The sequence below is a fragment of the Clostridium hydrogeniformans DSM 21757 genome (assembly GCF_000686705.1).
Lineage (GTDB): Bacteria > Bacillota > Clostridia > Clostridiales > Clostridiaceae > Clostridium_Z > Clostridium_Z hydrogeniformans.
Genome location: NZ_KK366005.1, coordinates 1 through 57,671, shown reverse-complemented (window position 1 = coordinate 57,671; position 57,671 = coordinate 1). Strand labels below are relative to the sequence as shown.

At 29.0% G+C, this 57,671-nt stretch carries 50 protein-coding genes, 1 rRNA gene and 2 riboswitches (1 of these 53 running past the window's edge); of the genes, 44 read left to right on the top strand and 7 right to left on the bottom strand.

What is annotated here, in order from left to right; all coding sequences use genetic code 11:
- Nucleotides 1-884, top strand: partial view of a hypothetical protein gene (locus tag BR69_RS0117370; protein ID WP_027634342.1) — the 3' portion only. It extends 199 nt beyond the left edge of the window; 884 of the gene's 1,083 nt are visible here — the last part of the coding sequence; the start codon falls outside the window, past its left edge; the stop codon is at nt 882-884.
- 324 nt (nt 885-1,208) lie between these two features.
- Here BR69_RS0117370 and BR69_RS21885 read toward each other — a convergent pair whose 3' ends face one another.
- On the bottom strand, nt 1,209-1,373 hold the full coding sequence (locus BR69_RS21885) for a hypothetical protein (protein ID WP_160169963.1): 165 nt from the start codon (nt 1,371-1,373) through the stop codon (nt 1,209-1,211).
- Between the two features lie 428 nt (nt 1,374-1,801).
- Nucleotides 1,802-1,912, top strand: a riboswitch (TPP riboswitch).
- Nucleotides 1,913-2,081: 169 nt separating this feature from the next.
- Here BR69_RS21885 and thiW point away from each other — a divergent pair.
- The 3 genes from thiW to glcT all read left to right on the top strand — a co-directional run bounded on the left by thiW (nt 2,082) and on the right by glcT (nt 4,477).
- The gene (gene thiW / locus BR69_RS20790) at nt 2,082-2,624 is read left to right on the top strand and encodes an energy coupling factor transporter S component ThiW (protein WP_034850098.1); all 543 of its coding nucleotides are present in this window, start codon (nt 2,082-2,084) and stop codon (nt 2,622-2,624) included.
- 15 nt (nt 2,625-2,639) lie between these two features.
- Complete coding sequence (thiM, locus tag BR69_RS0117355) at nt 2,640-3,542, top strand: hydroxyethylthiazole kinase (protein WP_051623671.1); 903 nt, start codon at nt 2,640-2,642, stop codon at nt 3,540-3,542.
- A gap of 104 nt (nt 3,543-3,646) precedes the next feature.
- Nucleotides 3,647-4,477 carry a glucose PTS transporter transcription antiterminator GlcT gene (glcT, locus tag BR69_RS0117350; protein WP_027634340.1) on the top strand — a complete coding sequence of 277 codons (831 nt, stop codon included), beginning with the start codon at nt 3,647-3,649 and terminating at the stop codon, nt 4,475-4,477.
- Nucleotides 4,478-4,715: 238 nt separating this feature from the next.
- Here the strand turns inward: glcT and BR69_RS0117345 are convergent, their stop codons facing one another.
- Complete coding sequence (locus BR69_RS0117345; RefSeq protein ID WP_027634339.1) at nt 4,716-5,192, bottom strand: PTS sugar transporter subunit IIA; 477 nt, start codon at nt 5,190-5,192, stop codon at nt 4,716-4,718.
- Between the two features lie 752 nt (nt 5,193-5,944).
- Between BR69_RS0117345 and BR69_RS22090 the strand changes: the two genes are divergently transcribed.
- The 14 genes from BR69_RS22090 (at nt 5,945) to BR69_RS0117270 (ending at nt 21,101) form a co-directional block, all read left to right on the top strand.
- Nucleotides 5,945-7,591, top strand: coding sequence for an RNase A-like domain-containing protein (locus BR69_RS22090; RefSeq protein ID WP_207640785.1), 1,647 nt, complete (start codon nt 5,945-5,947; stop codon nt 7,589-7,591).
- A gap of 9 nt (nt 7,592-7,600) precedes the next feature.
- Complete coding sequence (locus BR69_RS0117335; protein WP_027634337.1) at nt 7,601-7,870, top strand: hypothetical protein; 270 nt, start codon at nt 7,601-7,603, stop codon at nt 7,868-7,870.
- Nucleotides 7,871-8,588: 718 nt separating this feature from the next.
- The gene (locus tag BR69_RS0117325; protein WP_027634336.1) at nt 8,589-9,236 is read left to right on the top strand and encodes a DUF2625 family protein; all 648 of its coding nucleotides are present in this window, start codon (nt 8,589-8,591) and stop codon (nt 9,234-9,236) included.
- A 394-nt stretch (nt 9,237-9,630) separates the two neighbouring features.
- A complete protein-coding gene (locus tag BR69_RS0117320) occupies nt 9,631-9,906 on the top strand; it encodes an RNase A-like domain-containing protein (protein ID WP_027634335.1) in 276 nt (91 codons plus the stop codon).
- A 544-nt stretch (nt 9,907-10,450) separates the two neighbouring features.
- On the top strand, nt 10,451-11,857 hold the full coding sequence (gene nagE, locus BR69_RS0117315) for an N-acetylglucosamine-specific PTS transporter subunit IIBC (RefSeq protein ID WP_027634334.1): 1,407 nt from the start codon (nt 10,451-10,453) through the stop codon (nt 11,855-11,857).
- Between the two features lie 1,020 nt (nt 11,858-12,877).
- Complete coding sequence (locus BR69_RS0117310) at nt 12,878-13,546, top strand: DUF969 domain-containing protein (RefSeq protein WP_027634333.1); 669 nt, start codon at nt 12,878-12,880, stop codon at nt 13,544-13,546.
- 12 nt (nt 13,547-13,558) lie between these two features.
- Nucleotides 13,559-14,488: a DUF979 domain-containing protein gene (locus BR69_RS0117305; protein ID WP_027634332.1), complete on the top strand. Its 930-nt coding sequence runs from the start codon at nt 13,559-13,561 to the stop codon at nt 14,486-14,488.
- A gap of 282 nt (nt 14,489-14,770) precedes the next feature.
- On the top strand, nt 14,771-15,415 hold the full coding sequence (gene pcp / locus BR69_RS0117300; RefSeq protein WP_027634331.1) for a pyroglutamyl-peptidase I: 645 nt from the start codon (nt 14,771-14,773) through the stop codon (nt 15,413-15,415).
- Entirely contained in the window at nt 15,415-15,846 is a 432-nt protein-coding gene (locus tag BR69_RS0117295) for a gamma-glutamylcyclotransferase family protein (protein WP_034850096.1), read from the top strand. The genes pcp and BR69_RS0117295 overlap by 1 nt, the downstream gene beginning before the upstream one ends.
- A gap of 234 nt (nt 15,847-16,080) precedes the next feature.
- Nucleotides 16,081-16,755, top strand: a complete 675-nt coding sequence (locus tag BR69_RS0117290; protein WP_027634329.1) for a Crp/Fnr family transcriptional regulator — start codon at nt 16,081-16,083, stop codon at nt 16,753-16,755.
- Nucleotides 16,756-17,076: 321 nt separating this feature from the next.
- Nucleotides 17,077-17,643 (top strand): cob(I)yrinic acid a,c-diamide adenosyltransferase, encoded by a 567-nt coding sequence (locus BR69_RS20780; RefSeq protein ID WP_051623669.1) that lies wholly within the window; start codon nt 17,077-17,079, stop codon nt 17,641-17,643.
- 263 nt (nt 17,644-17,906) lie between these two features.
- A complete protein-coding gene (locus BR69_RS21275; protein WP_051623668.1) occupies nt 17,907-18,809 on the top strand; it encodes a CPBP family intramembrane glutamic endopeptidase in 903 nt (300 codons plus the stop codon).
- Nucleotides 18,810-19,195: 386 nt separating this feature from the next.
- On the top strand, nt 19,196-19,921 hold the full coding sequence (locus BR69_RS0117275; RefSeq protein ID WP_027634328.1) for an ABC transporter ATP-binding protein: 726 nt from the start codon (nt 19,196-19,198) through the stop codon (nt 19,919-19,921).
- A gap of 1 nt (nt 19,922) precedes the next feature.
- On the top strand, nt 19,923-21,101 hold the full coding sequence (locus tag BR69_RS0117270; protein ID WP_027634327.1) for an ABC transporter permease: 1,179 nt from the start codon (nt 19,923-19,925) through the stop codon (nt 21,099-21,101).
- Between the two features lie 158 nt (nt 21,102-21,259).
- Here the strand turns inward: BR69_RS0117270 and BR69_RS0117265 are convergent, their stop codons facing one another.
- Nucleotides 21,260-21,751 (bottom strand): hypothetical protein, encoded by a 492-nt coding sequence (locus tag BR69_RS0117265; RefSeq protein WP_027634326.1) that lies wholly within the window; start codon nt 21,749-21,751, stop codon nt 21,260-21,262.
- A gap of 297 nt (nt 21,752-22,048) precedes the next feature.
- On the opposite strand from BR69_RS0117265, the gene BR69_RS0117260 reads away from it, so the two are divergent.
- The 16 genes from BR69_RS0117260 to BR69_RS0117175 all read left to right on the top strand — a co-directional run bounded on the left by BR69_RS0117260 (nt 22,049) and on the right by BR69_RS0117175 (nt 39,975).
- Nucleotides 22,049-22,747: a glycosyltransferase family 2 protein gene (locus BR69_RS0117260; RefSeq protein WP_027634325.1), complete on the top strand. Its 699-nt coding sequence runs from the start codon at nt 22,049-22,051 to the stop codon at nt 22,745-22,747.
- Between the two features lie 16 nt (nt 22,748-22,763).
- Entirely contained in the window at nt 22,764-23,093 is a 330-nt protein-coding gene (locus BR69_RS0117255) for a DUF2304 domain-containing protein (RefSeq protein ID WP_034850095.1), read from the top strand.
- 1 nt (nt 23,094) lies between these two features.
- Nucleotides 23,095-23,442, top strand: a complete 348-nt coding sequence (locus BR69_RS0117250; RefSeq protein ID WP_027634323.1) for an EamA family transporter — start codon at nt 23,095-23,097, stop codon at nt 23,440-23,442.
- A gap of 147 nt (nt 23,443-23,589) precedes the next feature.
- Nucleotides 23,590-24,867, top strand: coding sequence for a glycosyltransferase family 39 protein (locus tag BR69_RS0117245; protein ID WP_027634322.1), 1,278 nt, complete (start codon nt 23,590-23,592; stop codon nt 24,865-24,867).
- 465 nt (nt 24,868-25,332) lie between these two features.
- A complete protein-coding gene (locus BR69_RS0117240; RefSeq protein WP_027634321.1) occupies nt 25,333-25,887 on the top strand; it encodes a biotin transporter BioY in 555 nt (184 codons plus the stop codon).
- A gap of 12 nt (nt 25,888-25,899) precedes the next feature.
- Nucleotides 25,900-26,850: a biotin synthase BioB gene (bioB, locus tag BR69_RS0117235; RefSeq protein ID WP_027634320.1), complete on the top strand. Its 951-nt coding sequence runs from the start codon at nt 25,900-25,902 to the stop codon at nt 26,848-26,850.
- Between the two features lies 1 nt (nt 26,851).
- Nucleotides 26,852-27,502: a dethiobiotin synthase gene (bioD, locus tag BR69_RS0117230; RefSeq protein ID WP_027634319.1), complete on the top strand. Its 651-nt coding sequence runs from the start codon at nt 26,852-26,854 to the stop codon at nt 27,500-27,502.
- Nucleotides 27,499-28,842, top strand: coding sequence for an adenosylmethionine--8-amino-7-oxononanoate transaminase (bioA, locus tag BR69_RS0117225; RefSeq protein WP_027634318.1), 1,344 nt, complete (start codon nt 27,499-27,501; stop codon nt 28,840-28,842). Before bioD ends, bioA begins: the two co-directional genes overlap by 4 nt.
- 86 nt (nt 28,843-28,928) lie before the next feature.
- Nucleotides 28,929-29,135 (top strand): cold-shock protein, encoded by a 207-nt coding sequence (locus BR69_RS0117220; RefSeq protein WP_027634317.1) that lies wholly within the window; start codon nt 28,929-28,931, stop codon nt 29,133-29,135.
- 278 nt (nt 29,136-29,413) lie between these two features.
- Complete coding sequence (locus BR69_RS0117215) at nt 29,414-29,968, top strand: hypothetical protein (protein WP_027634316.1); 555 nt, start codon at nt 29,414-29,416, stop codon at nt 29,966-29,968.
- 76 nt (nt 29,969-30,044) lie between these two features.
- Entirely contained in the window at nt 30,045-33,887 is a 3,843-nt protein-coding gene (locus BR69_RS22335; RefSeq protein WP_160169962.1) for a S8 family serine peptidase, read from the top strand.
- 1,276 nt (nt 33,888-35,163) lie between these two features.
- Nucleotides 35,164-35,958 (top strand): thymidylate synthase, encoded by a 795-nt coding sequence (locus BR69_RS0117200; protein ID WP_027634315.1) that lies wholly within the window; start codon nt 35,164-35,166, stop codon nt 35,956-35,958.
- A 150-nt stretch (nt 35,959-36,108) separates the two neighbouring features.
- On the top strand, nt 36,109-36,591 hold the full coding sequence (locus BR69_RS0117190) for a dihydrofolate reductase (protein ID WP_027634314.1): 483 nt from the start codon (nt 36,109-36,111) through the stop codon (nt 36,589-36,591).
- Between the two features lie 84 nt (nt 36,592-36,675).
- Nucleotides 36,676-37,023, top strand: a complete 348-nt coding sequence (locus BR69_RS0117185) for a hypothetical protein (protein WP_027634313.1) — start codon at nt 36,676-36,678, stop codon at nt 37,021-37,023.
- Between the two features lie 339 nt (nt 37,024-37,362).
- Nucleotides 37,363-38,643 carry an alkaline phosphatase family protein gene (locus BR69_RS0117180; protein WP_027634312.1) on the top strand — a complete coding sequence of 427 codons (1,281 nt, stop codon included), beginning with the start codon at nt 37,363-37,365 and terminating at the stop codon, nt 38,641-38,643.
- Between the two features lie 66 nt (nt 38,644-38,709).
- Nucleotides 38,710-39,975 carry a TcaA 3rd/4th domain-containing protein gene (locus BR69_RS0117175; RefSeq protein ID WP_027634311.1) on the top strand — a complete coding sequence of 422 codons (1,266 nt, stop codon included), beginning with the start codon at nt 38,710-38,712 and terminating at the stop codon, nt 39,973-39,975.
- A gap of 122 nt (nt 39,976-40,097) precedes the next feature.
- Here the strand turns inward: BR69_RS0117175 and BR69_RS0117170 are convergent, their stop codons facing one another.
- Nucleotides 40,098-41,222, bottom strand: a complete 1,125-nt coding sequence (locus tag BR69_RS0117170; protein ID WP_027634310.1) for a hypothetical protein — start codon at nt 41,220-41,222, stop codon at nt 40,098-40,100.
- Between the two features lie 506 nt (nt 41,223-41,728).
- On the opposite strand from BR69_RS0117170, the gene BR69_RS0117165 reads away from it, so the two are divergent.
- The 3 genes from BR69_RS0117165 (at nt 41,729) to BR69_RS0117155 (ending at nt 46,083) form a co-directional block, all read left to right on the top strand.
- Entirely contained in the window at nt 41,729-43,246 is a 1,518-nt protein-coding gene (locus BR69_RS0117165; protein WP_027634309.1) for a DUF11 domain-containing protein, read from the top strand.
- Nucleotides 43,247-43,928: 682 nt separating this feature from the next.
- Entirely contained in the window at nt 43,929-44,222 is a 294-nt protein-coding gene (locus tag BR69_RS0117160) for a restriction endonuclease (RefSeq protein ID WP_034850094.1), read from the top strand.
- A gap of 211 nt (nt 44,223-44,433) precedes the next feature.
- Nucleotides 44,434-44,609, top strand: a riboswitch (Lysine riboswitch).
- A gap of 136 nt (nt 44,610-44,745) precedes the next feature.
- Nucleotides 44,746-46,083, top strand: a complete 1,338-nt coding sequence (locus tag BR69_RS0117155; protein WP_027634307.1) for an APC family permease — start codon at nt 44,746-44,748, stop codon at nt 46,081-46,083.
- Nucleotides 46,084-46,346: 263 nt separating this feature from the next.
- Here the strand turns inward: BR69_RS0117155 and BR69_RS0117150 are convergent, their stop codons facing one another.
- The gene (locus tag BR69_RS0117150) at nt 46,347-46,850 is read right to left on the bottom strand and encodes a GNAT family N-acetyltransferase (protein WP_027634306.1); all 504 of its coding nucleotides are present in this window, start codon (nt 46,848-46,850) and stop codon (nt 46,347-46,349) included.
- 167 nt (nt 46,851-47,017) lie between these two features.
- Between BR69_RS0117150 and BR69_RS0117145 the strand changes: the two genes are divergently transcribed.
- Nucleotides 47,018-47,632 (top strand): hypothetical protein, encoded by a 615-nt coding sequence (locus BR69_RS0117145; protein WP_027634305.1) that lies wholly within the window; start codon nt 47,018-47,020, stop codon nt 47,630-47,632.
- Between the two features lie 273 nt (nt 47,633-47,905).
- On the opposite strand, the gene BR69_RS21880 is transcribed toward BR69_RS0117145, so the two are convergent.
- Nucleotides 47,906-48,067, bottom strand: a complete 162-nt coding sequence (locus tag BR69_RS21880) for a hypothetical protein (RefSeq protein WP_160169961.1) — start codon at nt 48,065-48,067, stop codon at nt 47,906-47,908.
- Nucleotides 48,068-48,282: 215 nt separating this feature from the next.
- Here BR69_RS21880 and BR69_RS0117135 point away from each other — a divergent pair, with 215 nt between their 5' ends.
- Both BR69_RS0117135 and BR69_RS21270 read left to right on the top strand, forming a co-directional pair.
- The gene (locus BR69_RS0117135; protein ID WP_034850093.1) at nt 48,283-48,747 is read left to right on the top strand and encodes a VanZ family protein; all 465 of its coding nucleotides are present in this window, start codon (nt 48,283-48,285) and stop codon (nt 48,745-48,747) included.
- 122 nt (nt 48,748-48,869) lie between these two features.
- The gene (locus BR69_RS21270) at nt 48,870-51,218 is read left to right on the top strand and encodes a bifunctional diguanylate cyclase/phosphodiesterase (RefSeq protein ID WP_051623666.1); all 2,349 of its coding nucleotides are present in this window, start codon (nt 48,870-48,872) and stop codon (nt 51,216-51,218) included.
- Between the two features lie 149 nt (nt 51,219-51,367).
- Here the strand turns inward: BR69_RS21270 and cls are convergent, their stop codons facing one another.
- On the bottom strand, nt 51,368-52,816 hold the full coding sequence (cls, locus tag BR69_RS0117125) for a cardiolipin synthase (protein ID WP_423219692.1): 1,449 nt from the start codon (nt 52,814-52,816) through the stop codon (nt 51,368-51,370).
- Nucleotides 52,817-53,202: 386 nt separating this feature from the next.
- Here cls and BR69_RS0117120 point away from each other — a divergent pair, with 386 nt between their 5' ends.
- The 4 genes from BR69_RS0117120 to BR69_RS0117105 form a co-directional block, all read left to right on the top strand.
- The gene (locus tag BR69_RS0117120) at nt 53,203-54,750 is read left to right on the top strand and encodes an AbgT family transporter (protein ID WP_027634302.1); all 1,548 of its coding nucleotides are present in this window, start codon (nt 53,203-53,205) and stop codon (nt 54,748-54,750) included.
- A gap of 215 nt (nt 54,751-54,965) precedes the next feature.
- Nucleotides 54,966-56,075 (top strand): M20/M25/M40 family metallo-hydrolase, encoded by a 1,110-nt coding sequence (locus BR69_RS0117115; RefSeq protein WP_027634301.1) that lies wholly within the window; start codon nt 54,966-54,968, stop codon nt 56,073-56,075.
- Between the two features lie 624 nt (nt 56,076-56,699).
- A complete protein-coding gene (locus BR69_RS0117110; protein ID WP_027634300.1) occupies nt 56,700-57,029 on the top strand; it encodes a hypothetical protein in 330 nt (109 codons plus the stop codon).
- 430 nt (nt 57,030-57,459) lie between these two features.
- Nucleotides 57,460-57,671, top strand: a 16S ribosomal RNA gene (locus BR69_RS0117105); the annotation flags it as partial.

Here is a 57,671-nt window from a genome sequence, read left to right as displayed (position 1 = left end):
ATCTTGAAGGTTTTAATGGAGAGGAGTATGAACTTTCAAAAAAACAGGAAGATTTATTTGCTCCTGGTAAAGAAGTTTTTACTGTCTATAAAAACAATAAAAGTTATGCTATTAATTTAGTTACATTAGGAACAGATGAGGATAGATATTATATCTATAGCATAAACTCAAGGTATTATAGGCTTGAAGAATCAAAAGAGATACTAGAGTATTTTAGTAAGTTTTATAATGAAGTCCTTAATATAGCATTTGAGACTAACATAAGATTTATAGAAGAAGTAGAAGAGATTTATTTGAAATCTCCATTTCTAAATATGAGGGATATGAAATTAGAGGAAGAAAATTTTAAAAAGGTAAAAGAGGTTTTGATAAAAGAGTATGGAAATGGAGTAGATACTGATAGAGGTTTTAGATTTGGCAATGAGAAATATACTATAACCCTAAAGAAAAAGGACGGGTATAAAAAGGTGAATTTATACAATGATTCTGAAGCGTGTTTCTATACCAATTCTAATTTTAGTACAGCCTTAATTTTAAGTAGGGAAGTTCATAATATTGTAGAAGACATACTACCTATTAATATAGATAAGGATAACTTAAACTATATATTACTTTCAGATAGCCTAAAGCTTTATGTTAATGGTAAGGATAGTGGGCGTGATGAGTTAGATGAGTTCTTAAGGGATAATATATTAAAAACTATATGTAATGGTAACTTTTTCGGGAATGAAGATAAAGAAGAAATAAGTGATAATATGGAAATAATTCTTAAAATAAAGGGAGAAGAAGTTAGGCTTAAGGTTTTACCTAATTCAGTGGTTTTTAATAGTAAAACCTATAAAGTAAATGGGATATACGGATTTTTAAAAACGTATATAAAATAAAAATTTTAAGATATTAGGAAAAGAAAGTCTAGAAATCCTAGACTTTCTTTTTATTAATTGAAGTATTTAAGAGAATAAGGTTTAATATATATTGAATTTAGGAGGTAATTATAAGTTATATGTTTAATTAGATGAACTTAACCTTAGATGAGATTATAATACGTACTCTACTCATTTAAAGGTTTTATGTCAAAGACTTTACCCATCTTTTTCTCCCTCTTTTTAAGGAATGGAGTGTTATAGCGGGAAATCTAAGACAAAGTAAGTGAAAGTTTAATTTTTAGCTAAGACTTAAACTAATGAGAAAAACTAAATTTAAATAATTTAAAAAGTATTAAAGTGAGAGGTTATTTCCTTTTGAATTCTTTTTAAATCTTTCTGCCTTAATTTAGTCTCTCTTCTTATTTCATTCCAGTCGTCACCAGCTATTAGCATTTCTCTAGCTTTAGATTTACTATCTTTATCTCTCATTTCATTTAAATCAGCCATATGCTTCATCTCCTTTCACAATATTATATTGTGTAGAAAAGCATTTTATATAACAAGAAAAAATAGCTAGTAATTGAGATATGAAGGGTTTTAGGATTAAGTTAATAATAACACCAAAATTTTCAAAATTACTTTTTTAATATTTCATTATAATAAAGGTAAATTTAATTTATCTGATGTCTATAAGCTTTAACACCCCCTGAAGTAAGATTCCTTCTATAGGGTTTTAAATTTAATTTATGTATTAATCTAAATTTAGGTAAATGGAGTATAATTTTAATAAATAAATTAAGAACTTATATTAAAATCCTAGATTTTAAGAAAAAAAGTAAATCTTAAAACTTTAAAGTATATTTATAAATAATTTAGATATATTGATACATAACATGACATAAGTTTTCTTATAGGTTATAATGTATATATAATTAAATCAGTGCTAGAGGGGCTAGTATAGGCTAGCTGAGAATGGAGACCATATTTCCTGACTCTTAACACCTGATCTGGATAATGCCAGCGTAGGAAAGCAACTTATAATTATAGTTTAATTCTAAAATTTTGTAAGCTAAATAGACATAGGACATTAGCTTAGGATATGTAGGTTTTAAATCTTATACTTTAATTTGTAATATCCTAGGATAGGTTTTATTTATAAAGGAGTTAAATGGTTAGTTATACAGTCCCTCTAAGATAAATTAGGGGGTTTTTTAAATGAAAATTACAAATCAAAATGAACTTAGCAATGTATTTGGAGAAAAGAAGGTATATAAGCTTACCCTAAGTGCTTTATTTATAGCAATGGGAACTCTAACAGGGTCTTTGTTTTATATACCATTTTTGGGTGGTAAAATGTTTCCTGTTCAACACTTTCTTAATGTGATAGGGGGCGTATTACTAGGTCCTTATTATGGAGTTTTAAATGCATTAAGCATTTCATTGCTTAGAAATATTATGGGGACAGGATCTATATTAGCCTTTCCAGGAAGTGTATTTGGAGCTTTATTAGCAGGACTTTTCTATAAAAGATTTAAAAACATATATTTATCTGCATTAGGAGAGGTTATTGGAACCGGAGGAGTTGGAGCAATTTTAGCCTATCCTTTAGCAACTATTGTTATGGGAAAAGAAGTAGCAGGTTTAGCTTTTGTATTTCCATTTTCTTTAAGTTGTATTGGAGGAGCTGTTTTAGCTTTAATATTATTAAATATTCCTATAATAAGAGGAGTAATTAATAATAAAGCTAAAGAGTTTTAGGTAGGTGTACCATAGATGAAGGAAATAAAGGAAGAACCTAATATAGAGGATTCTACTTTAAAAAATAATAAACACTATGAGGTTAGAGAAATAAAGCTTAAGTTTAAGGGAATAGATAGAATAAATGATATGGAACCGCTAGTTCATATAATTTCTAATTTGGTTACCATGAATGATGTGGCTCAAAGTCTTTCTTTTTTAGGAGCAAAGCCAATAATGCCTCACTATTATAAGGATGTACAGTATATTACAAAAAATAGTGATGGATTGGTTATAAATTTAGGTACTATGGATAGCTTTAGGGAAGAAGGAATATTAGAGGCTGCAAATATAGCAAATAAAAATTCTATTCCTTGGGTTCTTGATCCAGTAGGAATTCATGGATCATATTATAGGCAATCTACAGCAATAAATTTAATAGAAAAGTATAAGCCTTATGTTATTAAAGGGAATTTAAGTGAGATTAAGAGTATTTTAAATAAAAATAGTGTATATAAAGGTATAGATTCCTTAGAGGATTCTTTGCTTTCACAAGAAGACATCCAAAAATATATAGAAGACTATGCAAGACTTAATAATGTAGTAATTGCAGTTACTGGAGAAGTAGACTTTATAACTGATGGAAGGAAAAGTTACTATGTTCACAACGGAAATAAGGCAATGAGTAGGGTTACAGGTACAGGATGTATATTATCAGCATTAATTGGGGCTTTTATATCAGTAGAAAGAGATGACCTAGCCTTAGCCGTGGTAGAAGCCATTTCATTTTGGGGGATAATAGGAGAGATTTGCAGGGAAAATCTTAAAAATAATGAAGGTTTAAATACTTATAGATTCAAATTATTAGATAAAATTTCTATAATTTCTAAAGAAGATTTAATAAGAAGAGCTAGGGTTACATATAGATGTATAAGGTAGATAAATTTTTTTATACATTGAAATATTATTAGCTTTTATTATAATATATTAATATTAAGACTTTATGAGAAAAATAAAAAAAGCTTTAGGGAGGTGAGGTTTTAATGTGGTATGTAAAAAAGGTGTTTAATAATAATGTTGTTCTCATAGAAGAAGATAACAAGGAGAAAGTTATATTTGGGAAAGGTATAGGCTTCGGAAAGAAAATTGGAGAAATGATAGGTAGAGAAAATGTGGATAAGATTTTTTCCATTGAAGATAATCAAAATGGTAAAAACTTTAGAAATCTTATAAGCTATGCAGATAGTAATGTAGTGGGAATGTGTGAAGAAGCTATATACATGATAGAACGGGAGCTTAATGAGAGTTTAGATGAAAAGATTCATATATCTTTGACAGACCATATTGCTTTAACCTTAAAGCGACTTAAAGAGGATAAGGAAATCCACAATCCATTTTTAGTAGAGACAGAAACTTTATATAAAAGGGAATTCGACATAGCAAAAAAAGTTGCAAGATTTATCGAAAAAACTATGAAGGTAGAAATCCCAGATGGAGAGATAGGTTTTATAACCCTTCATATACATTCAGCAAGGAATGAGGGAAAGTTATCTAATACTATAAAATATACTTTCCTGGGAAATAGTATAGTAGAGTATATAGAAGACACTCTAGATATATATATAGATAGACAAAGCCTTGATTATGCAAGATTTTTAACCCATGTAAGATTTGCTATAGAAAGAGTAATGGCAAATAATATGGTTAAAAATGAACTTTTAGATGTTATAAAGAATACTTATAAAGAATCTTTTAAAATAGCAAAGGGTGTAGCTAAGATAATAGAAGAAGATGTAGATATGAGAATTTTAGAAGATGAAATTGCATATTTAGCACTTCATGTAGAAAGACTTAAAAATTCATCAAATAAATAAAATTTTAAAAAGATGGATTTTAGAAGTAATATATATCTTATAACTTTTTTAAAGAAGCGAAATAATTTTTAAAATTTAAAGTAGAATATTGGATTAAGAAAAGGTATGAGATTATATAAGTCTCATACCTTTTTTATGATTAAAAGTCATTCCATAAGTTTTAATATTTGAATACAAAGTTTGTATAACTTTCTAGTATAGTTGAAAGTCATGTATAAGTTACAAATATTAAAATATATTATTTTCTATAAGTTACTATTTCGTCTTCACCAGCAGTTACATCCTTACCAGTTAAGCTCTTTATTTCTTTTACTGAATCAGGGTTAGTTATTAAAACTGGAGTTGCAAGGGATAACCCTTTGCTCTTTATAAATTCAGCATTAAACTTTATAATTGGAGTTCCAGCTGTAACCTTAGTTCCTTCTTCTGCTAATCTTTCAAATCCTTCTCCATTTAATTCAACAGTATCTATTCCAATGTGAATAAGAAGTTCCACACCATTATCTAAAGTCATGGCAAAAGCATGGTTAGTCTTAAATATTAGAGTTAGAGTTCCATCACAAGGAGCTACAGCAACATCACCAGTTGCCTCTATTGCAGCACCATCACCAGCCATTTTTTGAGCAAATACTGCATCTGGTACTTGAGATAAATCTATTGCTTTTCCTGATACAGGAGCTACTAATTTCAAATCTTTTTTAAATAAACCAAACATATAAATTACTTCCTTTCATAAATAAAATTTATCTTATAGATTTAGTAGTTAATATTCATCTTATGTAAATTAGATATTAAGTAAAACGTGATTATAATAAGATGAGTTTTAGTTTAATAAATTAAACTAAAGAAAACTTAACTTAATTTATAGGGTTTTAAGTTTAAAAATTAATTTATACACCTTGATGAATCAAGATAAATCAATAAAAATTTAATAAATAAGTTAAGATTTAATATTAAAGCCTTATAATAATGCTTAAAGTAAGTTTTAAGTTTTAAACTTATAAATAATTATAATAGTATTATTTATATTTTCTACATTATAAATACAAAAAAAGCATAAGTTTTAAAATTTAAAACTTATGCCTGATTTAACAGTAACACGTTTAAATAAATTATATTAGTTAATAAAATTTGTGTCAACCATGGTAAGGGTAGTGTAAAGGTTTAATAATATGTCTTAAGTATTAATTTATTAAATATATACAATATTAATTTTATTTTAAATAAGTCATAATAAAATTAACCAATACTTACATAGAAATACATTACTATTCAAAAAACTTACATATCATGATAAAATACTAAAAGAAATGTAAATTTAGGTAAATTAATATTATTACTGGTTAAAGTAAATTATCAGTAAGGAAGATGATAATATAGGACAAGTATCTTAAAGTCTATATTATAAAGAAAGCAAAAGAAAAGTTATTTTAATGACAAGAAAACAGTTGTGGGGGAGACAGAAATTTGAGTTCTATAATTAGCTTAAGAGGAAATGGAGTTATAGGAATATCCTATGGTGAAATGGACCTATTAAAATCTAGTTTAAAAGTAGCAAGAGATAAATCAGTAGAAGTAAGTAGACAAGTAAATAGAGCAAGGACTAATATAAAGATAGACAGAAGCTCCTATAGAGCAAAAATAGCTGAGGATGAGTTATCGAGAATTTATAGAGAAGCTTCAAAGAATCAACAAGACCTTAATAGAGTTATAAGCAATGTAGAGTATGCAATAAAAAGCTTTAAAAGAACAGATGAGCAATGTGCAGCAAGGATAAGATTAATAGGTCATGGATATGAAGTGGAAAACAAAATAGATGGATTCTTAGAGGGAGTAAAATCCTTATGGAATTCTGGAAAAGAAGCCTTTTTTAAAATGAGTGATTCTGTAGAGGCGTGGATGGATAGAAACCCTTTAGTAGTGAATCTTGTATGTGTAACAGGAGATGCATTGATATTGGGGGGGACGATAGCAGGAATAATAGCTTCAGGAGGGACAGCATTAGGTTCACCAATAACCTGGGCAACCTTAGCTGATTCTGGTAATAGCTTTATAGATAGGGCAGTAAAAATATATAATAATATAGCTAATGGAAGTAATGAAGGGTTTAACCTATTGGAAACTTCATCTAAGTGGGCATTAGGTGATGATTTAGGTGGAATAGTATATGATTCCTTTGAGAATATAATGATGGTAAGTAGCCTTGCATCTCTGGGAAAAGGAGCATTAAAAATAGGTAAGAAGCTACCAGGTATGATTAAGAGTGGAGGAGACCTAATTAAAAATGGAGGAAAAATATTTGATAAGTTAAAAGATATAGGTAAAATAGGATTAGAGAGTATAACCTCAACCTTTTCAGATTTTAAAACTAACATTACTAAAGCTGGAAAGGGTATAGAAAAATCAGTAAGTCAGTTTAAAAATGTGAATAAAGAGAGTCATTTTTTATTAGACCCAAAAGGAAACCGCATACCTTTAAATGAAAATGGTGAAATCATAAAAGATGGTAAGGGATTTTATGAAAAGTTTAAAGGGATGCTTGATGGATCCTTAAAGGTTGAATCTAAGGTAGTTGAAACTGCAGATGGTAGACGTATAAATGCAGAGTTACATATAGTAGAAAATGAGAAAAAAGCAATAGATTCGATTAAATTTAATAAGATTGATGAAGGTAAGGCTGTTGGGAATATTGAGGGGGCGGCTGAAGCTGTCAATAGATTAAAAAATGTTGGAGATGATATTTTAGATGTGATGGAATCTTTAGGAGGGCATACTTTAGATAGACATGTAGGAAAGTCAAAAGAATATTTAATAGAAAGGACTAAAAAGTTGAAAGGAAAAGGAGCAACAACATATATAAGTAAAGAGACTGCAACTAAATCAGTAAAGGAAGTATTATCTAAAAATTCAAATGATATAGTTGAATGGTTAAATAACTCGACTGACGCGAGATTGACAATAAAAACAGAACATTCCTTTGATGTAGGAAATGGAGTATTAAAGAATACTGACACATTAGCTGAAGGATTAAGAAAAACTGTTACTGTTATAGAAAGAACAAATGATAATGAATTAGGATTTAGGATAATAACAAGCTATCCAGTGTTTAATTAGGAGGAAAGTATGAGATTTTCAAATATAATATATTTTTGTGATTGTTATTTAATAATGTTAGATTATGAAGAAGAATTAGAAGATATAATAGGAGATTTTGCTAAGAAGGAAAATAATAAAAAAATAATACAGTTAAAAAATGAATGTGAAGAAATTTTAAGTTTAGACAATATTATGAAAGTAGAAGAAACAAAAAAAATAATAATAAATTGTGCAGATTTAGATATAGAAGTAGATGAAATGCTGGAAATATTAGAATGTGTATATACAAATTTATAAAATTGAATGCAAAATAAAGATTAGATTAACTGCATAAAAGCTAATTATGTCATAATATAGTTAAATCAATAATACTAAGAAAATTTAAGACTGCATAATCTAAATAATGCAGTGAAAGAAGTTAAAAAGGTTAATGTTTCAGTGATTGGAGCATTAATCTTTTTTTCTTGTAATGCCTAATGTAGAAACAAAAGAAGTAGCGTGATAAAATAAGGATAATAGATTGAAGGAAATTAATGTTAATAATCTGACTACATAACACTAAAAATGGTAAGTGATTAAAAGTAGTTAAAAAATAGTGTGAAATATTTAAAACACTAGGTTGATAGAAAAGACAGACTCTGCCCCAAGGGGGTAAGAGATCCTAATGTAATAGAGGTTGAAATTTCAAGAAGTAAATACCCAGAGTCGGCAAAGCATATTGAGGATGCAATAGCTAATGGGCAACCAGAAGTTTTAACAATTGATAGAGCGGGCTCAAAATCTAATCGTAAGGCATCATTGAAAGGCATAGATAAAGTTCCAGGAAAGGATTTAGACGAATATCAACCAGCTATGTTCAAAGAAGGCGGGAATGGAGCAAGTGTTAGACCTATTAATCCTTCTGATAATAGAGGGGCAGGGTCAACTTTCGGACATAAGTTGAGACCATATCCGAATGGAACCAAAATCAAGTATAAAATAACTGATGACTAAATTTTAAAATATAGGAGTAAAAATGAGTAATATAGATAATAATTTATGGCAAGAAATAAATAACATGTTCATAAGCTCTAATAGACAATTAGTATTAAATTCAGATGAATTAGAGGATGGGATAAAATCACTTGATGTTTTACAAATAACATCAAAATCAGCATTAGGTTCAATAATATTAAATACATCTGGGATAGGAATTGATAATTGGATTAGAATACTTGGACACGACAGTAATATTAACAGAGGTATACTGTCATATAATTCGATTGGAGAAAATGGAGTTGCAACGAAGGTTGATAAAATGTTAATAGTTGCAGATGATGTTGTTGGAGGTCTTTTTGCATTAAATGCTGGAAAATTCTCTGAAGGAATAGGAGAGGTATGGTATTTTGCTCCAGATACGTTAGAGTGGGAGTCATTAGAAATGCAGTATTCAGAGTTTATAGCTTGGATTGCACAAGGAAATGTAGATGAATTTTATAGTACTATGAGGTGGAGTACATGGAAAGAAGATTGTAAAAATGTTAAATTTAATGAGGCTATATTGATATATCCATTTTTATGGTCTAATGAAATACAATTAGAAAAAGCAGATAAAAAAATAGTGCCAGCTGAAGAATTACTAAAAATAAATCAAGAATATAGTAAGAAGTTTAATTTGAGTTAATAAACGATAGAATGCATAATAATTAAAAAAGTAACTGCATAAAAATGTTATTTTATAAATCATTGTAATATGAATAAAATAGTAGAATAAATTGATAGCATAATTATTATAATGTAGTGAAATAAATTAAAAAGGGTAATGTTTCAGTAATTGAAGCATTAATCTTTTTTCCTTGTAATGCTGAATGTAGAAATAAAAGAAGTATCATGATAAAATAAGGTTAATAATCTGGATACATAACACTAAAATGGTGAGTGAGTAAAAGTAGTTAAAAAATAGCGTAGAGCATTGAAAACACTAGGTTTATAGAGAAGACAGACTCTGCCACAAGGGGTCATCAGATCCTAAAAAGATAAAAGATATTTTAAATGGAGGATTAGATGTACATGAATCAATGGGAGGCCATCTATTAGAAAAACATGTAGGGAAATCCGAACAAGAGTTATTGGAAAGGTTGAAAAACCAACCTAAAATATCAGGTTCATCTTCTTTTTCTGATGAAAATATAGCTGAAGATGTATGTTATAAAATATTATGTGATAAAAATAATAAGATTAAAATTAATGAAGGGTTATCAGATAGTAAAAAAGGAAATAAATTAGTATTAGACTATAAAGAGATAGAAGAAGTTTTAATAGGTATTGGGGTTAAGAGAGGGAGAGTTAAGTAAAGATATGTACAATGGAATGATTGAGAGAAGTAATAATAATGTGTCAAATAGGGTAATAAATACATAATAAAATATAAATTTTTATTTATACAAATATGTTGACAGAGAATTTGAAATGGTCTACAATGTGATTATAGAATTATAACTTAATAAAACTTGCACAGCGTGTAACCGCAATTAAATTAGTGGGCAATAGCTGGAAAGGATATCTTTATAGATAGTGTATCCTTTTCAGCTTTTTTTATTGCTTTAAAACGGTGAATCTATGAGCGTACGGCATATATTCATAGAATGAATCTTCCCTAAGATGATGGTTCTTTCCATCATATAAAGTTTAGATGAGTTAATCTAAGGGCGTAGCAACTGTTATCACCTACCTTTTATAGGATGGGGTGTTACAGCTTATAGCCATCAGAGAAAGAAGACGGCGAGTTATAAGTTAAGGTATATTTTCTTTAAGATTAAGTAATATTAAAGTCATAGTACATTAGTGTAATAATATTTTGCATTTATTTTAGGATATGATTATAAAGGAGGATTAGAAATGGCTAAAGGTAATAAAGTATTAGCAGCGTTTCAAAAGCTTGGTAAATCCCTTATGACACCAATAGCAGTTTTACCAGCAGCAGGTCTACTTTTAAGATTAGGCCAAGAAGACGTTTTAAATATAACATGGATGGCTGAAGCAGGTAATGCCGTTTTTGGAAACTTACCACTTATCTTTGCTATAGGTATATCAGTAGGTTTTGCAGAAGAAAATAATGGAGTTGCAGGTATAGCAGCGACTGTTGGTTATTTCATATTAACGAAAGTAGCAGTAACTTTTGATAAGACTATAAACATGGGAGTTCTTGCAGGGGTTATAGTAGGTATAATAGCAGGACTTTTATATAATAAATTTAAAGATATTAAGGTTCCACAATTCTTAGGGTTCTTTGGAGGTAAGCGATTCGTTCCTATAATAACATCTTTAGTTTGTTTATTATTAGGATTTGTAGCTGGAGGAGTATGGCCAGTTATACAAGGAGCTTTAAATAACTTTGGTAACTGGATAGTAGGACTTGGAGCAGTAGGTTCATTAATATTTGGATTACTTAATAGATTATTAATTCCAGTAGGATTACACCATGTATTAAATACAATATTCTGGTTTGAATTTGGTACATTTACTAATGCGGCAGGAGAGTTAGTTAAGGGAGATATAGGAAGATTCTTTGCGGGAGATCCAAATGCAGGTAACTTTATGTCAGGATTTTTCCCAATAATGATGTTTGCATTACCAGCAGCATGTCTTGCCATGATAACAACAGCTAAAAAGGAAAAGAGAGCTGCTGTTGCAGGTATGCTTGGTAGCTTAGCACTTACTTCATTCTTAACTGGTATAACAGAGCCAATAGAGTTTGGATTTATGTTCCTTGCACCAGCTTTATATGCAGTTCATGCAGTGCTTACAGGAATTTCCCTTGCAGTAACTACAGCCCTTGGAGTTAAGTCAGGGTTTACATTTTCAGCAGGATTTATAGATTATGTTTTAAGTTATGGTAAAGCAACTAAACCACTTTTATTAATTCTAATAGGTCTTGTGTTTGCAGTGATCTACTATGTAGTATTTGTCTTTATGATAAAGAAACTTAATCTAAAGACTCCAGGTAGAGAAGATGATGATGAGGATGTATCAGTTGTTAAATCTTCAGGAGGAGATAAAAGTTCGGATTTAGACATGAAGGCAGTGGCTGTACTTGAGGCTATAGGTGGAAAAGAAAATATAGAAAATATAGATGCTTGTGTAACAAGACTTAGATTAACTTTAAAGGATGGATCAAAGGTTGATGAACCAGCTCTTAAGAGACAAGGAGCTTCAGGAGTTATGAGACTTGGAGATAAAAATGTTCAAGTAATAATGGGAACTCTAGCAGATCCAATAGCATCTAAGATGAAAAAGTTAATGTAGATTTATATATAAGAAAAATTATTATATATCTATTAATAGAAGATACTTTCTCTTTATAATTTAAGCAGAAAAAGATTAGTAGAAAAATATAATATAAAAGAAGAGGCTGATATACATGAATTAATATAATCTATGTATGTCGGCTTCTTTATTTCAAGAAAATACTGGGGAATTAATTTAAATAGATTTTTTAAATTACTAATAATTTTATATTTTTGTTAATATAAGATCTATTAATGAATAAAATACTAATAAGTTTTTAAGGAAAATACAAAAATGAAAAAGATATATTAATTTCTTTGAGAAAAATAAAATTATTATTATAAATTGTAAAAAATAATTAAAAGTTATTTACATATGTAGAAAAACATAGTTTTTAGGTATATAATACTAATATAGGAAGAAAATTTTATAGAAACAAGTAGATTAAAGTCTAATTGTACTGAAGAAATGATTTAAATTAATATATAGAAAAATTTAAATCTCAAGATAAACTCTATATAAATGATAAAGGAGTTTAAGAAATGTAAAATCTTAAACCCCAAACTCCATTACATTCACTAAACCCTTATTAAGTTTTTAGCTTAATAAGGGATTTTTTTTATTATTTAAGAAATACTATATAGGTAATTTAAAACTTAAGTAGAAAAACGAAGAAATTCTAATTTAAATTTATATTGAATTTATTTAATTTAGCCTATTCATTTTATAATTATTAAAAAATGAAAAATAAGGAGATAAAATCTTGAATAAAAGGCAAATATAATGGCATATATATGATAAAAATATAAAAAAATTATAATTATTAGTATAAATTTTCAGTGGTTTTTAAAATAGTTGAAGTAATAGCATAAATGAAACGGTTTCCAATTATTAAAGGCTCAAAATTTGTCATTTCAAATAAAAAAAGTATTAAAATTGTAGCCTGGACTACTGAATTTTTTTTTAGCCTTTCGTATAATTTAAATTATAAGATATGAAATTTTCTAAAAATTCATAAAGAAGGGATGTAAAGGCATGATAAAGTTAATAGGTGTTTTAATTGTTGTTTTAGGATTCGCTTTAAAGCTTGATATTATTGCTGTAGTTTTAGTTTCTGGACTTGCTACAGGCCTTGTGGCAGGAATTAGCTTTACTGAGATTCTAGAGATCTTAGGTAAATCATTTGTAGACACTAGGTATATGACCTTATTTGTACTAACTCTTCCTGTAATAGGAATATGTGAAAGATATGGTCTTCGTGAAATGGCTACTGAATTAATTTCAAGAGCTAAAAATGTTACTACAGGTAAACTATTAAGTCTTTATACTTTAATAAGAGAGGTTGCAGCAGCTATGTCTTTAAGACTAGGTGGACATCCTCAATTTATAAGACCTCTTATAAACCCAATGGCTCAAGGAGCAGCTATAAGCAAATATGGAGAAATAGATGAAGAAGATGAAGAAAAGATAAAAGCACATGCAGCGGCCATGGAGAACTATGGTAACTTCTTTGCTCAAAACGTATTTATAGCTAATGGAGGAGTACTTTTAATAGTTTCAACTCTTGAAAAGTTAAATTATGCAGTAGACCCTTCAGATATAGCTAAGGCTTCTATTCCAATAGCAATATGTACATTTGTAGTAGCAGCTATATTTAACTATATCTTTGATAAAAAACTTCAAAGAAAATACGGAAGTAAAAAGTAAGGAGGGGTATTCATGGATGTAAAAGCATTATCAGCTTTTCTTTTAGAAAGCTTTTATGTTTTAACTGGAATATTAATGGTTTTAACAGCTTTATTTGTAATAAAGGATGATAAACATACAGCTAAAATAGGAACAGCATTATTTTGGATTATACTAGGTGCTATATTTATTTTTGGTAAATATATTCCACCTACGTATGTAGGAGCCCTAATACTTGTTTTAGGAGTATTAACTGTAACTAAACAGGTTAAAATGGGAACATTATCTCAACCATCAGATGAATTTAGAAAAGAAAAAGCTAAAAAAATTGGAGGGAAAATATTTGTACCTTCAGTAACACTTGCAATTTTAGCTTTTGGAATAGCTCAATATACTAAGCTTGGAGGTCAGGTTGCTATAGGTATATCTGCACTAGGTGGACTTATATTAACCTTTATAATAACAAAAGCTCCTGTTAAATATGTTGGAGTTGATAGTAATAGAATGATTCAACAAGTTGGACCGTCTAGTATATTACCACAACTTTTAGGAGCACTTGGTACAGTATTTACTGCAGCAGGAGTTGGAGAGGTAATCTCTTCTGGAATCTCTTCTGTAATACCAGAAGGTAATATATTACTTGGAGTAATAGCTTATTGTGTAGGTATGGCAGTATTTACAATGATCATGGGAAATGCCTATGCTGCATTTGCAGTTATAACAGCAGGAATAGGAATACCTTTTGTATTTGCTCAAGGAGCTAATCCAGTAATTGCTGGAGCTTTAGCATTAACAGCTGGATATTGTGGAACACTTTTAACACCAATGGCGGCTAACTTTAACGTAGTACCAGCAGCCCTTCTTGAAATGAAGGATAAAAATGGTGTTATAAAGGCTCAAGCACCAGTTGCAATAACATTACTTATAATACACATACTTATTATGTACTTCTTTGCATTTTAATCTAATAGATTTTAAAATATGAAGTAATATTAAACTTATGTTTAGAGTTAAGTTATATTTATTAAAAAATAGTTCTAAGATATAACTATTCTAAGGGTTAACTAGAGTAAAGCTTAGGGTATTTACTAGGATTAAAAATTTTATTTTAAATATAATAGGAATAATAATGTAATAGATACATAATTAAATTGTTATAAAACACATTTAATTATGTAAAAATATAAAAGAGGTAGTGTTTAAAAGTACTACCTCTTACTACACATTTTGAATGGGGGTAATTATATGAAAAAAGTTTTAATAACTGGATTTGATCCATTTGGAGGAGAAGCAATAAATCCAGCTTTAGAAGCAGTTAAGAATCTAAAAGACGAGATAGCAGGTGCTAAGGTTATAAAGGTAGAAATACCAACAGTTTTTAGAAAATCCTTAGAAGAATTAGAGAAATCAATAATTGAGCACAACCCAGATATAGTTATCTGTATAGGTCAAGCTGGTGGAAGATTTGATATAACTCCAGAAAGAGTTGCTATAAACATGGATGACGCTAGAATAAAAGATAATGAAGGGAACCAACCTTTAGATCTTCCAATATTTGAAGATGGAGAAAATGCATATTTTTCAAATTTACCAATAAAAGCTATGGTTAAAGAAATACAAGAAGGTGGTATACCAGCTTCAGTATCTAATACAGCAGGAACTTTTGTATGTAACCACATAATGTATGGACTTCTTTACATGATAGATAAGAAATTTAACAATGTAAAAGGTGGATTTATCCACGTACCATTTATCCCAAGCCAAGTAGTTGATAAAAAGAATGCTCCTTCAATGTCTCTTGAAAACTTAACTAAAGGATTAGAGTGTGCTATTAAAGCTGCTGTGGAAAATGATTCTGATATTAAGGCTGTAGGCGGAACTATTTGCTAATGAAAAAATATTTATTTGTTTACGGAAGCTTAAGAGATGGATTCTTTAACTTTGATAAGTATTTAAAAGATGAAATCATATCAAGAAAACTAGGAAAGATAAAGGGAACTCTTTATCATATGCCAAACAAAGGATACCCAGCAGTACTAAATGGAGATGAAGAAATAATTGGAGAAGTAATTGAAGTAAAAAATTGGGATAAAAATCTTAAAGCCTTAGATGATATGGAAGGTTACATATCAGAAGGAAATAAAGATAATGAATATAATAGAGAGTTATTAGATATAGAAATAATAGATAATAATAAGGGAGAGAAGGTTAAGGCTTTTTCTTACTTATATAATATGAATGATAAAGAAGAATTTGAAAAACATTCAGTATATATTCCACATGGAGATTGGAAGAAGTTTATGCTTGAAGAAAACAAGTAATAAAAAGCTCTAGAAGCATAGGTTTCTAGAGCTTTTTATATTAGTAAAATTAAAAACTTCAATATATTATAAAATTTAGAGCATTTTAATTAATCCTATATATAATTCTATGATATAAGGGAATATTAATAGAAGCTTATTTTACTGTGAAATCTTAATATAATATAATATATTACTATAAGATTTTAATATAGAAATAATATATCCATTCATAGAGTTATGAGGTAATATTGTATGTATGAACAAATATTCGATAGAAAAAAACAAAAAGCTATGAGGGAGTTTTTTCTGAAAGACTTAGCACCTTTAGGTAAGGAAAAAGAGATTAAAAAGAATGAAATCCTTAATGTAGCGGAAAACAAGTCACTAGGAATCGTAACAAAGGGTAAGCTTAAACAAATTCTGTATCACTCTAAAGGAGATGAGAAACTCATGTTTTTTTTATCTCCAGGAGAAATATGTGGTGAAGGAGAATATTTTGTTGGAGGCGGTATGCCTGTTATGATAAAGGCATGTTGTGATTCTAAGGTTTCTATAATTGAAAAAAACTTATTAGATAGATTTTTAGAGAATAATACTAATGCATATGGATTCTTTATACATAGTTTAACTAGAAAGTATAGAATATCTGTAAGTCAAATGCATGATATATTATTTACCTCTTCCAAGGAAAAGGTGTGTAATACATTATATAGATTAGTAATTCAAGAAGGTATAGAAACTAATAATGGTGTGGTTATAGATATAAAATTAACCCATCAAGAATTAGCAACTTTAGTGGGAGCTTCTAGAATAACTATAACAAGGATTATAAAAGAGCTCAAAGAAGAGGGGATAGTGGATAATACTCAGGATAAGAGGTTTATCATAAAGGACTTATCTAAGCTTAAAGGTTATTTAGAATACTAAGAGCTTCATGTTTACAAAATAAATAATAAATGCTATTATTTAAAAAAGAGTGTTATTACTATTAGAGTATTATAAAATATCAATATATCCATAGAAGGTAGTAAAATATCTAGGGATTATTTGTATATTACTATATAAAGTAAAGCTTACTTTAGGTGGTATTTTGGTTTAATAGTAACTAGAAAATTTTAGGATTTAAAACTTTAATTCAGATAATACATTAAGATTATAAAGTCTGAGGATAAAACTAATTAAAGAATATAATTATTCTTAAGGTAAATATACACTATATTCTTAAAGTTAGAAAAGAGGGATTTATTAATGAAGGTTTATACTAAAACTGGTGATAAAGGAACAACGGGAAATCTTCTTGGTGAAAGAATAGCTAAGGATAGTACATTCTTAGAACTTCAAGGAGATATAGATGAGGTAAATGCACAATTAGGATACTTAAATGCCTTACTTCAAAATAATACTAATTTAAATTATACAGAAAAGAAAAATGTAATGGATTTTATAGTTCATATAGAAAATGCTTTGTATAACATGGGAGTAGAAATATCTTATAATTTTAGTCAATATAAAATAAAGGAAAGCCATGTTAAGGAACTTGAGAATGAAATAGATTTAATGTTAGAGAAAACACCGCCACAAAGACATTTTATACTATATAGTGGTTCTTTAGAGGGAACTTATGCTCAAGTATGCCGTAGTACTACAAGAAGAGCAGAAAGAGTTTTTGTTAAATATCTAAAGGAAGGAAACTTTGATTCCTATCCTCAAAGCTATTTATATATTAATAGATTATCAGATTATTTATTTGTGTTATCACGTTTTATTAATTTTAAATTAAATAAGGAAGAAACCATAATGAAGCAATGGGTATAATAGTTTTATTTAGGGAATCACAGTTTTAAATATCTGTGATTCTTATTTTTATATTAAATTATTAGTAAAAATATGGTTATATATCCTGTGAGATGGTAAAATTGAATTGCAGAAATACTAATAGGAAATTTTCAAAAAATATTAGGATTCAGAAATTAAATTATAACACCAAAGCTTACGAATATATACCTATATGTTTTAGAGAAGAGAAAACCAAAGGGGAAATTTTTAGATATAGAGTATTCATATAAAAGGAGTTAAAAATGATAGAAAAAGAAAGAAGTATTTATAAAGTTAATTTATTTATCTTATTAACTATAGTTACTAGTATAATATATCAAATACTACCCCTTAAATTAGGAGAGGGATTTTACCAATATATATGTTTTTTATTACCGTCAGCAATCTATCTATTTATAAATAAGAAAAATATAATAGAAACTCTAAACATAAAACCATTAAAGCTTAAAAATATACCTTATTTAATAATGCTATATATTTTTTTATTTCCTTTCAAGGGAACTATTATATATATTTATACAGCTTTGTTTGGAGACAAGCTACCTAATGTTATAGTAGAGAGTCTTGCTTCTAATCCAAGTCTTTTAGAAAATCTATTTCTTACAGTATTAACCCCTATAATATGTGAAGAAGTTATAATGAGGGGGATAGTATTAGATGGATATAGAAAGAAGTCCATACATATAGTTGCTATTATGAATGGACTGATATTTGGTATGCTTCATATGAATAGTTTTCAATTTTTTCATACATTTTTTACTGGTGTAGTACTTACTTATGTGGTTTATATAACGGGGTCTATTTTTTCTTCTATGATTATTCATGGAATTAATAATGGAATAGCAGTATTTTCAGAATACTTTAGTAGAAGTAAGGAGGTTTTAGAACCAGTTAATGAAGAGACTAAAACAGCTTTAATCACATCTTTTAGTGGCTTTTTAATATATGCAGGAGTGCTTTTAATCTGTGGATTTATAATATATAAGATAATAAAAAAGCTTATAAAAATAAATAATTTTGAGTATTTTAGATATACCATAAGTAGAAGTGATGAAAGGATATTTAATTTACCATTAATTTTAACTATAATATTATTTTCTATTGTGAGTTTATTAATTATTTTATCAGTAAATCTAGCTTCTTAAAAGTAAAAAAAATCCCCTGACTTTTTAATCAGAGGATTAGGAAGAGTGATTGTTATGTACTTTATTTCAAGTACCTTTCTCTATTTTTAAGGAACAAATTTGTATTACTATTCTGTATTCATATTAATTCTATAAGAAAATATATACAAATTAAATATAGATTGCAAGAATTGTCCTTAAAATGTCATACTTAACCGATTTTTCTTGAATAAATATATATTTATTCAAGAAAAAGCAAAAATATATAAATTTTTTAAAAGTTTATATAGATATTAAAAGAGTAAGAAAAGTTTTTGTAAATATGTGATAATTATAATGATAAGTATGATTATTATAAAAAAATATATAAAAAATATAAAGTTTTTAAGATAAAAGGAGGAGAGAAAATGCTTCAAGTTGTTGGGTTGTCTAAGGAATTTAAGAAGACAAGAGCTGTAGATAAGATTAGCTTTACAGTTAATGATGGGGAGGTTGTTGGTCTTCTTGGGGAAAATGGAGCAGGAAAAACAACTACTATGAGAATGATATCTACCATGCTGAATCCTACAGAAGGAACAGCTAAGGTAAATGGTCATGATATCATAGAGGATGGAAAAGGAGTAAGAAAAGAAATAGGGATACTTTTTGGAGGCGATGTAGGTCTTTACGAAAGATTATCTGCTAGAGAAAATATATCTTATTTTGGGGAATTATATGGAATGGACAAGGAGTCCATAAATAAAAATATAGATTCCTTAGCTAAAAGTCTTAAAATGGAAGAATATATAGATAAAAAGAGAGTAGGAAGTTTTTCAAGAGGTATGAAGCAGAAGGTATCTATTGCAAGAAGCATAGTTCATAGTCCTTCAGTTATGCTTTTTGATGAACCAACTACAGGTCTTGATGTTAGTGCAACAAGAGTAATTCATGACTTTATATTAAAATGTAAAGAAGAAGGTAAGACAGTACTTTTATCAAGCCATTCTATGAAGGAAGTTGAGAAGCTTTGCGATAGGGTTGTTATTATAAATAAAGGTAAGATTGTAGAAGAAGGTACAGTAGAAGACCTTAAGAATAAATACAATAATGAAGATCTTGAAGAAGTCTTTGTTAAGCTAATAGGGGGTGAATAGAATGAAGGAAGTACTAAGTATTTTTAAGAAAGAGATAATGGATATTTTTAGAGACAAGAAGACAATTATAATGACTATAATTGTTCCTATGATATTATATCCAGTTTTATTTGGTGTTATAAATTACTTTACTCAAGATTCCATAAAAGATGTTGAGAAGGGAATTAATATAGGTATTGTAAGTAAGAATAATTCAGCAGCATCACTACTTAAGAGTCAGCCTCAAATTACTGTTTATGAGGGGGACGATTTAAAAGAGAAGCTTAAAAAAGGAGATATTTCGGCTATAGTTGAGATTCCTGATGATTTTCAGGAAAAGCTAGATAATGAGAAACCAGCAGATATAAAAATTATTGTAGATAATGATTCCAATAAATCAATCATGGCAACTTCATCAATTAAATCCATGTTTGATGAATATTATAAGGCTATAGTGACAGAAAGAATAGATAAAAGAGGAGTTTCAAAAGAAATTATGAATCCCTTTGTAGTGTCAACCTCATCACTAGATAAACCAGAAAGTAGTGAAAAGGATAATGCAATGGGAGGTATGCTTATTGGAATGATTCCTTCATTTATAGTTATACTTATGATAAGTGCAACCATGGCAATATCAGCAGACCTTGGAGCAGGAGAGAAAGAGAGGGGAACTCTTGAACCTTTATTATCAACTTCAGCTAATAGAATGTCTATACTTTGGGGAAAAGTATTAGCTTTATGTGTGATAGCTGCAATTACCCTTATAACTAGTATGACAGCAATGGTTATGTCCTTCCAAAAGATTTATGGGCTTAAGGAAGGGATAGCATTAACTCCAGAGACTCTTTTAATAATAGGAGGAGTTAGTTTATTTGTTCTTGTATCAATATGTTCTCTTCAGATGGCAATAAGTATATATGCTAGGTCTATGAAAGAATCTAACTCTTACTTAAGTGGACTTTTAATGCCAGTTATGATACTTTCTTATTTTCCAATGATGATGGATGCAAAGAGTATAAAGTTTATTTACTTTAACATACCAGTTGTAAATGCAGTAGCCTTAATGAAGGAGGCTATAGTTGGAATATATGATATGAAGCATATAGGAATAGTTGTAGCATGGCATATTTTATATACAGGAGTATGTTTATTTATAGCTAAGTATATGTTCTCTAAAGAAGAGGTTATCTTTAGAACTTAACTAATAGACGCGTAAAATCAATAAATTAGGTTTATATAAGTTATAAAATAGTGGCTACTTGAGTAAATGGCTATTAGCAGAAAAATTATAATTTTAAAATATAAAAATAGACTTGCCTAAAAGGCGAGTCTATTTTTTTATATTAGGTATATAGTTACTTATTTAACCCCAATCTTAAATACATAGGTATCACTATGATTTTCATATATATTAAGAATAAGCTCTAATACATATATTCCAGTAGCTTTGGGGGCTATGATTGAGCTATTTTTAATCTCTACAGGGGTGTAGTTATAATTTTTAAGAGTGATACCCTCTAAAGGGGTTATAGATTTACAGGTTAATGAAGTATGATATCTTTCAAAGTCTTGTAAGACGAAATCAATGGAGTCTCCACTTAGTACAAAAGAGGGAGTATGTTCAAGGATATAGGTAGGTGAAAAATAAGCTTCATTAGTATTTTCTTGATTTTCACTATTATTCCACACATAACTTCCTAATTTATAAGGAATATTTTGTGAATTATAGGTAAGAATTAGAGATGGAGGATTATGACCAAAGGTCTTTTCTTTATTAACATAAGCTAATAGTGAAGTAATAGGGAACAGTAAGATGAGTAATATTGTAAGGAGTTGTATAAACTTTTTCATTGAAACCTCCTAATAATAATGAAAATATGATTAAGTATTGAGTTGATACCAATATTATACAACTGCATTACGGATGGTGTGTTACATAGTTGTTAAAAATATTTATAGAAATAAGGAAGATAAGTAAGTTTATAGAAGAATAGAAATGTGTAATATGGAAAAATTAATTAATAAATATTTAAGGGATATATAAGAGAATACTAATAAATATATAGGAAGCTTCTTAATATCTATTTAGTAACATTAGAGGTATATATTTAAATAAATTAATGTGGAGTATAAAAGGAGGGGAGACAATTGAAAATCTTAGTTATAGTGCCTGCATACAATGAAGGAAAAGCAATTTATAATGTGGTTACATCTATATTAAGAGAAAAAATACATGGACTTAATGTATTAGTAGTTAATGATGGTTCATTAGATAATACTAAGCAGGAAGCTGAAAGAGCAGGAGCAAAAGTTATAAATCTTCCTATAAACCTTGGTATAGGAGGAGCGGTTCAAACTGGATATTTATATGCTTATTATAATAACTATGATATAGCCATTCAGTTTGATGGAGATGGACAGCATAGAGCAGCTGACCTAAGGAGAATTATAGATCCTATTAAGAAGAATAAATGTGATATGGTTATTGGCTCTAGGTTTGTGGAAATAAGTGAATATAAACCTAGCTTTTTTAGAAGTGTGGGTATAAAGTTTTTTAGTAGTCTTGTGTCTAGGCTTTGTAATGAAAAGGTATATGACACCACATCTGGATATAGGGCTATAAATAGTAAGGTAATAGAAAGCTTTGTTAATTACTATCCAAAGGACTATCCAGAAGTAGAAACCATTGCTTATTTAATTAAAAATGGATTTAAAGTAGAAGAAATACCAGTTGTCATGAATTATAGGACTGAAGGAGTATCATCAATAACACCTATAAAGTCTATATATTATATGATAAAAGTTACACTAGCTTTGCTTATACTCCCTAGGACTTCTATTAACTAATAGGGGGAGGGTATTTATGTATATGTATTGTTTTATAATAGCCATAGCATTTTTAATGCTAACAATAGTTTTTATTAAAAAGAGATCATTAGATATAAAATTTAGTTTTATATGGATAGCAGTTGGAGTAATAATGGCTATATTGTCTTTAAATAGCAGTATAGTAGATAAGGTAGCAGAGGTGTTTGATATAAAATATCCACCATCTTTGTTATTTTTAATAGGAATATTATTTTGTTTTATATTAATTTTTAATTTAATAGTTGTAATATCATCTCTTCAAGAAAAGATAACTAGACTTACTCAAGAGATAGGGATACTTAAAAACTTAAGGGAGAGGGAGTAATTTGTTATATATTCTACTTTTTGTAAATATAGTACTTCTCGTCACAGGACAGACTCTTTGGAAAATAGGGCTTAAAGGTAATACCATGGAATTATCATTTAAAGGAATTATAAATTTAATTTTTGATCCATATATTTTTTCAGGAATTTTGTTATACGGTATTGCCACTATAATTTGGTTTTATATTTTATCTAAGGGGGATTTATCCTTAGTATATCCTCTCCAAAGTCTTTGTTATGTACTTGCTATATTTGTTGCTATGTTCATATTCAAAGAGGTGATACCAATAACAAGGTGGATAGGGATTTTATTCATAGTTATAGGAGCTTTTTTTGTGGCTATAAAATAATAAATTTAAATCTTATCTTTAGGGGTAATTTTTAACAATTTAAGTGAGGTCTTTCAAAAGTAATAGGTTACCTTTGAAAGAAAAGTGGATATTATTATATTTAGAATATATAAAAGCTATTTTTTTATATGAATATAGGAGGAGAATATGTTTTCTTTAAAAGGTGAAAGACCATGGATAAGAAATACAATATTTATTTCAATATCCATATTCTTTTTATTTTGTCTTTATACAGTTCTTGTTCATGGGAATGAACATTTACTTGGAAGTTTTGTAGAATTTGATAACGATGATGTTAAGTATGTTAGAAGTGCGTGGACACTCTTAGATAAGGGGATATTTACGTACCATGATGTAAATGAATCAACGGTTTTTATAATGCCAGGACTTCCCTTTGTTATGGCTGGGTTTATGAGTATCTTTGGGAAGTGGGGAGGAATAACTGCATTTAGAGTATTTCAAGTGGTCATTCAAAGCCTAAGTTTATACTTAATTTTTCTTATAGGGAGAAGGCTATTTAATTCTAAGGTTGGAGTAATAAGCTTAATACTAAGTGCACTATATCTACCTAATATATGGACACCTAATATATTACTAACAGAGGTTATATTTCACTTTTTATTTTTATTATTAGTGTATATAACCATATATGCAGTGGAATGTAATAAACTAAGTTACTATATAAGTGGAGGTATAGTACTTGGAATTACAGGATTATTTAGGCCAACCATAGGAGCTTATCCCATAATAGTACTTATACTTTGGATTTATAATAAATATACATTTAAAGATATGGTGAAGCTAACTATAATTGTAACCACTGTTTTTGCTTTGGTTATGAGTCCATGGATTATAAGAAATTATAAAACTTTTAATAGATTTATTCCCTTTACATTATCTTCTGGAAATCCATTAATACAAGGTTCTTATATAGATTATAATGAGGAAATAGATTTTTATCCTTGGGAAAATGTTGATGATAGGGTAGAACAAGAGAAATATTATAAAGAAAATTTTAAATATAGATTTAAACACTATATGGTAAAGAGGCCGTTAGCCTATATAAAGTGGTATCTCTTAGATAAGAGTATTGAACTTTGGAAGTACCCTTTTTACTGGGGACAAATTTATAGCATAAAATTTTCCTATATAGAGGTATATCATGCATTACTATTAGTAATAGGAGCTATTGGTATGGCAAAAATATATGTAGGATATAAGGAGAAGAAGTATAAAAGTACAGCCTTAATATTGTTTCAGATTTTTGCTTATTTTACTATAATCCATATACCCTATGTTACTTTTTCAAGATATTCATATCCTCTTATATGGATTTTTATAATAGGAACCTCTGTAGTATTGGAAAAGGTATTAGATTTATATTATAAAAGTAAAAAGGAAAGCTCACCAGGGCATAAAATATAATTTTAATTAGTATATTGAGCTATTCCTATCCTAAAGAATCAATTGGTAATTCAAGATAGGGGTATAGGAATTTAAATATAATAGAGACATAAGAATTTTTATAAAAATATCCTAAATAATATAATAAAGTAAAGTATGAGGTCCTACTGTAAGTTACAGTAGGACTTTTATATAGGGTAAATCTTATGCCTATATATTCTAAGTTGGTTAATTGAAGAGCTAGAGACTATAGTATAAATAATATTTAATGTTATATGAGTTAATCTAGGGGCGTAGCAACTGTTATCCCCCACATTACACGCTGATGGGGGTGTTACAGCTCTGGTAGCCATAAGATAAAATAATCCGATATATTGTAAACTTGATAAACAAAAATGATTGACAATACATTTAGATTCTATTAACATTATTGTTAATGAGATAACATTCGAAGGTTTACAATGATTATTTTAATGGGAGGGAATAATGAAGTTTACAGTTAAGGAAATGATATTAATAAGTATATTTGCGGCTTTAACAGCTATAGGGGCATTTATAAAAATACCAATGCCTTATGTACCATTTACTCTTCAATTATTTTTTTGTTTAATGAGTGGATTGATTTTTGGAAGAAAAATAGGTCTTTGGTCTCAAGTCTTATATGTATCTTTGGGACTTATAGGTCTACCTATATTCACTGAAGGGGGAGGAATATACTACATATTTAAACCAACCTTTGGATATTTAATAGGTTTTATATTATGTGCTTACATAGTTGGAATTCTTAGGGATAAGTATGGTAATAATGGAATGAACTTAGTTAAAGCCTTTATGTTTTGTGTGATAGGCCTTAGTGTGGTTTATAGCCTTGGAGTATTACATCTTTATTTAATTTTAAACTTTTATATTGGAAAAACCGTAAGCATTTTCTGGGCAATAAAATTTGGTGCCTTACTTTTTATAGGGGGAGACCTTTTAGTATGTGCATTAAGCTCTTTATGTTTTAATAAGTTAAAGAAAGTAGTAACAATTAGTATTTAAGGGGGAGTATAAATGATAAATGTACTTAAAAATAAGGTTTTAAATGGAGAAGAAATAAGTTTTAGAGAGGCTAGGAAATTATATGATTTACCGCTTTCAGAACTTTTAGAAGCAGCAAATGAAATAAGGGAGAAACTTTGTGGGAAAAAGGTGGATCTTTGCTCCATAGTAAATGGTAAGAGTGGAAGATGTAGTGAGGATTGTAAGTATTGTGCTCAATCTGCTCATTATAATACAGGAGTGGAGGAATATGATCTTTTAAATGGAGAGAATATATTAAATCTTGCCCTTGAAAATCAAGAAGCTGGAGTTCATAGGTTTTCAATAGTAACCAGTGGGAGAACTTTAAAGGGAGAAGATTTTGATAAGGTTGTAGATATATACAATATTTTAAGAGAAGAAACAGAGTTAAAGCTATGTGCATCTCATGGAATAATAGGAGAAAAAGAAGCAAAAAAGCTTAGGGAAGCTGGAATAACTACATATCATCATAATCTAGAAACAAGTAGAGAATTTTTTAAGGAAACTTGTACAACCCATACCTATGAAGAACGGATAAGTACTATAAGGGCATGTAAAAAAGCAGGACTTAATATATGCTCAGGGGGAATTATAGGAATGGGGGAAAGGATTGAGGATAGATTATATATGGCATTTGAGCTTAAAACTCTTGATGTAATGTCAGTTCCTATAAATGTATTAAATCCCATAGCTAATACTCCTCTTCAGTTCGTAAAAAAAATAGAGGTAGAGGATATTTTAAGAACCATTGCTACCTTTAGATTTATACTTCCAAAGGCTTATATAAGATATGCAGGGGGAAGGGCATCCCTTGGAGATAAGGTGAAGGATGGATTTCTAGGAGGGGTAAATTCTGCACTAGTTGGCAATTACCTAACCACTCTTGGTAATAAAATAGATGAAGATATAGAACTTATAAAATCTTTAGGAATGGAAGTATAATATGGGAAAAGGATTATTTATAGTAGGTACAGATACTGATGTGGGAAAGACTCTTATTTCATCTATTATAGTAAAAAATTTAAAAGATAGTGGGGTTAAGGTAGCATATTATAAACCCGTAGTTAGTGGGGGAACTTGTGATATGGATTTTGTTAAAGCTTTTGCAGGACTTAAAGAGGATATTAGTTATATGAATAGCTATACTATGGAAAAACCACTATCTCCCCATTTAGCAAGTAATATTGAAAATATAACAATAGAATCTGATCTTATAAATAAAAAGTTTAAGAGTCTTATGGAAGAGAATGAAGTGATGGTTTGTGAGGGAGCAGGAGGAATTAAAGTTCCTTTAAACTATGATGGATTACTAATAGAGGATCTAGTAAAAGATTTCAATATACCTGTGATAATAGTTGCACGAGCGGGACTTGGAACTATAAATCATACCCTTATTACTATTGAAAGTCTTAAAAGAAGCAATATAAACATTAAGGGCATTGTAATAAACGGATATGAAGAGGCAAATATATGTCATATAGATAATAAAAATACTATTAAGAATTTAATTGATGAAGAGATATTAGCTGTAGTTCCTAAAGTTAAAGATACTAATGACCTTAAGAATTTTAAGATTTTAGGAGGACTAATATGAATTTAGTAGAAAAAGATTTAAAATATATATGGCATCCTGCTTCTCAAATGAAGGATTATGAAGACTTAAATCCTGTAATTATAGAGAATGGGAAGGGAGCTTATTTATATGACATTCATGGCAATAAATATTTAGATTGTATATCCTCTTGGTGGGTAAACTTATTTGGCCATTGTAATGAAAGAATAAACAATGCTATAAATAAACAATTAAATAGTTTGGAGCATGTTATTTTCGCCCATCTTTCAAATGTGCCTGCAGTAGAGCTTTCTGAAAAACTTGTAGATATAACTCCAGAACCATTAAAGAAGGTATTCTTTTGTGATAATGGATCTTCTGCAGTGGAGGTAGCTCTTAAAATTTCTTATCAGTACCATAAGCAAAAAGGTAATCAGAAAAAAACCAAATTTGTTGCCCTTGAAAATTCATATCATGGGGAAACTTTAGGGGCACTATCTGCATGCAATGTGGGATTTTTTAAGGATACCTATAAGGATATAATAATTGAAACATATAAGTGTAAGTCTCCAAATTGTTATAGATGTGAATTTGGTCTTAATAGGGAGAGCTGCAGTGCAGAATGCTTTAAGTATATGGAGGAATTAATTTCTAAATATCATGAAGAGATATGTGGAATAATTATTGAACCTATGGTTCAAGGTGCTGCAGGAATGAATATATATTCAAAAGAGTATTTAAAAAAGTTAAGAAAATTATGTGATGAATATGATATTACATTTATAGGGGATGAAATTGCAGTGGGATTTGGTAGAACAGGTAAGATGTTTGCCAGTAACCACAGTAATATAAGTCCAGATATTATGACCTTATCTAAGGGAATAACTGGCGGATATCTTCCACTTTCAGTGGTTATGGTAACAGAGGAGATATATAATTGTTTTTATGATGATTATGAAAAACTTACAGGTTTTTTCCATAGCCATAGTTATAGTGGCAATGCTCTTGCATGTGCAGCAGCAGTAGAGACTATGAATATATTCCATTATGAGGATATTATAAATAAAAATATAGAGAAGTTTAATTATATGAAGGATTTATCAACAGAAGTTTTTAAAGATATTAAAAATGTTGGAGAATATAGGCAATTAGGATTTATAGGTGCCATAGAGCTTGTTCAGAATAAAGATAATAAGACCCCAATTCCATGGGAGAAAAGAGTAGGATATAGCATATATAAAAGAGGATTAAAAAATGGACTTTTGCTAAGGCCTATGGGAAATATTATTTATTTTATGCCTCCTTATATAGTAAATAAGGATGACTTAGATTTTATGATAAAGGGAACTTATAAGTGTATAAAAGAGGAATTTAAATTTTAAGGCTTTAAGAAATATTTCCTCATAATTATTTCACTTTGAGGAACAATATTAATGCACCCTCACACTCTAAGAAAGGAGCTTCATTTATGCAAACTGGAGTCGTTAAATGGTTTGATAATAAAAGAGGTTACGGATTTATATCTGGAAACAATGGAATGGATGTCTTTGTTCATCACTCTCAAGTAAAAGAGAAAACTCATGATAAAGATTTACATGAAGGAGAACAGGTTACCTTTGATACAGTAGATAAACCAAAGGGACCACAGGCAATTAATGTTCAAAAGCTAGAGTAATATCTTTCCTCTCAAGGAAAAGGTTAAAGGATACTAAATATAGTACTTTAACCTTTTTGTTGTTTATGTAATGAGTAGGTTGCCTGTGTAGGAAAAGTATGGAAGTGATAAATTATACACCTTAAAAATTAGATATTAGGAATAATAGAGCATAAAAATAAATAGAATTTAAATAATATTAAAGATTTCATTTGACAATAAATTGGAAACTGTATAAAATAATTATAAAACATCGTAAGGAAAAAATAGGAAGATATTAATAGTGTAAGGAGGTAGTTATGAAAAAGTATTATAAGTTTATAGGTATAGGATTAGCAGTATTAGTTATAGGTATTACTATATTTATAAGCTATAAGAGTTTTAATAATAAGGATAAAGGCAAAGATAACATTAATACTATAGATGCTAGTACATATATTCCTGATGAATATAGTTATGAAAATATAGTAAATAAAAATTATGTTATAAAGGTATATAAAGGTTTAAAGAGTGAGGTAATTAATTTAAGCATTATAGAAGATTTTATTAAAAGCTTTAATGATAAAAAGTCTAATGAAATTTTTCTAATAGAATACTTAGAGAAGGATAATATTAAAAAGGTTAAGACACTTATAAAACTAGAATTTAATGGAGAAGAAGGCACAATCACAAAATATGACGTATCTGACGAGAAGAAGTTTAATGAAGGAAGTAAAGAAAAGTTCAAAAAGATAGTGAAGTCAGGGGACAATAATGATGCAAGTATAGTGATTTTAAAGGATGAACTGCAATCACCTTTAGATGGACAGGTTATACTAACTTATGAAGATGGTACTTCTAAAGAATATAAATAAGAATAAAGCATTCCTTTTTAAAGGAATGTTTTTATATATGAAATTATATATAAATTTATTAAGGGGGCTTGATAATATGAATCAAAGCTTTAGAAGGGGTATGTCTAAAGCCGTGTCAACTATGCTAGTAGCAGCTATGACATTAGGAATATCTCCTAAGGTTGCAAGTAGTAATGAAGAAGGAAGTATAAAAGATCTTCTAAATATGCCACTATCCAAGGAAACTAAGGATAGTATATTAAAGGAAGTATCGCCTTACTTAAAGGAAGCTGAAAATAGTTATAAGGATACAAGGGATAAAAATGAATTAGTTAGAGTTATAGTAGAACTAGAGGGGAAATCTGCGGCAGAGATGGTTATGAGGGGCACAAAACCAGGAAATGCAGAGGTAAGTAAAGTAGAAAATAGCCAAAAATCTGCGAAGTTAGAAGCGAAAAATCTTGAAGGCGCATCTATAAGACATTCATACACTAATGTAATTAATGGATTTAGTATGGATGTTAAGAGAGGAGAAATAGACAAGCTTAGAGATATAGAAGGGGTAAAAAGTGTAATAGAGTCAGACAAGCATGAAATATCAATGAATTCAGCTAAAACTTTAACCCAGGTTGAGAATATTTGGAAAAATTATAGTTTAAAAGGGAATGGTATGGTTGTAGCTATTTTAGATACAGGAATAGATTATAATCATAAGGATTTTAGAACCCCAGATAATAAGGAAAAGCTTAAGCTTAATAAAGATTCTGTAGATAAGGTAAAGGCAACAGGGATATTAAAAGCTGATAAGGTGGCGGATACTTATTTTTCAGAAAAAATACCTTTTGGATATAATTATGCAGATAAAAATAATGATGTAATAGATAAAAGAGATAGTAAGTCTCCTCATGGAGCTCACGTGGCGGGAATTGTAGGTGCTGATGGAAAAGAGGAAGAGGTTAAAGAAAATAAGGCCATAAAAGGAGTAGCTCCGGAAGTACAACTTCTTGCAATGAAAATATTCTCCAATGGACCATTAGGAAAATACACCTACGCTGATGATCAAATAGCGGCTATAGATGACTCAGTAGCTTTAGGGGCTGATGTTATAAATATGAGCCTTGGATCTCCAGCGGGATTTAGAAAAGATGATGACCCAACTCAGAAGGCAATTGAAAGGGCTACTGATGCAGGTGTAATGGTAGTAGTATCTGCTGGAAATAGTGGATATTCAACAAGTCCTTTTGATAATTTAAAGCTTAATGATGTAGGTGTTGTGGGATCACCAGCTTTAGCTAAGGATGCATTAATGGTTGCAAGCTATGAGAATTCAAAGGCTATGGCTAATAATATAAAGGTAAAAGATTCTAAAGGAGATATACTAGTAGAAGGAGCATATTCACCTCATCAATATAGTATGGCTGAAGTTATAAATAAGGGGAATGAAATATTAGATTTTAACTTAGGACGTGTAGATGACTTTAATGGTAAGGATGCTAAGGGAAAGATAGCTCTTATAAAAAGAGGGGATATAGGATTTACTGATAAAATATTAAATGCTCAGAAAAATGGAGCTGTTGGAGTTATTGTATATAATAAAGATAAGGATGAAGGTCTTATAAATATGGCAACTGATCCTAATATAAAAATCCCTGCTATATTTATTCCAAATAGTATTGGAGAAAGTATTTACCAAAGACTTGCTAGTGAAAAGGTATTGTTTAATGGAGATATAGGAATGAAACCTATGGATAACTCATTAAAAGATGATTATTCTGACTTTAGTTCTTGGGGACCAGCTCCTAGTCTTGATTTTAAACCTCAAATATCAGGACCAGGAGGAAGAATATATTCAACTCTTAATAATAATGAATATGGAAATATGAATGGAACATCCATGTCAGCACCTCATGTATCTGGAACTTCAGCACTACTTCTTCAAGGAATAAAAGAATATGCACCGGAACTCTCAGGTAGGGAAAAAATAGATTATGCTAAAAATATATTAATGAACACAAGCTCTGTAAGAATAGATAAGTATGGAGAGGATGTTCCTTACTCTCCAAGAAGACAAGGAGCAGGACTTGTTCAGATAGAAGATGCAGTTAAAAATAGGGTAACAGCTACCTATAATGGTGCGGCATCTGTAGCTCTTAAAGAAATAAAGGGAAATAAGGCTAAGTTTACAATAGACCTTAAAAATCATGGAGATAAAGAGGTGAAGTATAGCTTAGGGGTATTAGGTGGAGTTCTAACTCAAAGTGAAGAAGCATCACCTAATAAAATGGTTCATGATATAATTCTTGATGAAAAAGATGCAAGTGTTGAGTTTAATAAAGAAACAGTTACTTTAGCGCCTAAGGGTAGTGAAAAAGTAGATGTAACTTTAAATATAGGTAAAGAATTAGGTTCTGAAAAATTCCTTGAAGGTTATGTGACATTTAAATCAGATGATACTAATATACCTTCATTAAATGTACCTTTTATGGGGTTCTATGGAGACTGGTCTAAGGAAAGTATAACAAGTAATAATGCTTGGGATAAAGAAAAGCATCCACTTATAAAAGCTTTACTTGAAAATGGGGACTATTCAAAGGTATCTGTTGAAAATTTAATGCTAAGTTATAATGGTGAGGGGGAATCTAGGGGATTAAATATTTTAGGGGTAACATCAACTAATAAGGATAAGACGAAAAACTATGATAAAAATAAAATAGCTATAAGTCCTAATAAAGATAACTATAATGATAGTTTAGTACCAGCCATATATCTTATGAGAAATGCTAAATCCATAGAAGTAGATGTTCTAAATGAGAATAAAGAAGTTATAAGAAGAGTTGGCAATGTAGATGAAGTTAAAAAGAAGATATATGAAGCACCTGATGAGGCAGGTAAGGTTCCACAAATAATTGAGAAAATAGGATGGGATGGACAAGTCTATAATAAAAACACCGGGAAAATGGAAGTTGTTAAGGATGGACAGTATTTCTACAGACTTAAGCTAAAGGTAGATATTGAAAATGCAAAAGAACAGGTTATAGAAGTTCCAGTAAAGATTGATACAGAATCTCCAAAGGTTAATATATTAAGATATGATAATATAGGAGAAGATTCAGTTAAGATATATTTTAAAGCTGAGGATGGTTTATCAGGAATTAATGAGAATGGATTGTTCCCAGTAGTTGTTAATGGAGTTTTAAATGTTGAAGCTACCAAGGAAAAGTCAGAATATATTAAAGAAGAAAATGTTTATACTAAGGTTATTAAAGGACTTAAAGCTAATAGTATAAATGAGATACAGATAGGAGCTTTTGATTATGCTAATAATTTAGGGGGAGCAAAGGCTATTCTTAAGGTAGGACAAGTTCCGCCTGCTGTCATAAAATTTGATGATAAAGATTTTAAGGAAGGTTATATTAAGGTAAAAACTTCAGAATATAAGATTAAAGGTAATATTTCAAGATATATAAAATCCCTTACTGTAAATGGTAAAGAAGTAGAGTTATCAAAACTGAACGATAAAGGTGAGGTTTATTTTGAAACTATAATAAAACCAGAAGAAGGACTTAATACAGTAGATATTAAAGCAGTAGATTATGATGGACAAGAGATTATGAACTGTGTATATAAGATATATAAAGATACTGTAAAACCATTAATAGAACTTGAGAAAAAGATAGGATCAAAAGAAGAAATTGTAGTTAATGGTAATAATTTAAATATTAAGGGGAAAGTTTCGGATAATACCTTTGGATATAGTTTCTATGTTAATGGAGAACTTTATAAGAAGGTAAGTAACTCTACGCCTGTAGGTAATAATGGTAATGAGTATAACTTTAAGTTGAAATTTAAAGACATAAAGGATGGACAAATTATAACTTTAAAAGCAGTAGATGATTTTGAAAATAGTGAAGAAGTTAAACTTAAGGTAGTGAAGAAGTAAGATTTAAAAAACACCATTTATAGATAAGGAAACTTTTCTATGAATGGTGTTTTTTTAGAACTTTATGGTGAATGGTGATAAGAGAGAAGACATAAAAGTTGGATAAGTAAGAGAATTGTAGAAACATATATGATAAATGTAAAAGTATATGGGATAGAAGAGGAAGAAAGATTGTCATTTATTGAAGATATAACTTTTAATGGGATTAGATTAGGATAAGTTAAGAAGTTCTTAACAAGTTATCAATAAGTATTAACATAGATAACCACAAAAAAGCCATAGTTAATAACAACTTGTCCACAAGAAATGTGGATAAGTTCTATTAAATGTGGACAATATAAAATCATTATGCACAAAAATAAGATTAAAAAATTTGTAGAACCCTATAAATACAAGGATTTATAAGGATTAGACAGAATTCTCTCTTTTTTTCATAAGCTTATCCACAGGTTGCGCACATTGTCCACAAAAAACATAATTATGAACAATTAATAATATTAACCTTAATTATAAGAAATAGGTTTACATAGCCTAGAAACTTCTAATATTTCTATATTTTTATCACAAGAGATATTAAGTATCACAGTGTTTTTAATATATTAAGATAATAATCTAGAGGAATATAGATTTATTAATAATCTTAGATTATGTAGGGTTTTATACTAGGTTAAACTTTGGATAGAGTAGTGTTTTATTTTAGATATCATATATAAGTTTAAAATTCATCCTAGGATTTTAGGGTATATAGATAAATCTTATAGAAATAAAAAATAATTTATTAGTATAAATATATTAATCTAGTGCATGAATTATATCTAATAGACAATATTAAATTATTTTATACACCCATCTAAATCACTATAAGTTGAAGATATTTTAATTTAGATTAATTATATTTTTAGTCATAGTAGAACCACAGAATATTTATTCAAAGGCTTATACTATAGGATTTTAAGTTTTAAAATTAATTTATACATCTATCTAAAGCAAGATAAATCAAGGATATTTTTAATAAATAAGTTGAAAAATTGTATAAAAACTATATATGGTTTTTAACTTGAATTTTAACTTATACATGGACTTAAACCCTTTAAAATCTTAGATTTTAAGTAATGAATAAGATAAGTTTTGAATCAAAAACCCTACAATATTAGAGTTATAGGTTACTACATAAAAATACTGATAGTAGAACAAAAGAATAAATGATAAAATGTATTATATGAATCATATAAAATTAAATATATAATGGCACATATTTTAAGGGAGGTATTATAGATTGAGTTTAGCGGATAAGAAGTATTTAGATATAGTAAAAGAGATATTAGATGAAGGTTTTTATGAGGATTCAAATAGAACAGGAATACCTACATATAAGCTTCCACATAAGATAATGCAATTTAATTTAGAAAAAGAATTCCCAATACTTACTACAAAGTTTGTAGCTTTTAAAACTGCTGTTAAAGAGCTACTTTGGATTTTTAAAGATCAATCTAATGACGTTAAGAAGTTACAAGAACAAAATGTTCATATATGGGATGAATGGATGATGGAAGATGGAACCATAGGAACGTCTTATGGTTGGGTTGTAAAAGAATATGACCAAATAGATAAGCTTATAGAGGCTTTAAAGAATAATCCACAGGACAGAAGAATGATGATAAACCTATGGCAAATACCACATTTAGCTGGGGGAGCCTTAGCACCTTGTTGTTTTTTAACTATGTGGGATGTAACAGATGGAAAACTTAATTGCATGCTTGTTCAAAGAAGTGGAGACGTTCCTTTAGGGGTACCATTTAATATGACACAGTATGCAGTACTTGTTCATTTATTAGCTCATGTAACAGGGCTTAAACCAGGATTATTTACTCATGTAATAAATAATGCTCATATATATGAGAATCAAGTAGATGGAATGAGAACTCAAATTGAAAGAGAAAATGAGGCTTATGCAGCTCCAAAGCTTTGGATAAATGAAGAGATTAAGGACTTCTATGATTTTACAATAGAAGATATTAAACTTATAGATTATAAACATCACCCATCCATAAAGATGGAAGTTGCTGTTTAAATAAAGGGTCTTTAGAGAGGATACATATGTTTAAAAGTAATATGTATTTTATGATATTATTTTTTAATACATATTCTTTTATATATAACACAAAGCTGAATTCTACAATGTATATTGTTATAAAAATATTATTTAAGGGGGTGGAGGTAAATGCTTAGCGCAATAGTTGCTATTTCAAGTAATAATGTTATAGGAAGAGAGAATAAACTTTTATGGCATATTAGTGAGGACTTAAAGAGATTTAAAAAGATAACAGAAGGCCATACAATAATTATGGGAAGGAAGACTTTTGAATCACTTCCAGGGGTTCTTCCTAATAGGCCTCATATTGTTCTTACAAGAGATAAAGATTATGAAATTCATGATGAAAGAGTTAAGGTAGTTCATTCTTTAGATAGGTTACATTCTTTTATAGAAGGGGATGAAGAGGTTTTTGTAATTGGTGGAGGAGAAATATATTCTTTACTTATGCCATATACAAATAAAATATATTTAACAAAAGTTCATAAGGAGTATGAAGGTGATACAAAGTTTCCAGAATTAGATATGAATATTTGGGAAATAGCTGAAAAAACTATGAAATGTGATGAAAACTTAACCTATGAATTCATAACTTTAGTTAGAAACAAATAAAATAAAAAAGAAGATTTTGACAAAACACTAATAAACCTTTAATATATAATTATGAACATGTGTTATTACCAGGGAGGTTCTTTTATGAAAAAAAACATATTTAAAACTTTTCTCTTTGGAAACATATATTGTGCACTGTTCTTAATAATAGGTCTTATTTTTAAGATGCCTGTTATTAAAATTGCTAATGGACTATTTTACTCCATGGCAATTTATATAATAGTAGGATTAATAGCCTTATTAAATCCTAAAAAAACTTTAAATGAATCTAAAGATGAAGAAAAAGCAAATTCTTCTTTAAAGGATAGGCTTTTTAAGGGTAATGACTTGGTTTCACAGGGATACAGGGTGTTTCTGTATTGCTTTGAAATATGCATCATCATAATAATTTACTCCTATTTCGTATATGAGGTTGGTGCTAAAAATCTTTAGCTAGAAGAGGGTGGAGAGGTTTCTTTAAGTTACCTCTTCATTTCTTTTTTTGTAATATATATAATCTAGTAAGAGTTACTTATATAAGTAACAGGGTTAATAGTATTATTTAGAATATAAATCTTTAAGATAGATATAGAATTATTTAAGCTCTCTATAGTATATATGTTGAGTTAAACAAGTTGGGTTTCATTGCTTTATTGCTCAATAAGTTTTCATTGAATCTAATGTAGTTTTAATATTACAACTTATATATATCATTGTTTTATGTAAATTAAAATTCTAAAAGGTATAAGATTAGGCATATTTATATAAAGAAGATATTTTGGGAGGATTATTATGAACAGGGAAAAAAGGCGTTTAGTTGTTATATCTTTAGATGCTTTCCATACAAAGGATTTAGATAAAATTAAGGACTTGCCTACCTTTAAAGAAATATTAAAAAGTGCTTCTGTTATAAAGGCTATGAAGGGGATATATCCATCCCTTACCTATTGTAGTCATGCAACTATGTTAACAGGGAACTATCCAAAGGATCATGGAGTGTATAATAATGAATTTTGTAACCAGTTTGAAAAGGTAGATAGATGGTTTTGGCATTATAAAAATATAAAATCTCCTACATTAGTAGATTATGCCTTAAAAGAAAAACTTAAGGTGGCATCAATTCTATGGCCTGTAATGGCAGGTGCTAAAATTTCAATTAACTTCCCAGAGATATGGTCAATAAATGGAGAAAATCAAGTTTTAACTACCTTAAAAAATGGAACACCTTTTTATATATTAAAGGAAGTTTTAAGACATGGGAGAGTATTAAAAGGAAAGAAGCAGCCAGCTCTTGATGAGTTTGTTACTAGATTTTCAGAGGATGTAATAAAAGAGAAGAAACCTAATCTTACTTTAATCCATCTTCTATATTTAGATTATATAAGACACCATAAGGGAGTGTTTAATAAAGATGTGGACAATGTACTTATGGAATGTGATAAGAGGATTGGAAGAATAATAAAGGCATGTAAGGATGCAAAGATATATGATAGTACTAACTTTGTTATTGTGGGGGATCATGGCTTCAATGATATAGAATATAAGTCTTATCCTAATGAAGTTTTTAAAAAGGAAAATCTTATAATATTAGATTCTAAGGGAGAGTTAAAGAGCTTTGCAGCCTATTCAAAAAGTTGTGGTGGTTCAGCTCAAATCCATGTAAATGGAGATAATAATACAAGGAAACAAGTATTAGATTTGCTAGAAAGATATAAAAATCATCTTAGAATAAAGAAAATATATATTAGAGATGAATTTATAAAAAAGGGTTTAGATGGTCCTTTTGATTTTGTAATTGAAGGATATTCTAATACATGTTTTTCTAATGATTATAATAGTGGAAGTTATATTAAAAAAGTTGAGCATGAGGATTATAGAGGAAATCATGGTTTTGATCCAGATACTACAGGATATACAACACCATTTATAGCCTTTGGTCCAGATGTAAGAAAAGGGATTATTGTTGAAAGTGGAGTAATAACTCAGGTTGGATCTACTCTTTCAAGGCTGTTGAATATAAAAGGGTTAAATGGTGAAGGATTTAAAGAGATATTGAAAAGTTATGAAAAGTAGCTTAATATATGGGATATAGTGTGGTTAAATATATAGAAAAATATTTCTTTATAAAGAGAGGATAATATGAAAGAGATTTTGTATAAATGTAGAGAGGGATTAAATAAGGTAAAAGATTGGTTAGTTCTATTTTTTAAGAATCCTAAAAAGAGAAATCTAACCCTTATTATTGGATTTTCTTTAGCTTTAATTTTTCTAGGTGGAATTATATATAATATAGTAAATACCTCAAGGGATTCAGTGATTAAAAGATTTGAAAATACAATAAATAGCAGTAATCCTTATAGAGTTTATAAATACATGAAGGTAGAAGGAAGCAATACTGAGCTTAACGAAGAGAATATAAAGCCACTAGTAGATTACCTAAAGGAAAACAAGTCTAGACAAGATGAAGTTATATCTGTATTAAGGTTTAAAGATTCATCAAAGGATCTTCTTAAGTTAAAAAAAGAAAAAGGTTTTATGGGTGATAGATATTATATTGGTATAGAGGAAGTAAATCTTAAAATAGTTGTTAATTTAAAAAACACTAATATACTATTAAATGATAAGGTTATAGAAAAAACCAATGAGGATAATAAAGTAGTAACCATAAATAGTATTATACCTGGTACTTATAATATAAAGGGTATATATGAGGGCGAGTATGGGAATATAGAAGATAATGAAACCGTGCAGTTAGTTAATAAGGAAAATGAAAAAGAGCTAAAGCTTAAGGGAGTTACCCTTACAGTAGATAGTAATTATAAGGATGCAAAGGTATTTATAAATGAAGAGGATTCTTCAAGAACTGTAGAAGAATTTAAAGAGATAGGACCAATGCCCTCAGATGGATCCTATAAAATATATTTAGAAAAAGAGTTTCCATGGGGAGTAGTTAAAAGTGAAGAGAAGGTTATTGGAGACTTAGCTAAAATTAATCTTCAAATAAATCCTTTAACAGAAGACCTAAAGAAGGAATTAGAAAAAAATTATAAAGAGTTCTATGATAACTTTTTTAAGGCACTTAATGAAGGGGATAAAGAATATATAAAGAATACTACAGAAGAAATTAGAAATAGGATATACAAAGAGTATTACAGCAGAGGTATCATAATAAAAGATAGCTATGATTTTAAGAATCTTAAATGGCAAAAAGATGCTATATCAATAAAAGAAGAGAAGGGTGAATTTAAAACTTATGCTATTGCAGAGGTAAGTTTTAAGAAGCAAAAAAATATATTATTTCTATCCTATGAAAGTGTTGATGTTAATAAAGAGTTTATAACGGAGCTTACATATATAAAAGACTCAGGGAAGTGGATGGTAACAGAAGTTAAGGAAATAAATTAGTATAAAAATTATAATTTTAGTGGGATTCCACACTTTTTAGTGGGACACATCCCTAACTAAATATTTATAAAGATTAAAATCCCCTAGGTAGATATAATAGGTTTACCTAGGGAATTTTATATTTAACTAGATTTAAGTTTTTTATATATATTAACGTCAAGAAGAACTTCTAGTTTATCATCTCCTTTTATTGAGATGCTATCACTTACTATGGTTATAACTAATTCATCCTGGGTAATATTCTTATGTTCATTAGGAAGAACTACGTAGATATTAAGCTCTTTCTTATGTAGATTTATCCTATCCATGTTATCCTCTCCTCTTAGTTTTATAAGAAAGGTGAGAATTAGTATCTTTTTTGTTTTAGCTATATTACTATCTGAGGATATACTTTCTATAAGCTTAAAATTCATAGGAAATATATTATAATAATAGAGCTTGCTTAGGCTAAATTTATCCATATATATAATTGATGATTTTTCAAAGTTTTTTACAAGGCAGCAATGAACATAAATATATATGCCATTGAAATCTAAGAATTTTTCTTCATATATCAAGTCTTCTCTTAGGTATTTAAAGCTTATTTTAGGAAGAAGTGTCATAATAGAGGCATCTATTTCCCGTAATTTTAATACTAAGGTTATTGAAACCTCTTCCTCCTTTTTTAAGGAAGAGATTTTAATTTTATTTTCACCGAGCTTAAAATTAGAGTCATTAATATAAAATTCCTGAAGATTACAAAAATCACTCCAAAAGTCCAGTAATTCTATATCCTTTACATTTACAGTACCAATATTTTTTATGGATAATTTTATTTTAAATAGGTCATTTAATGAAATATCAGAAGGTACATCTAATACTTTTAGATTAAGTTTTAATATATCTAACTTTAATCTTTTAAGAAGAAGATTTTTTTCTGATGAATTATCAAGACTTTTATATTTAATCCTTCCTTTAAAACTTATATGTTTTTCACCAGTCAATACTTCTATCTTTTGCACATAGGTAATGGATATGGTTTCATTCTTTTTTAGGTTGCCTAAGGAAATTCTAGAATAGCTTCCTTTAGCTAACTTATCTCCTCCAACTTCTATGCTTCTAGGGATAACCATAGTTCCTATACATGGCAGTATATAAAATTCTAAATCTTTTATATCAGTAGCTTCATCATTAAAAAATTCTATATTGAATCTAACTAGTTCTCCTAAAAATACTATATTTTTATCTGTATTAACATCTACCCTCACCTAATTATCGCCTCCAAGAAACAAGATTCATTTTATATAATATGGTAGAGGGGATAATTTTGATACTTTTACATAATTATACTTATAACCTTTGAGTATATTTTAGAATATTATATGATAATACATACTTAAGATAATTCCATATTTTCCACATGATAAGATATGGAGAAGGTGGCTGTTAGGAGATAACACATGAAAAAGGGAGAAATATTCATAAATGTAACACTAGGCAGTTAATTACATATTATATATTAGAAACAATGAATATATTTTTATTCTATTAGAGTAGTTGGAGAAACTAATATAAGAGACGTAAAGAAATAACTAATAATTACACTAGTATATTTTATGTCATATTGCATTGAAAAGAAGGGTGTACAGAATAATAATCATCATCATAAGAGGTTTTCTTTTTAGAAAATGAACATGACATATTTAACTAGTTATTTTATTTAAGATGCCTAAAAGGTACAAAAGATCAATAATTTAAGAAGAGGTGGAGAAGAGTGAAGAGTGATTGTGGATGCAATGGAAAAGACAATAATTATGTGAATATAGACAACTTAGAAATAGACTACAATGAAGACACTGATAAAGACACATTTAGTAACTACTTTAAAGAGAATAAGTATAGTGAAAATCGCAATATAGAAGTTGAAATTTATGATGATGGAGACTTTGACGTATTAAATGATGACTCATCTAATGTTGAGTTTAGTACAAAGGATAATAAGGGTGATAATGGTAATAATTGGGAATGCAATACTCCATGTAAGTGGGATAATCCATGTAGTAATGACCCATGCCACAATGATGACCCATGTAAATGGGATGATCCATGCCATAATGAGGATCCATGTAATAAGCCATGTAATAATGATATAGCAAGAATAGTATTAGAAAAATCAGTTGATAAAAACTTTGCATTATATGGTGACACCTTAAGATATTGTATATTAGTTAGGAATATAGGAACAGTTAACGCATGTAATGTAATTATAAGAGATAATATTGATGGATGTTTAAACTTTATAAAGGGAAGTCTAGAGATAAATGGAGTAAGAACAGAAGCTCATAATCTAGGAGAGTTTAAAATAGGAACAGTAAGACCAAGCCAATGCGTAATGATTTGCTTTAGTGTAAAAATAGAGGACTGCTGTCCTGAAACAATAGAAAATACTGCTACAGCAGAATACTTCTATCTTACTAATGGAGGACGTAATAGGGTATTTGCAGAGGCAGAAAGTAATACTGTTACAACAACTGTAGTTTCAGTGTGCTTAGAAATTGAAAAGTTTGCAGATAAATCCTCTGTAAGAGTTGGAGAAGAGCTTATTTATACTATAAAAATTAGAAATACCTGTGAGTTCCCGGTAGATAACTTTGTATTAAGAGATGAACTTCCTAGGGAATTAGAATGCTTAGAAGTGACTGCTAGAAATAGACACTTTAATTGCAGAGAATTAGATAGAGGAATAAATATAGGTGCTATACCAGCAGGGGATACAGTTGTAGTATGTATAAAGACAGTAGTTAGAAGATTTGGTGATTGTGGAATAATTACAAATATAGCTGTAGGAATAGCTAGTTTTAATGGACAAGTATTAGATCCAATAAGATCTAATGAAGTTCAAACAAGAATACTATTCTTTGAATGCAGGAGTTTTTCAGTTAATGATGTGGTTAAATTATCTTGTAATCAGGGACCTGCTGTAAGGATATTAGATGTAGAGTCAGATGTAGAAGTAGTTAGAATAGAAGAATTAAGACCTTGCAATAATGTAAAACGTGTAAGGGTAGAAGGGGTAGTTATATTAGATTATCTAATTGATAAGGGAGTTACTTGTAGTGAGAGTGTTGTAAGTAGAGTACCTTTCTGTGTAATTTTAAAACTACCAGAATATATAACAAGTTGTGATAACTTATCTGTTGATATAGGAGTTGTTGATGTAGACTCCAAGATAGAGTGTGGATTCACAATATTGTCAAGAATCAAGCTAGAACTTTGTATAAAAAGTAAATAGATCTTAATAAAAAACCCTTAAGCTTTTTAGCTAAGGGTTTTTTAGGTTTTATAGCATGCTGCACGCTTTTAAAATAAAATTAATCAAGTAAAAAGTTAAATTTGTAAATAAAAAAATACAAATAAAAACCACTAAAGGGGGAACTTTAGTGGTTTTTAGGGGTAAATTTATTACTCATCTTAATCAAGTTTATCTCATACCTGATTTTGGAGAGTGAGTGTAAACAAATAGTGTTTATGGCGAGTATAGGTGAAGGGGGAATCTATCACTCTATACCACAATATTTAGGGTTTGTGTGTTACATATAAAAATATGTCTTAATTTGGCTACAAGTTTATGTCTTAAAAAATGTTTTAGTATTTAAATACAAGTTTAGTTTTTAAAATTTAGATTTAGTTGGTACAAGTTTAAATTTTAAAAAAGTATTTTGGTTTTAAAGACAAGTTATGCTAAAACCTTATATTTAAATCTAAAATTTATCTTTAGTGTTAGGAATTTTTTAAATCCTTTTCTATAATCATATTATAGTACAAGTGAAAATGATTTTCAATATCTTTTTGAAAAAAATATAAAAATTTTTAATACCATACTTATTTTAGCTAGAAAGTTACAATTAAATAAATAATATTACCTTGTATTATAGGCTTTAGCCTGGAGAAAATAATATTAGGTGGTGAAGATTATGGAGGGAAAATGTGAGCTTTGCTGCAGGAAGGGTGTTGAATTAACAGAACATCATTTAGTTCCTAAAGAGTATGGTGGAAATGATTTTGATAGGGCTATGCTATGCATTCCATGTCATAAACAGATTCATGCATTGTATGGAAATAGAGAATTAGCAGTTAGATTATATAATATTGAAAAATTAAAAAATGATTATAGAGTAAAAAAGTTTTTAAGGTGGATAAAAAAGCAGCCTATAGCTAATATAGTAAATGTAAAAAAATCTAAGCATAAGAGAAGGACTAAGAATTAAGAATTAGGAATTGAGTAAGTGCATAAATTTAAGTAATATTAGCATAAAGTATAATGTTTAAAATCAAAAATATTAAAGATTATACTTTGATAAATTAGAAATAATTATTCTATTATCCATAAAAATCAATTGTTTTAAGTAAAAAACAATTGACTTAGAGAGGAAAATAAATAATAATAGAATAGTTGGAAATATGTATATTTATAAATTAATAATTGATAGAGGTTGCGGTAATTAAGATTACTATGCTTGAGGTAAGCACTATGACAGCTTAGGAAAGGATTTACTGCCGAAACTACTGATTTATGCTTTAAGATCAGTGGGTTGGGGATACATAGAATATATGTATCACTGTCACAGAAATATTTGTGATGAGCTATCATTCGAGGTATAATTTTTGATAATTATATGCCCTGAGTGTTTTGCTTAGGGCATTTTTTATTTACTCAAATATATTATTAAGTTAAGTACATTTAGAATGAAGTTTAGGAATTAGTATAGAATTAATTTTAGGAGGAAAACAATGAACAACATAAGTGAGTCACCTAAGAAAAAGATGTCATTATTTGTGGCAACGGCTCTTGTAGTTGGAAATATGGTAGGGTCAGGGATATTTATGCTTCCAAATACCTTAGCTCATGCAGCGGGACCAGGATCTATAATTCTTGCATGGCTTTTTACAGGTATTGGATCTATATTTTTAGCGTTAAGTTTTGCACGACTTGGATCAGTAATACCAAAGACTGGAGGACCATATGAGTACTCTAAAGAAGCCTTTGGTGATTTCGTAGGCTTTAGTAATGCTTGGCTTTACTGGAATGGATCTTGGATTGGAAATGCTGCAGTTATAATAGCTATAGCAAGCTATGCAGGAGCGATATTCCCAATAATAAATAATAATAGCACAGTTGGATTTTTAGTGTGTTCTGGAGTTTTATGGATTGTTACATATGTTAATATAAAGGGTGTAGAACTAGCAGGAAAGGTTGGAAGTGCTATTACAGTATTTAAGCTTTTAGTACTGCTTTTATTTATAATAATTGCTGCTATAAACTTTGATTCCACTAATATGACACCAATGTTTCCTAGTGGAAAAGGGATAGAGACACTGCCAGCAGCTGCAACTATAACTTTATGGGCATTTGTTGGACTTGAAACAGCAAGTATTACTGGAGGAGAGATAGAGAATCCTAAAAAGAATATATATAAGAGTACTGTATATGGAATTTTAATAGCATGTATATTTTATATAGCAATAAGCTTTTTCGCTATGGGGGCAATGAGCCAGTCGGAGATGATGACAAGCTCAGCACCTATATCAGATATACTAGTAAAGTTCTGTGGTACAGGCATTATGAAGTGGATAAATGCATCTATTGTAATAGGTATAATTGGAACAGCAGTAGGTTGGGTTTTATCTTCTGCAAGAATTGCTTTTGCAGCTGGTGAAGACGGTACATTTCCAAAGTTTTTTGCTATTAAAAGTAAGAAGTATGGTACTCCAGCAGTAGCACTTATAATAAGCTCTGCTTTAACAAATGTAGTTTTACTTATGAATTTTACTAAAGGGTTTTCAGAAGCTCTAAGTGTTATAACATTATTAGCTACATTATCCTATCTTCCTATATATGCTATAACGGCAGTGTCAGATATAATTATAATGTCTAAAAATGAGAAACTATCTTTAGGATATGTGTTAAAAAAAAGTATAATACCTATGTTAGGTTTTATATATGCTATGTGGACTATATATGGATCAGGAGCAGAAACAGTTATGTATGGATTCTTGCTTATGATGTCAGGAGTTCCTGTATATGCTTATATTAGGATAAAACATAGTAGAAAAGCAGGTAATTCATAATTAAAAGAATTTACTTATTAGGAAAAATTTAAAATTTATATTAGGTTCTTATATTTAATAACTTAACCTCAATAACTTTAACTATAGCAAGTAGTTAATTTATTGAGGTTAAAACTTTTATAATATATATATTGAATTAAGTAATTTACATTTCACTGATTAATGACTCGATAAGTTTCAACTGAAGCTAATGTAGTTTTAATGGTAAAACTTATATATATCTATCTTTTATAAGTTATATGTAGGCCATATTTATATAGGGATTAAGCCTTTGAAAGCCTTTCTATATCCTCTTCACCAAGTCTATAAACCGTCCATTGATCCATAGGTTCTGCTCCTAAGCTTTTATAAAAGTCTATAGAAGGTGTATTCCAATCTAAACACCACCATTCGAATCTTTTGCAACCTCTTTCCATAGCTATATTTGCTAGATGAGATAACATTTTTTTACCTATTCCATAGCCTCTAAAGCTAGGGGATACATATAAGTCTTCTAAATATAACCCTGATTTTCCAATAAAAGTTGAGAAGTTATGAAAGAAAAGTGCAAAGGAAATAGGAGTATTCTCATACTCGCCTATTATAACCTGAGCAGATTTTTTTTCGAATAGGGATTCTTTTAAGGTTTCTTCAGTTGCAATAACCTGATCTAAAAGATTTTCATAGGAAGCTAATTCTTTTATAAACTTTAAGATGGTTGGAATATCCTCTTCTTTAGCAAAACGTATTTTAAAGTTTTTCATGTGAATATTTGTTTTCTTATCCATAAATCCTCCAAGTAATTCTCTAGAAATAAATTTTTATGTAAGTATAAACATTATACCACTTATTTAATAAATAAAAACATAAATGGAATTTTATCCTTATTTATTATAGACAATAAGAGAAGAAATGGAATATAATTACATGGAGACTGTGCTTAGTGAGGTGAATTATGGAAAAAGAGAATACAATGAAAAACATACCTAGGGAAAAAAGAAAAATAAATCTTAGAGATAAAACATGGGTTTCAGTAACAATTATATCTATAGTGGTTATGTCAGTTATAATTGGAACTTATTGTTATTTTAAACCGCCTAAGTTTAGCTATCCTAAGGCTATGAATACTTATAAAATAAGTGCTAAAAATAATAAGTCAGATATTGTAGTGAATAAACTTTTATATTCTATATATAAGAATGAAGTAGATGTATGTAGGGAGATATTAGGAGTACAGTTTTTTAATGATTATGGAGTAGATTATTATAGTGGAGTTTTTGATGATGATAAGGTAAGGTATCTCTTAACTAGAGCAAATGAGGACTTAACTAAGGAGTATGGGGAAGGCTGGTATGATAATTTAGTTGTGCAAGGGATAGAAAATAAAGAGATTGATAACTTAGTTCACTCAACAGTTAACATACTACATAATGGAAAAGAATTCACTTTTGGAAATAAAGCTATAGGATTTAATGACAAATATGGCCCAAATACCAAAGACATAAAAAAGGTTTTTGATACTTATATGTTAGATGATTCTAGAAGACCTAAAAGTCCATATAAAAAGTAGAAGAAATCTTTTATCTATGGCTACCAGAGCTGTACTACCCCCATCCGAGTGTAAGGTGAGGGATAACAGTTGCGACAACCATAGTTAACTCATATAATTTTCATGTGGTGGAAAGAACACCACATGAAGGAAGATTCATTCTATATAAAAAACGCTATCAAGTTTTAGGTTTGGTAGTGTTTTTTATATTTAAAGTAAATAAAAAAAACACCACAAAAGCTTCAGGTTTTCATGGTGTGAAGTGGAATGTTTTTTTATTTTATATAAAAATATCTATATCATTAGCATACTAAAGCCTATAACGGGAAGTGTTATAGAAAGAAGGACTGAAAAAGTCTTTAGGTTACCTCTCTTAGAATTAAGAAACAAACAATACAAAGCTCCAATAAGTATTAAAGTAAAACCTAAAACCCTGTTTAAAGCACTAACTAACATAACATTACCTCCTAGACTGAATTATTACTATAAATATATTTTATTATTAAATCAGTTGGACAACCATAACTTAAGGTTACAAATATCATGTATAGCTTACATTTTTGTAAGTTCAATTACTTTTAGAGAAATTTAGTATAAAATAAAAAGTGTATTTTAATAATCATATTAAAATAGTATTATATGTATATGATTTTATTCTAGGAGGGGATTATTTGAGTAAAAAAAGTAAGAGAATATTAAATTTAGCACTGCTTGTAGTATGGCTTATTGTTATATTTATGTATTCAAGTCAACCAGGAGAGGAGTCCAGTGAAAAGAGCCAATTAGTTATAGATATTTTTTCTTACATAGGTATTGATTTAAATAGCACCTTAGGAAGTATGACAAGTTTTGTAGTTAGAAAATCAGCTCATATGACAGAATACTTCATCCTATGCTTTTTAACCTATAGGGTCTTAAGAGGATATTCACTAAAGAATGCCCAGTGGTATGGTGTGATTTTTAGTTTTTTATATGCATCTACTGATGAATTTCATCAGACCTTTATACCGGGAAGAACAGGATGTTTTCAAGATGTATTAATAGATACTACAGGAGCATTAATTTTTGCTTTATTTATTACCCTGGTAATAAGGGTTAGATATAATAAGAGTAAAACTGTAAAAGGTAAGTTATAATGGTTAAATCAATATAAAAAATATATAAATTTCTAGAAATATGTAGATTATTTTGGAAAAAATTAATAGAATATAAGGTAAGTAGGTTTATAGACGGTTAAATTATTTAGGAGGAAAAGTTAGTGAAGCAGAAGGGTTTTATAAGTATAAATGCAAAGATATCTTTTATAATATGTCTCCTATGTATTATGTTAACCTTTAGCTTTGTCATTAGCTCAGGATTTTTTTCAATGGATATCTTAAAAAAGAATATAGAAAAAAATGCTGCTGCCGATACTTCTATAATGGCTAGAAATATAGGAGAATGGATTAATGAACGGGTAGGGGAGGCCAAAATATATTCTAAGAATGAAACTATAATTTCTATGGATTCTAATAGAATTAAGGAATATTTTATAAATGAAAGCAAAGATAATTCAAAGGAGTATGGAGAAATCTTTGTTGCTAATGAAAATGGAGCTGTTATACGAGCTAACGATACATACCTAAATATAAGTGATAGAGAATATTTTAAGAAAGCTTTAAGTGGATCTATAACAATATCAGAGCCAGTAATCGGAAAAACTAATAAAAAAGAACTAGTAGTTGTGGCAGTACCTATAAATAAGGATGGTAAAAATTTAGGTGTTTTCGGATTATGTATAGATGCAGAGAAAATTTATTCTAATTATTTAAATAATGATGGATTAGAAAAGGATATAATTATAATAGATAAAGATGGAAAAACAATAGTTCATCCATATAAAAATAGTAGCGAAAATACAGAGGTGTACAAGAAGAGCGAATACTATGGAGAAGATGAACTAAATAATATCCTAATGAATCAAAGTGGTAATATAGAATATAAAGTAAAAGGTGAGAATTATAAATTATATTACGGATCAATACCTAATACTGATGGATGGAAGTTAGTAACAGTTTTAAATAGTAAAACTATGACAGAGCCTCTTTGGGAGCTAGTAAAAAAGCTTAGTATAATAGGAGGAATTGGCATTATTCTTGGAATCATATTAAGTGCCATTTTATCTAATACTATATCAAGACCTATATTAAACCTGACAGAGGTATTTAAAAGAGGTGCTGATGGAGATCTGACAGTTACAGCTGATGAGAGCTATAAGGATGAAATAGGAGAGGCAGCTAAATCTTTTAATAAAATGATGAAGACTGTTAGCAATATGACTTATTTAGATCCATTAACAGGACTTTTAAATAAAACATCCTTTGAAGAAGTTTTAAAATATGAAATAGAGATAAGTAAAGGCAGTGGAGAAGAATTTTCTGTTATGAGTATTGATGTGGATAATTTTAAGAACTTAATAGATATCTATGGACTAACTGTAGCAGATATGGTTCTTAGGGAAATATCCGTTAAAATAAAAGACCTTATGGGTAAGGATGTAATTTTAGGAAGAATAATAGGAGATGATTTTTGGGTTCTTATTCCAAGTATTGAGTCAGAGCTTCAAGTATCTAATATGGCTAGAGGTATATTAGATCTTTTTAAAGAACCTATAATTGTAGGAGACAATGATATTTATATTAGTTGTAGTATAGGTATAAGCATATATCCTACTGATTCCGAGGATGAAACTGACTTATTACAAAATTCTAGAGTAGCTCTTTCCAAGGCTAAAAATGGAGGGAAAAATAATTATAAGTTTTATGATGTTGAAACCAACAAAATCTTAAAAGAGCAAGCAACCATGGATTCTATGCTACACATGGCATTAGAGAATAATGAGTTCGAAATTTATTATCAGCCTTTTGTGTCAGTGAATAGTGGAGAAATAGAAGCGGTGGAAGCACTTATAAGGTGGAATAGTCCAAAGCTTGGAAGAATATCTCCAGGGAGATTTATACCTAGGGCAGAGGAAAATGGACTTATAATACCTATTGGGGATTGGGTTATGAAGGAAGCCTGTATACAGAATAAAAAATGGCAGGATAAAGGATATAAACCAATATCTATTAGTGTAAATGTATGTGCAAAACAATTTGAAGATCCTAGTTTTGTTAGGAAGGTAAGAGATGTTTTAATAGAGACTGGATTGAATCCTAAATATTTAGAGTTAGAAATAACAGAAACAGTAGCTATGGGCAATGTAGAAGATAAGATTAATAAACTTCTAGAGCTTAAGAACTTAGGAATTAGAATATCTATTGATGATTTTGGAGTTGGATATTCATCTTTAAATTATTTGAAGAGATTTCCAATAGATAATTTAAAAATAGATAAGTCCTTTGTAATGGATATAGAAAATGAGAGTTCTAAGTCGATAATTAGTTCAATAGTTTCCATAGGTAAGAATTTAAAACTTGGAATAGTAGCAGAAGGGGTAGAAACTGCAGAGCAATTTGAATTTATAAAGAGCCAAAATTGTAATAAGATTCAGGGATTTTTATTTAGTAAACCCCTAAAAAGAGAAGGTTTTGAAAATCTTCTAAAGGATAACAAGAGTTTTTATTGAACAATTAACAATAATTATTAAACATAAAACCACTATGAGATTAAATAGACTCATAGTGGTTTTATGTTTGATTTTATATAGAAGTATAAATTTTAATCCTAGAGAGACTATTGAATAGGATTTATATATTAAGTATTTAAAAAGTATTTTTATAATAGTGAGGAGAAAACCCTAGCAATACCCTCTAATAGTTTTTCTATTTTTGTAGAAGATTCAAAGTCGTCCATACACATCTTAGTACTACATTTTAAATCTTCAAAGAACTGAGATTCAAGCTTTTCAGTAATATTCTCATTGTAAATTATAGCATTAAGTTCATAGTTAAGTTCGTAACTTCTTCTATCCATATTAGCACTGCCTACATTGGATAGCCTTCCATCTATAGATAATATTTTTCCGTGAACAAAGGCATCTTTTCTATATAAATAAATTTCTCCACCGCATTTTATAATTTCTGAAAGGTAGGTTCTAGAAGCAAGGTATACTGTTAAGTGGTCAGGGGTTGCAGGAACTAGTATTTTTACATTTATTCCTGATAGTATAGCGGTTTTTAAAGCCTCCATTACGCTTTCAGATGGAACAAAATATGGGGTTGTTATATATATGTGGTCTGTGGCCATGTATATCATAGAGATTACAGACTGCATTATAGCTGGATAGGTTGAGTCAGGACCACTTTTTACTAGCTGCATTACTGTAGAACCATTACTTTCATTGTTGGTTGGAAAGTATGCACTAAATTCTTTATCATAAAAGGTATACTGATTATTTGCCTTTTCTATGGTAAGAAAGTCATCTAGAAATACGGATTGTAGTCCTAGAGCAAAATCTCCTTTAATCATAAGGTGAGTATCACGCCAAAATCCAAGAGGACCATTGCCAAGATATTCATCTCCTATATTAATACCACCTAAAAAACCTACTTTACCATCTATAATTACTATTTTTCTATGATTTCTATAGTTTATCTGAGTATTAATTCTTCTGAGAATTGGGGCAAGAAAGTAAGAGTATTGTATAACTTCAGCTCCACTTTGCTTCAATTCTTTAAGATAACTCTTTTTTATCTTAATAGATCCCACTCTATCCATTACAAATCTTATTTTAACCCCTTCTTTTGCCTTCTTCACAAGGATATCTTTAATTTCATTACCTATGGTATCACTTTTTACTATATAGTATTCTAAATGAATATGATGTTTAGCTTTAAGTAATTCTTCTTTTAAAGCAGTAAATTTTTCCTCACCATTATTGAACACTGTAATTTCATTGTTCATAAATATAGGGGACTGGCTGTTATTTGCCACAAGCTCCATAAGATTTCTATAAGACTTATCTTTAACTTTTTCTATAACAGGGCTTATAAGATCTTCAAGTTCTTTAGGAATACCTGTGTTTAATTTATTTAATTTCCAGTTACGTCCAAGAAAAATATATAATATAAGGCCAATAGGGGGTAGTAGAATAAATACTAGAAGCCACGCTATAGTTTTTTCAGGTTGCTTACGTTCAAGAACAATTATAGTTACTGAAATAACTATATTGATTATAAAAATAATATAAATTAAGTTATTTAGTATAAAACTTATTATACTCACCTCCTAAACTTATTTTATATGTATAGTATATTCATAAATACTAAAGATGTTATTTTGTTCATTAGATATAGTGGTAATTATGCTAGGATTATATCTTTATTATACTATTTAAACAACACTATAACATATTTTAGTATTTAAAAGAAAAAATATTTTTTATGAATATATCAGTTATTTCAGAAAAGTGAATAAAACATAAGTAAATTATTCAAGATGTTAATATAATAAGTTTAATTTTAATATATTGTTACCAGAAAAAAGCCTTAAAAAACTTAATGTAAACATATACAATTTGAAAAAGGTGTAATAATGATGTATAATTTGTCTTTGAATGGATTTTTAAATATAAATTTAATTTTTTTAAAATTACAACAGGGGGGATTTCATTGGGAAAAACTAAAAAAAGGACCTTTACCCAAAGGTTTCTAGACGTACTTGAAAGGGTAGGAAACAAACTGCCACATCCAGTTACCATATTTTTAATTTTATCTGTAATAGTAGTCATTGCATCTCATATATGTGCTAAGATGGGTGTAAGTGTAACCTATGAAGGAGTAGATACTAAGACAAATGAAGTTAAAATGCTAACAGTAAATGCTATAAGCCTTCTTACACCAGAAGGTATAAGGTATATGTTTACTAGTTTTGTAACTAATTTTACAGGTTTTGCGCCACTAGGTACTGTTTTAGTAGCTTTACTTGGAGTAGGACTTGCAGAAGGTTCAGGACTTATATCAGCTTTAATAAGAAAATTAGTGTTAAGTACTCCTAAGAGAGCTATTACAGTTGTAATAGTGTTTGCAGGCGTTGTATCTAATATAGCGTCAGATGTAGGATATATAGTATTAATACCATTAGGAGCAATTATATTTATGAGTTTTGGTAGACATCCTATAGCAGGGATGGCTGCAGCCTTTGCAGGGGTATCAGGAGGGTTTAGTGCAAATATTTCTCCAGGACCTACGGATGCACTTCTTGGAGGCATATCTCAAGAAGCGGTAAAGTTTGCAGATGCAGGATATCAGGTTAGTATAACAGGAAACTGGTATTTCTTAGCTGTATCAACTATCTTAATAACTATACTTGGTACAATAGTAACGGAGAAAATAATTGAGCCTAGATTAGGAGAATATAAGGGAGATGAAAAGGAAGAATTAAAAGCTTTAAGTAAGGAAGAGAAAAGAGGACTTTTATTTGCAGGAGTAGCTTTTCTTGTAACTTTAGTTTTAATTGCCGCTACAATAGTTCCTTATAACGGAATTTTAAGAGATCCTAAGACTCATGAAATTCTAAAGTCTCCATTTATGTCAGGAATAGTTGTTGTTATAATGATAGCATTCTTAATACCAGGAATCGCTTATGGTATAGGCGCAAAAACCATAAAAAGCGACAGTGATGTAGCTAAGTTTATGTCAAAGGCTATATCAGGAATGGGTGGATATATAGTTCTTGTTGCAGTAGCATCTCAATTTGTAGCTTATTTTGGATATTCAAAGCTTGGAACTATAGTTGCTGTTAATGGAGCTAACTTTTTAAGCGGTACTGGTATGACAGGTATATCAATAATTCTTGGATTAATTGTTGTATCAGCATTTATAAACTTATTTATGGGTTCTGCTTCAGCAAAGTGGGCTATAATGGCACCTATATTTGTACCTATGTTTATGAAATTTGATTTTTCACCGGAGTTTACTCAGTTAGCATATAGAATAGGAGATTCAACAACTAATATAATATCTCCACTTATGTCCTACTTCGCCTTTGTAATAGCATATTTCCAAAAGTATGAGAAAGATACAGGGGTGGGAACTATAATATCAACTATGTTACCATATACTGTAGCATTCTTAATAGGATGGACAGTACTTCTTATAGTTTGGTTCTATCTAGGGCTTCCTATTGGACCAGGAGTGGAAATGATGATACCTAGGTAAATTATTAAAATATAATTTAGCAAAAGTAATATGCTTTTAATATAAGTTTAATAAGGATGATTTATAAATAATCTATCTTTATTAAACTTATTATTTATATATAAATTTAGCTTTTTTTAAAATATAAATAAAGTATAATTAAAGGTAATGTACAGTAGTACTAAAACAATATAAGTTTATTTTATTATTTTAATAAAATAGGAAAGGAAGGACTTATGATAAATAGAAATAGAGTAGTTGAAGAATTTATGAAGTATGTGCAAATAGACAGCGAGACTAAAAGTGAAGGAGAATTTGCTAAATTCATAAAGAAGGAATTAGAAGCTCTCGGAGCAGAAGTTACAGTAGATGGAGCAGGAGAAATAGTAGGTTCCGATACAGGAAATGTTATAGCAAGATTTAAAGGAACTAGAGAAGGTGAGCCGATATTATTTAGCTGCCATATGGATACAGTTACTCCAGGAAAGGGCATAAAGCCTATAATAAAGGATGATGTTATATATAGTGATGGTACTACCATATTAGGTGGTGATGATAAAGCAGGAATAGCAGCTATATTAGAAGCATTTAAGGTTATAAAGGAAAATAACATAGATCATGGACCTGTAGAGATTGCATTTACAATCTTTGAAGAGGGGGGACTATTTGGATCAAAAAACCTAGATTACTCTAAAATAAATGCTAAACATGCTTTTGTTTTAGATAGTGGTGGAAATCCAGGACAAATAGTTATAAAAGGACCAGCTCAGGATAAAATAACTGTGAAAATAACAGGTAGACCTGCTCATGCAGGAGTATGCCCAGAGCAAGGAATAAGTGCAATACAGGTGGCATCTCATGCTATAGCAAATATGAAACTGTTAAGAATAGATGAGGATACAACAGCCAATATAGGTACTATAAGTGGTGGAACAGTTACTAATATAGTATGTCCAGAAGTAAATATATTAGCAGAAGCAAGAAGTACTGATATTAAAAAATTAGATGTTCAAACAGAGCATATGATTAACTGCTTTAAAGATGCAGCAGAGAAGTTTGAAGCGGTAGCAGAGGTTAAAGCAGAAAGAATGTATGGTCCTTTTGTAGTGGATGAAAATGAGCATGTGGTAGAAAAGGCTAAGAAGGCTTTTGAAAACCTTGGAATAGAGTCATTTACAGCAGCTACAGGTGGTGGAAGTGACACAAATGTTTTAAATAATAATGGAATAAAAGCTGTAAATTTAGGAATTGGAGAAAGAAAAGCTCATACTTTAGAAGAGCACTTAAGAATAGAAGATTTAGTTAATATTTCTAAAGTTGTAGTAGAGTTAATTAAAATATCATAGATGACTTAGACCTTAAAGTTATTTATAATTTTACTAAAAATGAATTGGAGATAGATTAGTTAAGGAGTTTATAATTTCTATGGTCGGTATTTAAGGAAATAAAGATTAAAATTATAGAGTTATTATATAAAAGACAATGTGTTTTAGAAGGAAGGTTAATACCTTCCTTCTGATTTTCAAATAAAGTATTGATTATTAGTGGGAAAAGGTATACAATAAGTTTGTAAACAAGAAATTGCAATGCAATTTTTTTTATGGCTATATATAAGATAATCTTATGTAATATAAAATAATCTTATTTGTAAAACTGTAGCCATAATTTGAACTCCAATTAACGTATTAATTTACTAATTTTTAAGCATTTTTAGTTTATTTCCCCTATTAAATAAATTCAGATGCTTAAGGAAAGGCTACTTTTAAGTAGCTTTTAACTACTAGTGAGGAAATTATAAAACTTATATATTATATAGGTTTTATAATTTCCAATTTTTTTTATAGGATTCCTATGAAATACTAATTATCTAAAGAATAATTTTTTATCCTTAAGGTAGACTATTAATACTTAGATAAATTTAGTAAGGAGGAAAACTTAAAGTAGATATTTTAAGTTAGTATAGAGTTATGATGAGAAAAAGAAAGTCAGTTTCAAAAGGAATGATGCTTTTAGGTGTTGGAGCTGGAGTTAGTATTGCTGCAGGAGCGTTTTTAGCAAAAAAGTGTAAGGATTTATCCAAGGAAGATATAATAAAAAAGTTCGATGAATACATGGATAAAATAAAAGGCGGTTGCAAGGAAGAAGATTTGGACTGCTGTGAGAATAATATAATATTAAATAGATGTAGTAATGATTATAGTGATAAAGAAAGCAAATATAATACTACAATTATGTATAGAAGAGATAGGGTAAATAAAAAGTTTCCTAAGGGTATAAAAGGGCAGAAGATGTTTTACTAAGTATATATTTTAGCGATGTTATCTGAATTTAAATAGGATTTTAATAGTAATATAAAAAATACGAACACTTAATATATGAAAATATATTAAGTGTTTTATAAAAAATATGAAAAAACATAGTTCATTTATAATAGTAAAATAAGTATTTTGATTATAAATATATAAGATACTTAGGTTGATTCTTAAATAAAAAACTTATATTAAGTAAGCTTAGTGTCTTTAACTTAGAACTAATAAGTTAAGGATACAGGAAGATATAAATAATAACTTTTAATAAAAATAAAAAAAGTTGTTGACAATGAAAAAACAAAGTGATAATATTAAGAAGTCGCTTGAGGGCGGCATGGTCTTTGAAAATTAAACAGATTAAGATAAAGAACCAGCAATTCTTTTACAGTAAATAATTAGCGAAAAGCTAAGATTAAACTTTTAAATTGAGAGTTTGATCCTGGCTCAGGATGAATGCTGGCGGCGTGCTTAACACATGCAAGTCGAGCGAGAGAGTCTCTTCGGAGACAATCTAGCGGCGGACGGGTGAGTAACACGTGGGCAACCTGCCTTGTAGTGGGGGATAGCCCTCCGAAAGGAGGATTAATACCGCATAATATTGCTTTAAGGCATCTTAGAGCAATCAAAGGAGTA

What these genes read in the sequence shown, in the direction of transcription:
- bioA (WP_027634318.1), top strand. Translation starts at nt 27,499, where the DNA reads ATGAATTTAGTAGAAAAAGATTTAAAATATATATGGCATCCTGCTTCT.
- bioD (WP_027634319.1), top strand. Translation starts at nt 26,852, where the DNA reads ATGGGAAAAGGATTATTTATAGTAGGTACAGATACTGATGTGGGAAAG.
- BR69_RS0117245 (WP_027634322.1), top strand. Translation starts at nt 23,590, where the DNA reads ATGTTTTCTTTAAAAGGTGAAAGACCATGGATAAGAAATACAATATTT.
- glcT (WP_027634340.1), top strand. Translation starts at nt 3,647, where the DNA reads ATGTGGTATGTAAAAAAGGTGTTTAATAATAATGTTGTTCTCATAGAA.
- nagE (WP_027634334.1), top strand. Translation starts at nt 10,451, where the DNA reads ATGGCTAAAGGTAATAAAGTATTAGCAGCGTTTCAAAAGCTTGGTAAA.
- BR69_RS0117220 (WP_027634317.1), top strand. Translation starts at nt 28,929, where the DNA reads ATGCAAACTGGAGTCGTTAAATGGTTTGATAATAAAAGAGGTTACGGA.
- BR69_RS0117185 (WP_027634313.1), top strand. Translation starts at nt 36,676, where the DNA reads ATGAAAAAAAACATATTTAAAACTTTTCTCTTTGGAAACATATATTGT.
- BR69_RS21880 (WP_160169961.1), bottom strand. Translation starts at nt 48,067, where the DNA reads ATGTTAGTTAGTGCTTTAAACAGGGTTTTAGGTTTTACTTTAATACTT.
- thiM (WP_051623671.1), top strand. Translation starts at nt 2,640, where the DNA reads ATGAAGGAAATAAAGGAAGAACCTAATATAGAGGATTCTACTTTAAAA.
- BR69_RS0117320 (WP_027634335.1), top strand. Translation starts at nt 9,631, where the DNA reads ATGGGAGGCCATCTATTAGAAAAACATGTAGGGAAATCCGAACAAGAG.
- BR69_RS0117275 (WP_027634328.1), top strand. Translation starts at nt 19,196, where the DNA reads ATGCTTCAAGTTGTTGGGTTGTCTAAGGAATTTAAGAAGACAAGAGCT.
- pcp (WP_027634331.1), top strand. Translation starts at nt 14,771, where the DNA reads ATGAAAAAAGTTTTAATAACTGGATTTGATCCATTTGGAGGAGAAGCA.
- BR69_RS0117240 (WP_027634321.1), top strand. Translation starts at nt 25,333, where the DNA reads ATGAAGTTTACAGTTAAGGAAATGATATTAATAAGTATATTTGCGGCT.
- BR69_RS0117305 (WP_027634332.1), top strand. Translation starts at nt 13,559, where the DNA reads ATGGATGTAAAAGCATTATCAGCTTTTCTTTTAGAAAGCTTTTATGTT.
- BR69_RS0117160 (WP_034850094.1), top strand. Translation starts at nt 43,929, where the DNA reads ATGGAGGGAAAATGTGAGCTTTGCTGCAGGAAGGGTGTTGAATTAACA.
- BR69_RS0117150 (WP_027634306.1), bottom strand. Translation starts at nt 46,850, where the DNA reads ATGGATAAGAAAACAAATATTCACATGAAAAACTTTAAAATACGTTTT.
- BR69_RS0117295 (WP_034850096.1), top strand. Translation starts at nt 15,415, where the DNA reads ATGAAAAAATATTTATTTGTTTACGGAAGCTTAAGAGATGGATTCTTT.
- BR69_RS0117345 (WP_027634339.1), bottom strand. Translation starts at nt 5,192, where the DNA reads ATGTTTGGTTTATTTAAAAAAGATTTGAAATTAGTAGCTCCTGTATCA.
- BR69_RS0117180 (WP_027634312.1), top strand. Translation starts at nt 37,363, where the DNA reads ATGAACAGGGAAAAAAGGCGTTTAGTTGTTATATCTTTAGATGCTTTC.
- BR69_RS0117215 (WP_027634316.1), top strand. Translation starts at nt 29,414, where the DNA reads ATGAAAAAGTATTATAAGTTTATAGGTATAGGATTAGCAGTATTAGTT.
- BR69_RS0117110 (WP_027634300.1), top strand. Translation starts at nt 56,700, where the DNA reads ATGAGAAAAAGAAAGTCAGTTTCAAAAGGAATGATGCTTTTAGGTGTT.
- BR69_RS0117145 (WP_027634305.1), top strand. Translation starts at nt 47,018, where the DNA reads ATGGAAAAAGAGAATACAATGAAAAACATACCTAGGGAAAAAAGAAAA.
- BR69_RS0117115 (WP_027634301.1), top strand. Translation starts at nt 54,966, where the DNA reads ATGATAAATAGAAATAGAGTAGTTGAAGAATTTATGAAGTATGTGCAA.
- BR69_RS0117190 (WP_027634314.1), top strand. Translation starts at nt 36,109, where the DNA reads ATGCTTAGCGCAATAGTTGCTATTTCAAGTAATAATGTTATAGGAAGA.
- thiW (WP_034850098.1), top strand. Translation starts at nt 2,082, where the DNA reads ATGAAAATTACAAATCAAAATGAACTTAGCAATGTATTTGGAGAAAAG.
- BR69_RS0117175 (WP_027634311.1), top strand. Translation starts at nt 38,710, where the DNA reads ATGAAAGAGATTTTGTATAAATGTAGAGAGGGATTAAATAAGGTAAAA.
- bioB (WP_027634320.1), top strand. Translation starts at nt 25,900, where the DNA reads ATGATAAATGTACTTAAAAATAAGGTTTTAAATGGAGAAGAAATAAGT.
- BR69_RS0117270 (WP_027634327.1), top strand. Translation starts at nt 19,923, where the DNA reads ATGAAGGAAGTACTAAGTATTTTTAAGAAAGAGATAATGGATATTTTT.
- BR69_RS21885 (WP_160169963.1), bottom strand. Translation starts at nt 1,373, where the DNA reads ATGGCTGATTTAAATGAAATGAGAGATAAAGATAGTAAATCTAAAGCT.
- BR69_RS21275 (WP_051623668.1), top strand. Translation starts at nt 17,907, where the DNA reads ATGATAGAAAAAGAAAGAAGTATTTATAAAGTTAATTTATTTATCTTA.
- BR69_RS0117290 (WP_027634329.1), top strand. Translation starts at nt 16,081, where the DNA reads ATGTATGAACAAATATTCGATAGAAAAAAACAAAAAGCTATGAGGGAG.
- BR69_RS0117335 (WP_027634337.1), top strand. Translation starts at nt 7,601, where the DNA reads ATGAGATTTTCAAATATAATATATTTTTGTGATTGTTATTTAATAATG.
- BR69_RS20780 (WP_051623669.1), top strand. Translation starts at nt 17,077, where the DNA reads ATGAAGGTTTATACTAAAACTGGTGATAAAGGAACAACGGGAAATCTT.
- BR69_RS0117325 (WP_027634336.1), top strand. Translation starts at nt 8,589, where the DNA reads ATGAGTAATATAGATAATAATTTATGGCAAGAAATAAATAACATGTTC.
- BR69_RS0117255 (WP_034850095.1), top strand. Translation starts at nt 22,764, where the DNA reads ATGTATATGTATTGTTTTATAATAGCCATAGCATTTTTAATGCTAACA.
- BR69_RS22335 (WP_160169962.1), top strand. Translation starts at nt 30,045, where the DNA reads ATGAATCAAAGCTTTAGAAGGGGTATGTCTAAAGCCGTGTCAACTATG.
- BR69_RS0117265 (WP_027634326.1), bottom strand. Translation starts at nt 21,751, where the DNA reads ATGAAAAAGTTTATACAACTCCTTACAATATTACTCATCTTACTGTTC.
- BR69_RS0117155 (WP_027634307.1), top strand. Translation starts at nt 44,746, where the DNA reads ATGAACAACATAAGTGAGTCACCTAAGAAAAAGATGTCATTATTTGTG.